51 protein-coding genes and 2 pseudogenes (1 of these 53 running past the window's edge) are annotated in these 57,011 nt (G+C 60.8%); 24 read left to right on the top strand and 29 right to left on the bottom strand.

Annotation, left to right across the window (positions count from 1 at the left end; genetic code table 11):
* Positions 1–99, top strand: partial view of a DUF4174 domain-containing protein gene (locus tag AC4PS7_RS29250; RefSeq protein ID WP_010211560.1) — the 3' end only. Its footprint begins 477 nt before the window's first position; the window shows 99 of its 576 coding nt (coding positions 478–576); its start codon lies beyond the left edge, outside the window; its stop codon occupies positions 97–99.
* A gap of 26 nt (positions 100–125) precedes the next feature.
* Here the strand turns inward: AC4PS7_RS29250 and AC4PS7_RS29245 are convergent, their stop codons facing one another.
* From AC4PS7_RS29245 to AC4PS7_RS29190, 12 genes are all read right to left on the bottom strand, one after another.
* Positions 126–1,172: an acyltransferase family protein gene (locus AC4PS7_RS29245; protein WP_074900561.1), complete on the bottom strand. Its 1,047-nt coding sequence runs from the start codon at positions 1,170–1,172 to the stop codon at positions 126–128.
* Positions 1,173–1,257: 85 nt separating this feature from the next.
* Positions 1,258–2,667 carry a murein biosynthesis integral membrane protein MurJ gene (gene murJ, locus AC4PS7_RS29240; RefSeq protein WP_021492076.1) on the bottom strand — a complete coding sequence of 470 codons (1,410 nt, stop codon included), beginning with the start codon at positions 2,665–2,667 and terminating at the stop codon, positions 1,258–1,260.
* The gene (locus tag AC4PS7_RS29235) at positions 2,667–4,094 is read right to left on the bottom strand and encodes an O-antigen ligase family protein (protein ID WP_010211556.1); all 1,428 of its coding nucleotides are present in this window, start codon (positions 4,092–4,094) and stop codon (positions 2,667–2,669) included. Before AC4PS7_RS29235 ends, murJ begins: the two co-directional genes overlap by 1 nt.
* Positions 4,095–4,096: 2 nt before the next feature.
* A complete protein-coding gene (locus AC4PS7_RS29230) occupies positions 4,097–5,200 on the bottom strand; it encodes a glycosyltransferase family 4 protein (RefSeq protein ID WP_045792337.1) in 1,104 nt (367 codons plus the stop codon).
* Positions 5,191–6,408, bottom strand: a complete 1,218-nt coding sequence (locus tag AC4PS7_RS29225) for a glycosyltransferase family 4 protein (protein WP_241912390.1) — start codon at positions 6,406–6,408, stop codon at positions 5,191–5,193. Before AC4PS7_RS29225 ends, AC4PS7_RS29230 begins: the two co-directional genes overlap by 10 nt.
* 8 nt (positions 6,409–6,416) lie before the next feature.
* A complete protein-coding gene (locus AC4PS7_RS29220) occupies positions 6,417–7,745 on the bottom strand; it encodes a GH39 family glycosyl hydrolase (protein WP_044286940.1) in 1,329 nt (442 codons plus the stop codon).
* The gene (locus AC4PS7_RS29215; protein ID WP_045792335.1) at positions 7,735–8,925 is read right to left on the bottom strand and encodes a glycosyltransferase; all 1,191 of its coding nucleotides are present in this window, start codon (positions 8,923–8,925) and stop codon (positions 7,735–7,737) included. Before AC4PS7_RS29215 ends, AC4PS7_RS29220 begins: the two co-directional genes overlap by 11 nt.
* The gene (locus tag AC4PS7_RS29210) at positions 8,925–10,916 is read right to left on the bottom strand and encodes a GumC family protein (RefSeq protein ID WP_198581544.1); all 1,992 of its coding nucleotides are present in this window, start codon (positions 10,914–10,916) and stop codon (positions 8,925–8,927) included. Before AC4PS7_RS29210 ends, AC4PS7_RS29215 begins: the two co-directional genes overlap by 1 nt.
* Before the next feature lie 14 nt (positions 10,917–10,930).
* Positions 10,931–11,707 carry a polysaccharide biosynthesis/export family protein gene (locus tag AC4PS7_RS29205; RefSeq protein WP_010211550.1) on the bottom strand — a complete coding sequence of 259 codons (777 nt, stop codon included), beginning with the start codon at positions 11,705–11,707 and terminating at the stop codon, positions 10,931–10,933.
* A gap of 29 nt (positions 11,708–11,736) precedes the next feature.
* Complete coding sequence (locus AC4PS7_RS29200) at positions 11,737–12,648, bottom strand: glycosyltransferase family 2 protein (RefSeq protein WP_021492069.1); 912 nt, start codon at positions 12,646–12,648, stop codon at positions 11,737–11,739.
* A 1-nt stretch (position 12,649) separates the two neighbouring features.
* Positions 12,650–14,110, bottom strand: coding sequence for a mannose-1-phosphate guanylyltransferase/mannose-6-phosphate isomerase (locus AC4PS7_RS29195; RefSeq protein WP_010211548.1), 1,461 nt, complete (start codon positions 14,108–14,110; stop codon positions 12,650–12,652).
* The gene (locus tag AC4PS7_RS29190; protein WP_010211547.1) at positions 14,110–15,549 is read right to left on the bottom strand and encodes an undecaprenyl-phosphate glucose phosphotransferase; all 1,440 of its coding nucleotides are present in this window, start codon (positions 15,547–15,549) and stop codon (positions 14,110–14,112) included. Before AC4PS7_RS29190 ends, AC4PS7_RS29195 begins: the two co-directional genes overlap by 1 nt.
* On the opposite strand from AC4PS7_RS29190, the gene AC4PS7_RS29185 reads away from it, so the two are divergent.
* Positions 15,449–15,745 carry a hypothetical protein gene (locus AC4PS7_RS29185; protein WP_162484834.1) on the top strand — a complete coding sequence of 99 codons (297 nt, stop codon included), beginning with the start codon at positions 15,449–15,451 and terminating at the stop codon, positions 15,743–15,745. The genes AC4PS7_RS29190 and AC4PS7_RS29185 overlap by 101 nt on opposite strands.
* Before the next feature lie 247 nt (positions 15,746–15,992).
* Here AC4PS7_RS29185 and AC4PS7_RS29180 read toward each other — a convergent pair whose 3' ends face one another.
* The 3 genes from AC4PS7_RS29180 to AC4PS7_RS29170 all read right to left on the bottom strand — a co-directional run bounded on the left by AC4PS7_RS29180 (position 15,993) and on the right by AC4PS7_RS29170 (position 20,034).
* Positions 15,993–18,476, bottom strand: a complete 2,484-nt coding sequence (locus tag AC4PS7_RS29180; protein ID WP_492179882.1) for a TonB-dependent siderophore receptor — start codon at positions 18,474–18,476, stop codon at positions 15,993–15,995.
* A 105-nt stretch (positions 18,477–18,581) separates the two neighbouring features.
* A complete protein-coding gene (locus tag AC4PS7_RS29175; protein WP_137206157.1) occupies positions 18,582–19,532 on the bottom strand; it encodes a FecR domain-containing protein in 951 nt (316 codons plus the stop codon).
* Positions 19,519–20,034, bottom strand: a complete 516-nt coding sequence (locus tag AC4PS7_RS29170) for a sigma-70 family RNA polymerase sigma factor (RefSeq protein WP_010211544.1) — start codon at positions 20,032–20,034, stop codon at positions 19,519–19,521. Before AC4PS7_RS29170 ends, AC4PS7_RS29175 begins: the two co-directional genes overlap by 14 nt.
* 160 nt (positions 20,035–20,194) lie before the next feature.
* Here AC4PS7_RS29170 and AC4PS7_RS29165 point away from each other — a divergent pair, with 160 nt between their 5' ends.
* Positions 20,195–20,824 carry a LysE family translocator gene (locus AC4PS7_RS29165; RefSeq protein ID WP_021492065.1) on the top strand — a complete coding sequence of 210 codons (630 nt, stop codon included), beginning with the start codon at positions 20,195–20,197 and terminating at the stop codon, positions 20,822–20,824.
* Between the two features lie 346 nt (positions 20,825–21,170).
* Here AC4PS7_RS29165 and inhA read toward each other — a convergent pair whose 3' ends face one another.
* Positions 21,171–21,851 carry an isonitrile hydratase gene (gene inhA, locus AC4PS7_RS29160; RefSeq protein ID WP_021492064.1) on the bottom strand — a complete coding sequence of 227 codons (681 nt, stop codon included), beginning with the start codon at positions 21,849–21,851 and terminating at the stop codon, positions 21,171–21,173.
* A 90-nt stretch (positions 21,852–21,941) separates the two neighbouring features.
* Here inhA and AC4PS7_RS29155 point away from each other — a divergent pair, with 90 nt between their 5' ends.
* Complete coding sequence (locus AC4PS7_RS29155) at positions 21,942–22,946, top strand: GlxA family transcriptional regulator (protein ID WP_021492063.1); 1,005 nt, start codon at positions 21,942–21,944, stop codon at positions 22,944–22,946.
* On the opposite strand, the gene AC4PS7_RS29150 is transcribed toward AC4PS7_RS29155, so the two are convergent.
* The 4 genes from AC4PS7_RS29150 to AC4PS7_RS29135 form a co-directional block, all read right to left on the bottom strand.
* On the bottom strand, positions 22,880–23,794 hold the full coding sequence (locus AC4PS7_RS29150; protein ID WP_021492062.1) for an alpha/beta fold hydrolase: 915 nt from the start codon (positions 23,792–23,794) through the stop codon (positions 22,880–22,882). The genes AC4PS7_RS29155 and AC4PS7_RS29150 overlap by 67 nt on opposite strands.
* Positions 23,795–23,868: 74 nt before the next feature.
* Complete coding sequence (locus tag AC4PS7_RS29145; protein ID WP_010211539.1) at positions 23,869–24,342, bottom strand: isochorismatase family protein; 474 nt, start codon at positions 24,340–24,342, stop codon at positions 23,869–23,871.
* Between the two features lie 48 nt (positions 24,343–24,390).
* Complete coding sequence (locus AC4PS7_RS29140) at positions 24,391–26,217, bottom strand: glycoside hydrolase family 15 protein (protein ID WP_010211538.1); 1,827 nt, start codon at positions 26,215–26,217, stop codon at positions 24,391–24,393.
* Entirely contained in the window at positions 26,210–27,010 is an 801-nt protein-coding gene (locus AC4PS7_RS29135) for a glucose 1-dehydrogenase (protein ID WP_045792329.1), read from the bottom strand. The genes AC4PS7_RS29140 and AC4PS7_RS29135 overlap by 8 nt, the downstream gene beginning before the upstream one ends.
* Positions 27,011–27,263: 253 nt before the next feature.
* Here AC4PS7_RS29135 and AC4PS7_RS29130 point away from each other — a divergent pair, with 253 nt between their 5' ends.
* From AC4PS7_RS29130 to AC4PS7_RS29060, 15 genes are all read left to right on the top strand, one after another.
* Positions 27,264–27,986 (top strand): HAD family hydrolase, encoded by a 723-nt coding sequence (locus AC4PS7_RS29130; protein WP_044286946.1) that lies wholly within the window; start codon positions 27,264–27,266, stop codon positions 27,984–27,986.
* Between the two features lie 25 nt (positions 27,987–28,011).
* Positions 28,012–29,235 (top strand): transaldolase family protein, encoded by a 1,224-nt coding sequence (locus AC4PS7_RS29125; protein WP_492179881.1) that lies wholly within the window; start codon positions 28,012–28,014, stop codon positions 29,233–29,235.
* Entirely contained in the window at positions 29,232–29,960 is a 729-nt protein-coding gene (locus AC4PS7_RS29120) for a sulfotransferase-like domain-containing protein (RefSeq protein ID WP_010211534.1), read from the top strand. The genes AC4PS7_RS29125 and AC4PS7_RS29120 overlap by 4 nt, the downstream gene beginning before the upstream one ends.
* Before the next feature lie 10 nt (positions 29,961–29,970).
* Entirely contained in the window at positions 29,971–30,696 is a 726-nt protein-coding gene (locus AC4PS7_RS29115) for an SDR family oxidoreductase (RefSeq protein ID WP_045792326.1), read from the top strand.
* Positions 30,693–31,829 (top strand): Rossmann-fold NAD(P)-binding domain-containing protein, encoded by a 1,137-nt coding sequence (locus AC4PS7_RS29110; protein ID WP_021492059.1) that lies wholly within the window; start codon positions 30,693–30,695, stop codon positions 31,827–31,829. The genes AC4PS7_RS29115 and AC4PS7_RS29110 overlap by 4 nt, the downstream gene beginning before the upstream one ends.
* A gap of 7 nt (positions 31,830–31,836) precedes the next feature.
* A complete protein-coding gene (locus AC4PS7_RS29105; protein ID WP_010211531.1) occupies positions 31,837–32,607 on the top strand; it encodes a class I SAM-dependent methyltransferase in 771 nt (256 codons plus the stop codon).
* Between the two features lie 10 nt (positions 32,608–32,617).
* Positions 32,618–33,847, top strand: coding sequence for an MFS transporter (locus tag AC4PS7_RS29100; RefSeq protein WP_010211530.1), 1,230 nt, complete (start codon positions 32,618–32,620; stop codon positions 33,845–33,847).
* Positions 33,844–34,458, top strand: a complete 615-nt coding sequence (gene cysC / locus AC4PS7_RS29095) for an adenylyl-sulfate kinase (RefSeq protein WP_187517111.1) — start codon at positions 33,844–33,846, stop codon at positions 34,456–34,458. The genes AC4PS7_RS29100 and cysC overlap by 4 nt, the downstream gene beginning before the upstream one ends.
* A gap of 96 nt (positions 34,459–34,554) precedes the next feature.
* Positions 34,555–35,238, top strand: coding sequence for a CGNR zinc finger domain-containing protein (locus AC4PS7_RS29090; protein ID WP_137206152.1), 684 nt, complete (start codon positions 34,555–34,557; stop codon positions 35,236–35,238).
* A 45-nt stretch (positions 35,239–35,283) separates the two neighbouring features.
* On the top strand, positions 35,284–35,784 hold the full coding sequence (locus AC4PS7_RS29085; RefSeq protein WP_010211526.1) for a sigma-70 family RNA polymerase sigma factor: 501 nt from the start codon (positions 35,284–35,286) through the stop codon (positions 35,782–35,784).
* A gap of 17 nt (positions 35,785–35,801) precedes the next feature.
* Positions 35,802–36,752, top strand: coding sequence for a FecR family protein (locus tag AC4PS7_RS29080; protein ID WP_042571003.1), 951 nt, complete (start codon positions 35,802–35,804; stop codon positions 36,750–36,752).
* Positions 36,753–36,849: 97 nt separating this feature from the next.
* Positions 36,850–39,255: a TonB-dependent siderophore receptor gene (locus AC4PS7_RS29075; protein ID WP_010211521.1), complete on the top strand. Its 2,406-nt coding sequence runs from the start codon at positions 36,850–36,852 to the stop codon at positions 39,253–39,255.
* 224 nt (positions 39,256–39,479) lie between these two features.
* Positions 39,480–40,289, top strand: coding sequence for a hypothetical protein (locus tag AC4PS7_RS29070; RefSeq protein ID WP_137206149.1), 810 nt, complete (start codon positions 39,480–39,482; stop codon positions 40,287–40,289).
* Entirely contained in the window at positions 40,246–40,446 is a 201-nt protein-coding gene (locus AC4PS7_RS29065; RefSeq protein ID WP_420820064.1) for a zinc finger domain-containing protein, read from the top strand. The genes AC4PS7_RS29070 and AC4PS7_RS29065 overlap by 44 nt, the downstream gene beginning before the upstream one ends.
* Before the next feature lie 494 nt (positions 40,447–40,940).
* Positions 40,941–41,852: a hypothetical protein gene (locus AC4PS7_RS29060; RefSeq protein ID WP_080662772.1), complete on the top strand. Its 912-nt coding sequence runs from the start codon at positions 40,941–40,943 to the stop codon at positions 41,850–41,852.
* 58 nt (positions 41,853–41,910) lie between these two features.
* Here AC4PS7_RS29060 and AC4PS7_RS29055 read toward each other — a convergent pair whose 3' ends face one another.
* Positions 41,911–43,062 (bottom strand): MFS transporter, encoded by a 1,152-nt coding sequence (locus AC4PS7_RS29055; RefSeq protein WP_021492053.1) that lies wholly within the window; start codon positions 43,060–43,062, stop codon positions 41,911–41,913.
* A gap of 474 nt (positions 43,063–43,536) precedes the next feature.
* Between AC4PS7_RS29055 and AC4PS7_RS29050 the strand changes: the two genes are divergently transcribed.
* The 5 genes from AC4PS7_RS29050 to AC4PS7_RS29030 all read left to right on the top strand — a co-directional run bounded on the left by AC4PS7_RS29050 (position 43,537) and on the right by AC4PS7_RS29030 (position 50,605).
* Positions 43,537–44,511 (top strand): diaminopimelate epimerase, encoded by a 975-nt coding sequence (locus AC4PS7_RS29050; protein WP_021492052.1) that lies wholly within the window; start codon positions 43,537–43,539, stop codon positions 44,509–44,511.
* Between the two features lie 305 nt (positions 44,512–44,816).
* Positions 44,817–46,835 carry a type VI secretion system tip protein TssI/VgrG gene (gene tssI / locus AC4PS7_RS29045; RefSeq protein ID WP_021492051.1) on the top strand — a complete coding sequence of 673 codons (2,019 nt, stop codon included), beginning with the start codon at positions 44,817–44,819 and terminating at the stop codon, positions 46,833–46,835.
* On the top strand, positions 46,835–47,671 hold the full coding sequence (locus AC4PS7_RS29040) for a DUF4123 domain-containing protein (RefSeq protein ID WP_021492050.1): 837 nt from the start codon (positions 46,835–46,837) through the stop codon (positions 47,669–47,671). The genes tssI and AC4PS7_RS29040 overlap by 1 nt, the downstream gene beginning before the upstream one ends.
* Positions 47,664–48,440 (top strand): hypothetical protein, encoded by a 777-nt coding sequence (locus AC4PS7_RS29035; RefSeq protein ID WP_044286952.1) that lies wholly within the window; start codon positions 47,664–47,666, stop codon positions 48,438–48,440. The genes AC4PS7_RS29040 and AC4PS7_RS29035 overlap by 8 nt, the downstream gene beginning before the upstream one ends.
* A 14-nt stretch (positions 48,441–48,454) precedes the next feature.
* Entirely contained in the window at positions 48,455–50,605 is a 2,151-nt protein-coding gene (locus AC4PS7_RS29030; RefSeq protein ID WP_069672723.1) for a lipase family protein, read from the top strand.
* Between the two features lie 8 nt (positions 50,606–50,613).
* Here the strand turns inward: AC4PS7_RS29030 and codA are convergent, their stop codons facing one another.
* The 8 genes and pseudogenes from codA to queD form a co-directional block, all read right to left on the bottom strand.
* Positions 50,614–51,849 (bottom strand): cytosine deaminase, encoded by a 1,236-nt coding sequence (gene codA / locus AC4PS7_RS29025; RefSeq protein ID WP_010211502.1) that lies wholly within the window; start codon positions 51,847–51,849, stop codon positions 50,614–50,616.
* Between the two features lie 27 nt (positions 51,850–51,876).
* Positions 51,877–53,081, bottom strand: a pseudogene (locus tag AC4PS7_RS29020) (PucR family transcriptional regulator).
* The gene (gene codB / locus AC4PS7_RS29015) at positions 53,078–54,346 is read right to left on the bottom strand and encodes a cytosine permease (RefSeq protein WP_042570996.1); all 1,269 of its coding nucleotides are present in this window, start codon (positions 54,344–54,346) and stop codon (positions 53,078–53,080) included. The pseudogene AC4PS7_RS29020 and the gene codB overlap by 4 nt, the downstream one beginning before the upstream one ends.
* 191 nt (positions 54,347–54,537) lie before the next feature.
* Positions 54,538–55,161 (bottom strand): NUDIX hydrolase, encoded by a 624-nt coding sequence (locus AC4PS7_RS29010; RefSeq protein WP_010211495.1) that lies wholly within the window; start codon positions 55,159–55,161, stop codon positions 54,538–54,540.
* Positions 55,162–55,164: 3 nt separating this feature from the next.
* Positions 55,165–55,338: pseudogene (locus tag AC4PS7_RS29005) on the bottom strand (N-acetyltransferase); the annotation flags it as partial.
* 25 nt (positions 55,339–55,363) lie between these two features.
* Entirely contained in the window at positions 55,364–55,561 is a 198-nt protein-coding gene (locus AC4PS7_RS29000) for a helix-turn-helix transcriptional regulator (protein ID WP_010211493.1), read from the bottom strand.
* The gene (locus AC4PS7_RS28995) at positions 55,558–55,932 is read right to left on the bottom strand and encodes a hypothetical protein (protein WP_021492045.1); all 375 of its coding nucleotides are present in this window, start codon (positions 55,930–55,932) and stop codon (positions 55,558–55,560) included. Before AC4PS7_RS28995 ends, AC4PS7_RS29000 begins: the two co-directional genes overlap by 4 nt.
* Before the next feature lie 127 nt (positions 55,933–56,059).
* Complete coding sequence (queD, locus tag AC4PS7_RS28990; RefSeq protein ID WP_003190259.1) at positions 56,060–56,416, bottom strand: 6-carboxytetrahydropterin synthase QueD; 357 nt, start codon at positions 56,414–56,416, stop codon at positions 56,060–56,062.
* Positions 56,417–57,011: the final 595 nt, after the last annotated feature.

Raw genomic sequence — 57,011 nt, 5'->3', positions numbered from 1 at the left:
GCCGCCCCGGAGCCTGAACCTGCGGCCCCTGCGCCAGCCAAGGGCGCCAAGCCTGCCAAACATGGCAGCAAGCCTGCACCGCAACAGCTGGATGACTGAACCCAAGACCCTGTAGGCGTGAGTGCCTACAGGGTTTTTTGTGGTTTTCGCACCGGAAACGGAAAGTAGAAAAACCGCAGGAACGCCACCCGCTTGATCACTTCCCCGATCAACAACGGCGCCACCACCGCCACCACAAAACCGATGCAGGCCGCGACAAACGCGTGCAGCCCCAGGCGCTCCATCAGGTCGAAGGTCTTGTGCTGGATTTCACCATGGAAGATCAGCAGGATCAGGGTGTTCTGGCCGATGTAGGTCATAGCCCGCGTGACCCAGGCCGAGACCATCAGCACCTTTGCCAGCGCCCAGCACGCGTATACACCGATCACGGCGGGCAGGGTGGTCCATAACCAGTGGTCGTAGCGCCGCTGCGCCAGGTCCATGGTGTCCCAGGTGAACGTGAATACTGCGATAAACAGCGCGACGGAGACCACCAGCGTCAGCCAGGAGCCCGAGTGGGCACGCAGCCAGTCGCGCAGCAGGTAGCCGACAATGAAGTAGGTGCTGCTGATCAGCGTGATATCCAGGCTGAACGGCAGGCCCGGCAGGACCCAGGTGTGCCCGCCCAGCGTGACCGGCAGTTGCCAGAACCAGGGCAGCATCCACACGCCCACGATCAATTGCAGCGTGACCAATGCGCAACTCAGCAACAGCGACAGCTTCAGGCGCTGGATCAGCCGCAGCATCAGCCAACTGAACAGGATCGCCACCCAGAAGTGCGGCAGAAACCACAGCGCCTGCCATGGGATGGTGTCCACCGAGGCATACAGCACGCCGCCGATATCCGGCAGCAGCGGCTGGCCCCGCAGCAGGCTGCGCACGATCACGTAGATAAGCATGGTGAAGAAAAACGGCTTGAGCAGGCCGTCGGCCTTGCGCACCGCCATCTCCACGAAGGGCTGTTCAGGCTTGAAGAACACCCCGGACAAAAAGAAGAACAGCGGCAGGATGAACGACGCCAGCACCGGATACAGCAGGTCCGGCGAGGTGGCGACGAACCAACTGTGGGCGAATACGATCACCAGGATGCCAATGCCCTTGGCAATGTCCATTTGAATCCAACGATGTTTCACCTGAACCCCTCCCTCTAAAAAAAACACCGCCCTTGTAGGAGCTGGCTTGCCAGCGAAAATCGTCAACGGGAATGCGCGGCATGAGTCATGCCTTGCGCCACGGCTTCAACCACAGCCCCATGCCCAGCAACACCACTGCACCGGCCAGGGTGCTCAGCCCCAGTTGCAGCCACACGCCTTCAATCCGAAACAGCGCCAACGCCGCCACACCCATCAGCACGGCACTGAGCAGCCAGCTCCGAGCCCAGGGCAGGGCGCTGAGCAAGGCCTGGCGTTGCATCAGCAGCAGCGCGGTGCAGATCACCCCGGCCAGCGCCGCCAACGGAATGCCTGCCAGGCCAAACACAAACGGCAGGACGCCCAGCAACAGCACATTGACCAGGCTGCCGAGCAGTTCGCAGCGCAGCGGCTGGCGCGTATCCCCGGCCGCGTAGGCATAACGCGCGAGCAAGGCGTTCCAGGCGCCGAATACCAGCGGCACGGCAAACCACGCCAGCAGCAGCGGCAACGGCGAGTCCAGCGATTGCGCGGGCAGCAGCAACGCCACCAGGCTCGGGGCCGCCGCCACCAGGCCGACACCGGCGGGCAGAGTCAGCACGCTGGCGGTTTCCAGGCCGCGCTTGAGCAGGGCCAGGCGCTCATCGCCCTGACGACGGCTCATCATGCCCAGCAACACCTGGTTGAGGCTCATCAGCGCAATCAGCGGCAGGTTCATCAGCTTGCGCGCCAGGTTGACCCAGGTCACCGCGCCTTCACCCAACAGCGATGCCACCAGCCGTTCAATCAGCGCCAGGCCCTGGCTGGCGCCGTTGCTCAGTAACAATGGACCGATGCGCTGCCCCAATTCCCGCAGCGGCGCCCACGGCAATTGCCAGCACCACGGCCGCCAGCCCTGGCGCCACATCGATGGCAGTAGCGCCAACGGCATCAACAAGCTGCCGGCCAGGCAGGCCAGGGCCAGGGCGTGCGGTTGGGTGGCGGTGCCGGCGAGGGCGAGGTAGGTCACCGGTGGCAAATTGAACAATAACGAACCCAAGCCAGCCAGCACGAAACGTTCGCTGGCCTGCAACGGGATGCTAAACAGTGCGTGCAGCATCAACCCCGGCACGCACCAGGCGACGATCTGCAAGTTACTGCTGGCGAGCGCCGTGGCACTCGCCGCCAGGCCTGGCCCGAGCAGTTGCACCAGCCACGGCGCCAGCAGCGTCAGCAACAGGCTGGTGACCAGGGCGATCAGCAACAGTGCGGGGAACAACGCGGCCAACCAGCCCAACCGCTCGTCGTCCTTGCGCGCCAGATACAGCGGCAGCGCCGCGGCACTCAGCACGCCGCCGGCCAATGACATGCGCAGCGCCTCCGGCAAAAACAGTGCGATCAGGAATGCATCACTGCGTTCGCCCGCGCCCCAGGCCGCCACCAGCAGCCATTCACGGGCAAAGCCTAGGCACAGGCCCAGCAGCGTCGCCAGTGTCAGCCAGGCGGCGGAGCCCAGCATCAGGGCTGTGCGCCATCAAGCACGGGTTTGCCGAACACCACACGTTTCACCTGGGGCAGGCGTGCCGGAAACAGTCGACGTGCCTCCAATACGTTGATGCCGACCATCAGCCAGAACAGCGCGACCATCACCACCGCAAAGCTGAAGTAGTGGTCGAACAGGCCGCTGACCAGCGCCGAGAGAATTCCGGCTGTGGTGCCCAGCCACAGCGCGTTGTCCTTGGTCAGGCGGATCGGGCCGCTTTCCGGGCGGGCTTCACGCCACCAGCGCACGGTGACCGCGATAAAGAACAGCATGCCGACGATGCCGGTCTTGTAGATGTAGTTCAGCCACAGGTTGGAGATGCCCAGCAAGGGCGTGCCAGGCACGGGCGGATCGACCTTGAAGCCGATACCGAACGGGTACGACACCATCGCCTGCGGAAACATGCGGTACTCGTCGAAACGCACTTCGGTACTGGCGTTGCTCGAAGAAAAAATCGTCGCCAGGCGTTCCTGCAGCGGTGGATAAGCCATCACCAGCACGGCGGTCAGCGCCGCGCCGATCATCAGCAGACGTCCGGTGTAGGGCACCCGGCGCGTGGCCATCCATAGCAGCACCAGCGCCAGGCTGACCATTGCCCCACGGCTACTCGCCAACAGCAAGGCCGCCGCGCCCAGGCACGCCACGCCCAGTCCCAGTGCGCGTTTCCAGCCTTGTTCGGTCATGCCGAAACAAAACGCCAGGGGCAGCAGCAGCGCCATGATTCCGCCGATGGCATTCGGGTGCATCCACGGCGAGCCCATCCGCGAAGACATGGCTTCCAGGCCGAATTTCAGCATGTCGAAGTTGCCGTAATTGAACAGTGCCAGCACCGGCGCAATGCCGGCTCCGGAGCGTGTGCGCACGAACACCGCAATCGACAGCATCAGCATCGCCAGGCTGCCCAGCAGCAGGGCGATCACCAGGGACTCGCGGTGCTTGTGGTCCACCAGCAACTTGGCGCAGAGGAACACCCCCGACAAGTTCAGCAACCAACGCAGCCAGTTGGCCACGCCGCTGCTGTCGGCGTGGATGGTGACCTGACCGACAATGAAGGGGAACACGCTGAACACCATCAGCCACAACAGCATCTGGTCGGTCGGGCGCCGGGTGAGGCTCGGCGTATCCGGCAGGCGTACCAGGAAGTTTTGCCAGAGGACCGCGCCCCAGGTCATCGCCAGGATAGCTTCGCTGACGGTACTGCGAATGCCCAGGTTAACCGTGGAATAGGGCATGAACGTGGCAACCAGGGCAAACAGCAGCAGGCCCCAGAACGGAAAGCGTAGGATGGTCACCGCGCCGGCCAGGCCGATCACCGCGAGGAACGCCTTGGCCGGTGACAGCAGCAGGGCGGCGGCGCCAAACAGGAGGCCGAAGAGGATGGCGACGAGGCTGGGCAGGTTCACTCTCACTTCAATTCCTCGATCAGTTCGGCCAGGCGTCGGCGGTAGGCTTGATGGTTGAAGCGTTGCGCCCATTGCCGGCGTTGCTCGGGTGATTCTTCTTCCGCGCGATCGCCGAGGCTGAGCATCAATTGCGTCAGCGCCGGACCATCGGTGGGCGAAAAACGCGGTGCCGAGGGCGGGGTGATTTCATCCAACGAGGTACCGCTGGCCACCGCCACCGGGGTGCCGACGCTCAGCGCTTCGATCACTGGCAGGCCGAAGCCTTCGGCATAGGAAGGCTGCCACAGGCGCGAAGCCTGGCGGTAAAGCGCATGCAACTCGGCATCCGACACACCGCTGAGCGCACGAATGCCCGGCAGGGTGCGCTGGGCCTCGGGCAAATGGTCGAGGCTGCCCACCAGCACCAACTCCGGCACGGCGGGAGACTGACGTCGCGCCTGCTGCCAGGCGTCTACCAGGAACGGCACGTTCTTGCGCAACTCGCGGGTGCCCACCAGCAACCAATAGCGTTCAGGCAATTGGCGTGCACTGAGATCCGCTGCCTGTTCGGAAAAGGCATCGACCTGGTTGGGCAACACCCGAATCTTTCCCGCCGCCTTGGGAAACAACCGCGCGGTTTCATCGGCGCTGTACTGCGACGGCGTCCACACCCGATCGGCGCTGTGCACCGCGTAGGCAATCGACAGGCGATCACTGGTCTTGTAGATCAGCGCCTTCAGACGGTTGGCGTGATAGTTGTCGAGGGTGATTTGGAACAGGTCGTGCAACAGCACCACCGTACGCAGCCCCTTCGGGTGGGGCGGTAATGGCAAGCCCATGTTGAAGGTGCTGATGTACAGGTCGATATGCTGCTCACGCAACGCACGCGGCAAAAAGCCGGCCTCGAAACGCAGGCGATTGTGTGGCTGGTGCATGGCGGTTTTAGCGCAGCCCCAGGCCGGGCAATGGGCCCGCAAGCGGGTTTCATCGCCCAAGGGAGCCACAGTGAACCGTTCAAGCTCGATGCCCGGCAGGCCGTGCAGGGCGCTTTCCAGCGCGTACACCTGGCGGCTGATGCCCGATTGCGGCGAGGTGCCGACGGTGCGGTAATCCAGGCCTACACGCATGCGGGCTCCTTTTGATTCAGGGGCGAAAGGCTGGCGTACACCTTTTCCAACTGGCTGGCGGCGACGCTCCAGTCGTGGGCGCGGCGCACATAGGCGCGGGCGGCTTCGCCCATGGCCGCGGCGGCATCGGGAAATTGCAGCAGGCGCACCACGGCGTCCGCCAGGCTCACAGCGGTCTGCCCGCCGAGGTAGTCCAGGCCTTCCACCAGGTCCAACCCGGACACGCCTTGTTCGGTACTTGCCAATGGCAGGCCCGCGGCCAACGCTTCCAGCACTTTGAGCTTGGAACCACCACCATGGCGCAACGGCGCCAGAAACACCGAGCAGCTCGACTGCAGTTTCAGCAGGTTGGGCACAAACCCTTGCCATTCAATGCGCGGGTCCGGCCAGCGCTCACGCCAACTGTCCGGCATGCCGAAGCCACACACACTCATTCGCGCCTGCGGGCAACGCTCCCAGACCTTGGGCAGGATTTCGTCCAGGGCCCATTCGATGGCGTCCACGTTGGGCGCGTATTCGTAGTTGCCGAGGAACAGCACGCGGAGGGTCGACGGGTCCGGTCGGGCGGTGGCGAAGTGATCGCAATCCACGCCATTGACCACCACTGACACCGGTTTGCCGGCGATGGGTTCCAGGGCCTGGGCGTCGCTGTCGGTCACCGCCACCACTTGGGTGGCCTGGCGCATCACGCGCCGTTCCCAGCGGGTGTAACGCCATTGGTCATAGCGAATGAACGGCAGCGACCAACCCGGCAAGCGGTCGTAAGTGGCCGCGCCTAGGGCCGATTCGACGTTGTGTTCGGTCAGCACGAACGGCTGGGATTTGCGCGCCAGCGCCTCTTCATAGGGCTGGAAGCTGTAGGTGTGCTCGATCTGCACCACATCCCAATGCTCGTTGAGCAGTTGGTTGAACCGGTCCTGCAACGCGCCCGACAAGCCATTCACGCTCGCCAGCAGCGGGTAGGGCGCAAACAGCCCGGCGAGCAGGGTCTTCACGCTGCGCAGAGGGCGACGCGGCAGGATGATCAGTTGTTCGAGAAACGCCTCCAGCACCTGGCGGTCGGTGAGCGACACCGGATGTTTGTCATGCAGCAGCAAGGTGATCCGATGCCCACGCGCGGACAGGCTGCGCAGCAGGTGGAACTGGCGCGTCTTGCCGCCGCTGGTGGCGGGCCAGGGTGAGTAGGGCAGGATCCATAAAATGCGCATGGCAGGCCTCACTCCCATAACAGAATTTGCAGGTTCGACTTGACCGGAACGGTCAGGCCATTGGTGCCGCTTACCGGGGTTTGTGTGCCGTGCAGCGGGTCGTACAGGGTGGCGCTGGCCAAGCCCGGCAGGTGCGCGTTGCCGCCCTGGGCGGACCAGAAGAACCACAGCTTGCGCCCATCGGTGCGGGTCCAGCCGATGCTGAACAGGCCATCGGGCAGCGCGTCGGCAGCAGGCGGATCACCCGGCGTGAGCTTCGGCCCGCTGACATCAAGGAAGTTCTTCAGTGCGGTGTAGACCGGCTTGGGGTTGGTGTCGATATCCAGCAAGCCATAGGAGCGGTCACGCACGCTGGCGCGCTGGTCGAGGTCGCTCAAGGTGAACAGGAAAATCTTGTCGTAATCCATCGCGCTCATCAGCGCCAGGCGACGAACCACGTAGTCGGCCTGGGCCTGAGGGGTGATGAGGTCCTGGGCGTCTTTTGGCCCCTTGTACGTCGACCAGCCCCACTCGGTGCTCCACAAGGTTTGCACGCCACCGTTGCGCAGGGCCTGGTTGAGCTGGGTGGATTTGGCGATGAAGTCCAGGTTGGCCGGGTCGTTGCCTTCGGGCAATTGGGTGTAGGGGTGGTAGGAGATGATGGTGTTCAGACTGGCCACGCCCAGCGCGCCCAAGGCGTCGAACATGGTCTGGCCGTTGGGCATTTCACTGAAAAACGCCATGCCGGCGGCGACCACCGGTTTGTTCGGGTTCACGGCGCGTAACGCGTTGGTGGTAACGGTCAGAAGATTCGCATAGCCGGCAGGATCCGCCACCGGGCGCCAGAAACCGATCAAGTTCGGTTCATTCCAGACTTGCCAGGCATCCACGCTGGGGTAGCGCTGTGAGAGCAGCGCCATGCGGTTGGCGAACACGTTGGGATCTTGCGGCGGGTACTGGTCCGGGTACTGCGACATCGGTGGCGCGCTGGTGATAAAGCGTGCCGACCCGACTAAGTAAAACACCGACTTGATCTGGTTCTGTTGCAGCTTGCCCACCAGCTCATCGAGGGTGGCGAGCTTGTACTGGTTCTGCGCGGTTTCCAGCTGATCCCAGTGCAGATCCAGGCGCACCCACTCCAGGCCCAAGGCCTTGAGGCGGTCGATCTGCTTCTGGTAGCGCTCGGGGCTGAACCACAGAAACTGCGCATTCACCCCCAGGAAATCCTTCCACACCACTTCCTTGGTGCCCTTGAGTACATGGCTTTCGGCATCCGCTTGGCGTCCCCACAAGAATGCGGTCAAGCCCAGGGCTGCAACCACCGCAAAGGTGGCGAGGTAAGTGCGTTTACGCGCCATAAGGGGCTCCGGTGATGGCCTGCTCGAAGAGCTGCTTGAACTTCTGCGCGGTCAACGGCCATAGGCGTTCGCGGCCGATTTCCCCGGCCCGCTCGGCCCAATCCCGCGCCAGCAGTGGCGTGCGTGCCAAGCGCAGTAGCTGTTCGCCGAGCGCGGCCACATCCCCTTCGGGGTAGATCGCGCCGTTGCCGCTGGCGACTTCCTCGGCAAACGCACGCGCGTCGGAGGTGATTGCGCCGCGCCCACAGGCGGTGGCCCAGGACAGCGCGCCACTGGTGCCGCGCTGGCGTCCGAGCAGGCCGAGTTTTTTCGATTCGCGATACGGCAGCACCATCACATGGTGGGCCTGAATGGTCTGGGCGATTTCATCGGCCGGCAGGTTCAGGCGCCAGTCGATTGCGTCGGTCAGCCCCAATTCCGCGATCTGGGCATTCAACTGCTCCAGGTAGTTGCCGCCCGCGCCGAACGCCATTTCCGCCGCAGTGCCGCCGGCCAGGGTCAGGCGCACGCGGTCGCGCAAGTGAGGGGCTTGCTTGAACACATTCGCCAGGGCCTGCACCAGGTCTTCAATACCTTTGCCGCGGTAGATAAAGCCGAAATACAGCAGGCGCAAGGTGTCCAGCGACGGCAATGCTGCCGGTGCAATCGCCAGGTTGGCATGATTGATCACCGCGACTTTGCCGGCCGGCAGTTGCATGCGTTGGGTCAAGCAGTCGGCGCCCAGTCGGGTGAGGGTCACCAACCGGGTCAGTCCCTTGGCCACCTGGCGTTCTTCGCGCAGGGTCAGCGGGTCGGCCAGCACCACCGCCGCCTGCGGCAATGGGCTGGGCAGACGCGCCATCAGGTTCAGCGGAAACGGCAACTGTTCACGTCGCCACACGATGCGCTCCGGGTCATGCACGGTGGCCGTCAGTGGCAACTGCGGGTAAGCCTTGCGCAGTTCACGCAAGGCCAGGAATTCCCCGAGCCGCCCGCCGCCCAGCTCAGCGTGCACCAAGTCGACGGATTGCCAGTCGAAAGCTGCGATGGCTTGCTTGATCGCCTCGGAGTTGCCCGCGACCCCGGCCAACGGCGTCAGCACCGTCACACCGAGGTGTTCCAGTGCCGTGCGGAAATGGTTCGCGTAGTCGGCGATCCCGTTCTTTTCCGGCGGCAAGGGCGCGAGCAGGGCGATACGCATCAGAACGCTCCCCGGTATTTACCGATGGTCTGCAACACCTTGCCCGGCACTTCGAACTTGCGACGGTTGATGATGATGCCGTCCACCTTGCCAAACGCCGTGTTGAGGATCGACAGCGCATGCTCCACCACCGGCACGGTACTTTTGCGGGCTTCCACCACCAGGCCGATCAGGTCGGCGCGGCGCAGGTTGATGAAGGCTTCGCGGTTATCCAGCAGGGCCGAGGCGTCGAGCAACACCACTTCACCCGGTGCGGCGGCTTCCACCCCGCCGACCCGCACATTGATGCCGTTTTCATGCAGCAGCTGGCGCAGTTGCTCCACCACAAAGGTCACCCCTTCGCCATGGCGCGCCGAGGTCAGGCCCAGGGTCACGCCGTGCTCGGCAATGCGGTCGGGCTGCAGCAGACTGTACAAGCGGTAGATGCTCGCATTGAACGCGTTGGTACTTTGCGCGGTGGAGGTGTCCAGCTCCGGCAGGGTGGTCCACAGTGGCAAGCCGAACTTGCGTTCCACCAGGCCACCGTCGTGAATCCGCTGGTCGAGCAGGTAGCACAGGTAGATCACCAGCAGGCCGACCACGATGGCAAACGGAATCGCCAACAGCAGCATCACCAGGGTTTTCGGGAAGATGCGGCCCGGGTTCAGGGTGGCCTCTTCGATCACGGCGATGTTGCTGATCTGGCTGTTATCCAGCTCGCGGTCGATGCGGGACTTTTCCAGGTTATCCACGTACAGCGCGTAGTTGCGCTCGGTGGTGTTCAGTTCGCGGGAGAGGCGGGCCAGCTCCGGCTCAATCTCCAGGGCCTCCTTGCGTTGGGCTTCCAGGGTCAGCAGTTGTTTCTGCTGTTGAACCAGCTGGGTTCGCAGCGCCTGGTTGTTGCTGGTTTCATCCAGCAACACGCGCTGCAAGTGAATTTCCAAGGTGTTTGGCGCACGGTTCTCTGACGCTTGCACCGTGTTGCTCTCGTTGTTGACCTGCATCTGCATTGCCCGAATCGACGCGTCCAGGGCTTTGACCGGCGGCGCGTTGTCGGTGTAGGTGCGCATCATGTCGGCCTTTTCCAGCAGCTTCTGGTTGAGCAGGCGACGCAAATCCTGCTGCTGCGGGTTCAGTGCGATCTGGCGCACTGTGGTGACTTCCTTGGGTTGGCCCTTGAGCTGAGTGCGTGTGCTCTGGATCGCACTGTCGGACGAAGCGATCAGCCGCGTGGTGTTGAAGGTCTCGCCGCGCAGCACGTTGATGCGCTCGGACAAGTCTTCCAGGCGGTCGGTGATGCTCGCGGCGCCGATCTTGTTCAGGTGGGTGAGGATCTGTTCCTTGTAGCTCTTGATCTCGGTCGCGCTGTTGGACACCTGGCCTTCATAGAACGCGTACAGGCTCTTGCGGCCCAGGGCCTCGGTGCGCTCGTTGATGTAGGTCTCGACCCAATCCTTGACCACCGCCTGGGCGATTTCCGGGTCGCTCCATTTGAAGCTGATGTCCATCACCGTGGAACCGGCGGCGTGGCTCACCTCGAAGTTCTTCTCCAGGCCGGCAGCCAGACGTTCGACCGGGGTGGTTTTTTCGACGATACCGACGGTTTCCATGATCACGCGCACGCCGTCGAACACCGCACCCACGCCGCTCTTGACGTAGTACTTGGTGCGCTTCCAGAAACCCTCCGGCGGCGGTGCGTTTTCGATCACTTCCAGATAATGCTCAGCCACCGCGCGCACGATGGGCCGGCCGGTGAGCAGGCGCTCCTCGTCGACAATCGGGTCACGCTGGGTGCTGGGCATCACCAGCGCCTGGCGGTTGCTGATCTCGATGGGCAAGGTCGAATCGCGCCCTGGTTTCACCAGCAGCCGCGCGGTGGACTCGTACTTGGCCGGCAGCAGGAACGCCCCCAGCAGGATGATCACCAGCGCGGCAATCGCCGCCAGTTTGAACTCGCGCCGGAAGATGAAGAACAAGCGCAGAAGATCACGAAAAGAACGGATCTCGATCATGGGATGTCGCTCCTTTAGTTATTGCCGCCGCTGGTTCGGGTGTAGTTGTAGCCAACCCCAATGGACTTGGTGAACGGGATCAGTTGGTTCATGTAGGTATCGACCCCTTGGATGCGCTCGCCCACGTTGGATTTGGGCACGAACACCACATCGCCGCGTTGCAGGTGCACGGGTTTGCGGCCGTTGGGGCCGGTCTTGAGTAACTGGCTGAAGTCCAGGAAGTACGCGCGATATGCACCCTGGGCGTCTTCGCGCAGCAGGGCGACCATGCTCGCGTTGCCCGCCGGGCTGACCCCGCCGGCACCAATGATGGCTTGTTCCAGGGTGTTGGCCGTGCCGAGTTGCACCGCCGTCGGGTTGTTCACCGCGCCGCCGACGATGATCGAGCTGCCCGGCGCCTGGTTGATGTTCACGGTCACGCGCGGTTCGCGGTAGATGGGCGCGAGTTTGCTGGTCAACTCTGTGGCCAGTTCCGAAGGCTGGCGTCCGGCGACCTGGACCGGTCCCAGGAACGGGTAGTTGATCTTGCCGTCGGTCTGCACCGTGTACAGCGTCAGCTCATAGATGGTGCTGACGTTGAACGCCGACAGCGTCGGCATCTCGCCGGCATCGCGCACGATGCGCAACTGGTCGCCGATGCGGATGCGTTCCACCGCCGGCGGCAGTTGGGCAAGCTGGTCGAGGGCGCGTTTGCCTTCCTCGACGGTTTTGTCGTCGGGCGGGACGATGCGTGCCGGCGTATTGCAGGCGGCCAAGGCCATCATGGCCACGACAAGCAGGGTTCGTTTCATCAAGGGGGACTTCCTGTAGGGCATGATGCTCACCTCCAATAACCGGGAAACATGCTGATGCGCCGCTTGAGGGCGAGGGGGAGGCGACGCTCCAGATGGCCCAGCCGGTAGCCGAGCAGTTTGAACGCACTGCGTACCAATACTTCGGGGGCGCGGTACAAGGCACCGGCTTTGCGCAAGGCCGCGAGTTCGGCCAGCACATAGCGCTTGCCTTCGCCTCCCGCGTCGCCAAAGGCCTGCTTGATCCACGGTTCGCGACCGTAGAACACGCCAATATCGAAGTAGCGGTGAAACTCATCCAAGAGCTTGTAATCGTGGGAGTGATGCACCAGCGCCGTGGCGGCGTAGCGCACCTTGTAGCCTTCGAGCAGCATGCGCGCCGCCACATAGGCGTCTTCGCTGCCGATCACATCCGCCGGAAAACCGCCCACCGCTTGCAGCACACTGCGCCGGTACACGGAAAACGAGTCGGAACTGAAGCAGGTCTTGATCCCCAGCTCCGGCGCATCGGCCAGGCTCTTGCTGCGGCTCTGTTCGGGGTAGTTGAAGTGCCGCGATTGTGCACCCAGCACACCCGCATCGGGGTGGGGTAACTGGCGGCCGTACGCCACGCCGTTGAGCGGGTCCTGCTGCAATTCGGCGAGCAGATTGGCGAAGGTCTCGGGGGTGGCGGGAATCGCGTCCTGGGTCATCACGATCAGCGCGTCGCCGGACACTTGTTCGCTGGCCCAGCGCCGCGTGCCGCCGTGGTTGAAGTCACGCGCGTCGATCACCTCGACCCGTGCGCCGAACTCGCGAAAGCGCGCCACCGTGTTATCGCTGGAGGCGCTGTCCACCACCAGCATCTCGTCAGGTTGCAGGGTTTGCATGCGCAGCGCCGGCAGTAGACGCGCCAGGTGGCTGGAGGCGTTGCGGGTCGGGATGATCAGTGACGTGCGCATGTTATTTCTTCACGTCTGCCGGGGCGCGCCCGTAGATGTCGTCGAAGCGCACAATGTCGTCCTCGCCGAGGTACTCGCCGCTCTGCACCTCAATCATCACCAGGTCAATGATGCCGGGGTTGGTCAGGCGGTGTTTGTGCCCGGCCGGAATGTAGGTGGACTCGTTGGCGTTGATCAGGAATTCGCGCTCGCCGTTAGTAATTTGCGCTGCGCCGCTGACCACCACCCAGTGTTCGCTGCGATGGTGGTGCATCTGCAGTGACAGCGACGCCTGAGGCTTGACCACGATGCGCTTGATCTTGAAACGGCTGCTTTCCTCCAGCACGGTGTAGGTGCCCCACGGCCGGGTGACGGTGCGGTGCAGGCTGTACGCCGGATGGTTTTGACGCTTGAGCTCGGCGACGATGTAGCGCACATCCTGGCTGCGGTGGGCGTCGGCGATCAGCAGGGCATCCGGGGTGTCGACGATGATCAGGTCACGCACACCCACGGCGCCAAGTACACGCTTGGGCGAGTCGATGTAGCAGTTGTGCACGTCATGCAGAATCGCTTCGCCATTGACCTGATTGCCATGGGCGTCGCTCGGGGTGAGCTGGCGCAGGGCTTCCCAGGAACCGATATCGCTCCAGCCAATATCGCAGGGGACCACGGCGACTTGCGTGGACTTCTCCATCAGCGCCACGTCGATGGAAATATCCGGCGCACTGCCAAAGGCCTCCGAGTCCAGTTCACGCTGGCGCGAGGTCTTGTTCTGCAGACTCTGGCTGTGGTCCAGGGCGGCACGCGCAGCCTCCAGCACGTCAGGTGCATGGGTGGCGAGTTCGTCCACCAGGGTGCTGGCCTTGAAGCAGAACATGCCGGCGTTCCACAGGTGCTTGCCGCCATCCAGGTAGGCCTGGGCAGTGGCCAGGTCGGGTTTTTCCACAAAGCGTTTGACCCGGTTGCCCGTGCCCAGCCGTTCACCTTGTTCGATATAGCCAAAGCCGGTTTCCGGCTGGTCCGGCTGGATGCCGAAAGTCACCAGGTAGCCGGCTTCGGCCAGGTCCCGGGCCTGGGTCACGGCCTCGGCGAACGCCACTTCATTGAGGATCAAATGGTCGGCAGGCATCACCAGCAACTGCGCCTCACCCCCGAAATGTTCTTGCACATGCAGCGCCGCCACGGCGATCGCCGCCGCGGTGTTGCGACCGAACGGCTCCAGCAGCAGGTCCAGGGGCAGGTGGGCCTTGTTGACCAGGCGATAGTCATCCAGGGTGCGGAACAGCAGGTCACGGTTAGTCACTGTTAACACGCTTTCCACGCCGGGCAATTTGGCGGCGCGCTGGAAGGTTTTCTGCAGCAGGCTCTGGCCGTCGCGCATGCGCATGAACGGCTTGGGCATGTTCTGCCGAGACACCGGCCACAGCCGCGTGCCCGAACCACCGGAAATGATGCAGGGAATTAATCCGTTGAGTGTGTTCATCAATAGACTTCCTTGGTGGAAAGGACGGCCGGGACCGTCATGAAAACGATGTACAAGTCAAACCACACCGACCATTTGGAGATGTACTCCAAGTCGTACTCGACACGTTTCTGGATCTTGAACAGGGTGTCGGTCTCACCCCGGTAACCATTGATCTGCGCCCAGCCGGTAATGCCCGGCTTGACCCGGTGCCGAGAGCTGTACTCGCTCACCGCCACCTCGAAGGGAACCCCGGCCGCCTTGGTGGCGGTGGCATGCGGACGCGGGCCGACCATGGACATGTTGCCCAGCAGCACGTTGAACAGTTGCGGCAGCTCGTCGATGCTGGTCTTGCGGATGATGCGGCCCACGCGGGTGATGCGCGGGTCTTCGCGAGTGGTCTGGCGTTCGGCGGTGAAGTCGCTCTGGTCGGTGTACATCGAGCGGAACTTGAACACGCGGATTTCATTGTCGTTGTAGCCATAGCGGTTCTGGCGAAACAACACCGGGCCCTTGGAGTCGAGCTTGATGGCAATCGCCGTTGCCAGCATCACCGGCGACAGCGCCACCAACGCCAGGCTGGCCAGCAGCAAATCCTCACAGCGCTTGATCACCGGCGACCAGCCACGCAGCGGCAACTGCGAGGTGTTGAACATCAGGATGCCGCCCACGTCGGTGATTTTGCTGTGGCCGTAGCGCAGGGCGGCCATGTCCGGCACCAGCACGACGTTCACCGACAACTGCCGCAGGCGGTTGACCAGGCCGTGAATGCGTTGTTCGGCAGCCCAGGGCAGGCAGATCATCACCTGGTTGACCTGCTCGGCGCGGATCAGTTTTTCCAGGTCGCGGGTGTTGCCCAACAGGGGCAGGTTGCTCAGCTCCTTGGGAATGCGTTCGGTGCGGTCATCGATGAAGCCGACCAGGCCGGAACGAATATCGCCGTTGCGCTGCAAATGATCGGCGACATGCACGGCGGTGTCGGTAAAGCCCAGGATCACCGTACGTTGCAGGTATTTGCCGGCACGCATCAGCCGGCGGTACAGGCGCAGCATTACCAGGCGTTCAAGACAAAACAGCCCCAGGCTGACGATGTACCACGTCACCAGGTTGCGTGGGGTCAACTGCGGGAAGAACTGCAGAATCTGGTACATGAACAGCAGGATGCAAAAAGCCGCCGTCCAGGCCTTGATCTTGGTTTTCAGGCGCAGCCGGTTGCTGAACAATTCTTCGGAATAGATGCCCAGGGCCTGGAACAGAATAATGGTCAGGACCGCGAAAAACACCAGCAGGCCCAGGAAGTGGGCGCGCAGCTCAGGGTCTATCGGGTCCAGGAAGAGTACCAGGACCAGTGGAGGCAAAATGGCCGTCAGGCCATGGATCAACTTGACGAAAACAACAAAGAACTCAACAAAACCGGCGCGCGTTAAAAACAAACTGTCGACAGACGACTTCTCTCGCATAAAAACATCCCTCATTGCACTCCAGACTTCGCTGTTTGATTGTTTGTTCAATAAAGCAGCAGGCTGCTTTAGCGCGCTGGACAAACTGGCTACTCTGGGTAATACGCAACTTTTCATTGCAAATGCAGCTATCCATTTGAATGGATTTTGCAGGGTAGTGACTGGGGTGGTGACTAAAGGCGTGTGTCCTTACTGAGTCTCGTCAATTAATTGACTGCCGTGCGGAAGTGGCGGGCTAGATAGGTTAATTAGTCTTTTTTGAGGCATTTTATTGACGTTCCTTGTCTGGACACTCGTTAATAAGGTGTGTTTTTGAGTGTAGGAACAAATGTCGGATTTTTCCTGCTTAAAGGAAAAACCTTTTTTGAGGCGAGGAAGGAAAGGGGGACAAATAGAGCGTGGCAGGGCGTACTTACTGCCCTGCCACCGGGGCGTTCGCCCGATCAGAAGTTGCCTTTTAAACTAACGGTGAAATTGCGTGGTTCGCCGTAGAAGTTACCCCAGGAGGCGGTACCGACTGTGTTGTAATAGCTTTTGTCGAACAAATTGTTGCCGTTGAGCGCCACGGTCCAGGTGTCGTCGAGGCGGTACGCCATGCGTGCGCTCCAGGTCGCATAACCGGCCTGTTCGAGCTTGATGGTTTGCACGCGGTAGTTGCTGCTTTGGGCATTGACCCCGGCGCCCACGCTCCATTTCGCCAGCGCGCCGTCGAGCTGGTAGTCACCCCACAATCGCAGCATGTGCCGAGGCACGTAAGTGTTGGATGAACCGCCTTCGACCTGGCTGTCGATGTTTTTCAGAGACTTGGTCTGGGTGTAGGTGTAGCCGCCGAAAAGCTGCAGGCGCTCGAGCAATTCACCGCTGATTTCGGTCTCCACGCCTTGGGCGCGCACTTTGCCGGTGTCGGTGTAGCAATAACCATCGGCGGAAGTCGGGCACATCGTGGTGTAGTCGGATTCGGCGCCGTTTTTCTCGATGGCGCGGAACAGTGCCACGGAGCTGTTGAGGCGTCCGTCGAACCATTCGCCTTTGATCCCCAGCTCGTAGTTGTCCCCGATCTTGGGCTTGAGTGCCGCGCCATCGACGGTGGCGTAAGAGCTCTGCGGCTGGAAGATATCCGCGTAGCTGGCGTACACCGACAGGTGCTCGTCGAGGTCATAGATCAGCGCGGCGAACGGCGTGACTTCACCGGTTTCCTTGGTGCGTGCGTCCTGCACTGCCCATTCACCCCAGGCCAGGTTGTTGGACTGGCGACGGTTCTCGTACCAGCTCACGCGGCTGCCGACGATAAACATCAAGGGCTCGGCCAGGCGCAAGCGCAAGGTCGCGTAGGTGCCGTATTGAGTGGCGGTTTCCTTGACCGTGCCGCCGCGATACATGTTCGGCCAGAAGGTGTTGTTATCCGGCTCAGGGAAGTGGTGGTCGGGCTGGTAGATGCTCTGGCGCTTGGGCAGGTTCTGGATCGCGTACACATCGTCCTGGGTGCCACGGCTGCCGTTGGCGCCGAGGATCAGCTCATGCTCCAGGCCAAAGGCTTCGAACTTGCCGTCCACATAGGCATCGAGGCCGAAGTCCTTGTGGTCGTAGTCCATCAACGCAGCATAGGAGTTGGCCGTGGGCGCCGGGTTGCCATAGTTGATGGTGCCTTCGCTGGCGGCATACTTGGTGTTTTGCAGGTTGCGGCTGTGGACCGCCGCGACCTTGAGTTTCCAATCATCGTTGAAGTGATGGGTTACATCAGCGAAGAACGTGGTGCGCCGGCTTTGCCAGTCGTTCCAGGATTGGCCCAGGCAGGTCGAGCGGCTCAGGTTGGCGCTTTTGCCGTCGGCATAGCGCGGCAGGCCGCCCCAGCACGGCGTGGCGTCGACATCTTCGTAGCTGGCGCCGACGCCCAGGGTGGTGTCCGGCGTGAGGTCGAAATCCAGCGCGCCGTAGAACGCCTGGTCCTGGCGCTTGGCGATGTCCATGTACGACCCACGCGTCTGCTGGCTCACCGCCGCGCGACCACGCAGGGTGCCGCTGTCATTCAACGGACCGCCGGTGTCGACATCGGCGCGGTAGTTGTCCCAGGTGCCGGCCGATAGCGACAAGCTGGTGGTGGGCTTGGCCTGTGGACGCTTGCGCACGAAGTTCACCGCACCGCTGGCGGTGCCGGCGCCCTTGAGCATGCCGGCGGCGCCCTTGAGGACTTCCACGCGGTCATAAATCGCCATGTTCGCGCTGAAACTGTCGGCCTGGACGTAGTCCTTGCCCATGTCCAGGGGCACGCCGTCGTACTGGTACTGGCCGAGCATCTTGAAGCCTCTGGAGTAGAAGTACTTGCCGCCCATGGGTGACTCGTAGGTGGTGATGCCGGGCGTGCGTTCCATCACGTCGTCGATGGTGGTGACGTTTTGGTCGTCCATGAATTGGCGAGTCATCACACTCACCGATTGCGGGGTTTCCCGCAGGCTGTGTTCGCCCTTGCCGATGGTGACCGCGCCGGTGGTGTAGGAGCCGGTGCCGTCGGTGGTGGCGCCCAAACGTTCGCCGTTGATCAGGGTGGCACCCAGGTTCAGCGAACCGGTATCGGCCACTTGTGGCAGCAGCATCCAGGTGCTGTTGCCCTGGCGTTGGGCTTGCAGGCCCTGGCCGCGTAGCAGTTGTTCGAGGGCCTGCTGAGAATCAAAGCGGCCACTCAAACCCGGGCTGGTTTTGCCGGCGACGCTGGTGGCGTCGTACGACAGGCTGATGCCGGCCTGGCGGGCGAACTGGTCCAGTGCTGTTGCCAGGGCACCGGCAGCAATGTTCCAGTCGCGGGCCTGGGTGTCGCTGGCCGGGGTTTCGGCCATCACGGCCACGGGCAAGGCGCTGCTCAGGCAGAGGCCAAGCAAGGCGGCCTGTACCGCACGCTTGAGGGGGGAACGAGGGGAAGGGAACGCTTGCATGACCGCGGGATGCTCCTGAAGGAAGTGGATAAAACTGGCCTGTTGATCGGCCTTTCCTTACAGGTCGAGCGGCAATGAGAATTCACCTCATTTATTTTTGAAAATTTACACGCGCGGTGAAACGGTCACCCAATAGCGGCTGCGGTACGTGACATCGAGCTTGAGCGACTGCGCCACCAGGCCCAGCACCTGATCGGTGTCGTCCAACTGATAAGTCCCCGACACCCGCAACCCGGCCACTGCCTCGCTGCAGCGCAACAAGCCGTTGCGGTAGCGACCCAGTTCGGTGAGAAAATCGTCCAGGCGCATGTGGTGGGTGCTGATCACGCCATCGCTCCAGGCCCAGGGATCCAGGCCGTTGGCGACCGCCGGGCGAATGCCGCTGCGGTTGAACACCACCTGTTCGCCGGGCTTGAGGACCTGGCGTGCGCTGGCGGTCTGGCTGTCGGCAAACACCGCCACCGCGCCTTGCTGCACGGCGAGCAAAGTGCCGTAGGCGTCTTCGCGTACCAGGAATCGCGTGCCGAGGGCGCGTAGGTAACCGTCACGGGTCTGGACCCAGAAAGGGCGGTCGTCGGCCCCGGTATTCACCACGATTTCTCCCTGGCGCAACTGCACCAAGCGTCGGTCTGCGTTGAGCGACGCATCGATCGCGCTGGCGCTGTTGAGCTGGATCCGGCTGCCATCGTTCAATGCCACCCAGCGCCGTTCGCCGGTCGCGGTGCGATAGTCGGCCATCCAGGCGTGCAGGGGCGTGTAGTCGCGACCGAGCCAGGTCAAGCCGGCGGCGCCGGCCACCAGGCCCAGCAGTTTCAAGCCCTCACGGCGACTGATGCGTTGGCGCGCCCCGCGCAGGGCATGCCGGCCGACCTGGGCCGGTAGATGATTGAAATCGTCATTCATCGCTGTCACCCGCTGCCACACCCGCTGGTGTTCGGCGCTGGTGTGCAGCCAACGTTCGAAGGCGGCGGTGCTGGCATCGTCGGCGACATTGAAACGCAGGGTGATCATCCACTGGATCGCCTGGTCGACCAGCTGCGCGTCAGTTTTCGACATAACGCAACCGGTAACACGCGTGCAGCGCCTTGGACAGGTCCCGTTCCACCGTGGCCTTGGACACGCCGAGACGCAGGGCGATCTGTGCGCAAGTCAGGCCATCCAGTTGCGCCAGCAAAAAGGCTTCGCGCACGCGCGGCTTGAGCTGGTCGAGCAGACGGTCGATACGTTCCAGGCTGTCGAGGATCAACAGGCGGGTTTCTTCCGACGGCACCTCGACTTGCGGGAAGTGCGCGAGGCTTTCCAGGTAGGCGCGCTCCAGTTCGCGGCGGCGGTATTGGTCGATCATCAGGCTGCGGGCGATGCTGCTCAAGTACGCGCGCGGCTGCTGCAAGGTTTGCTGCCTGCGCGCATTAAGCAGGCGCACGAAGGTTTCCTGGGCCAGGTCGGCGGCGTGTTCGCGGCAGCCGGTGCGGCGGCTCAACCAGCCGCGCAGCCAGGCATGATGGGCATGGTAAAGCTGGCCGATGGCGGCATGGTCCAGTGGGTGATCGCTCGACATGGGCATCCTGGCGCAGCTGTCTTAATTGATAATGTTTCGCATTCTAATCGTTGCTCATGACGCTTCGCAATTGCCGCAGCGCAATGTATCCAGCACAATTTTTTGTCCGCCCTGGATGCACGGACTAATCTGCAGGCTTTTCCCGGTGGAAGGCTTGAGCATGATCGACCTGGCGACCCTGGCGGTATTTTCCGGTGCTGTGCTGTTGTTGCTGTTGTCCCCGGGGCCGAACATGGCCTTTGTGGTCAGTCATGGCGTCACCCATGGTTGGCGCGGGGGGATGGCATCGGCCCTGGGTATTGGCGTGGCCGACGTGCTGTTGACCGCCTTGACCGCTACCGGGGTGACGGCGTTGGTTGCCAGTTGGCCGCCATCCTTTGACGTGATCCGGTATGCGGGGGTGGTCTACCTGTTGTGGCTGGTGTTCAAGACCTTGCAGAAACGCCCCGTGCCGAATGCGGGGCACATCGACCGTGTGCCCTTGGGCCGGGTGTTTTTGCAGGCCATGCTCAATAGCTTGCTCAATCCCAAGGCGTTGCTGTTTTTTGTGGTGTTTTTGCCGCAGTTTGTACGGCCGGAAGCAGGGGACATTGCGGTGCAGTTGATGGTGCTTGGGGGGGTGTTGACCGTGATTGCAGCTGTATTTCATGGGCTGTTGGGCATTTTTGGTGGGGCGCTGAGTCGGTTTTTTGCCCGTCGCTCACAGGGGGCCTGGCTACAGAAATGGGGGTTGGCGACGGTGTTGACGGTGTTGGCGGTGCGCTTGGCGGTGATGTCTCGCCCAACCTGACTTGAAGAGAGTACGGCTGATCAATGTGGGAGCTGGCTTGCCTGCGAAGGCGGCCTGACAGCCGACCTGGATGTTGGATCTGACCGGGTATATATCCGTTATTTAGGTAACGGCGGCTATTGGTTCCGCCCTTACGGCGGGTCACTTTCGAAAAGCGCGAAAGTAACCAAAGCGCTCTTGCCCCAACACTCGGCACCTCGCCTAGGCTCGGTGTGCCCGTAATCCGACAAGGATTTGGGGGACCGCCTTAGATCAAGATCAAGAGCGGCTCCCTTCGCATCGTGGTTAGCGTTTAGATACCTACGACTATCGCCGACAAGCCGGCGCCTGCAGCTGCTTGGCAGAGTCAGCCCAACCGTGCCGCCGCGCGCGCGACGATCTCACCGCGCACTCTGCGCGATTCGACGGTGCGCTTGTTGGCTTCTTCCAGCACGTGCTGGGGCGCGGTGTCCGGGCGGCCGGAGTCGAAGGGTGGCGCGGGGGCGTATTCAATCTGCAACTGCACCAGTTGCGCCGCCGCCTCGCTGTACAACTCGGCCGCCAGGGTCAGGGCGAAGTCGATGCCGGCGGTGATGCCGCCGCCGGTCAGCAGGTTGCCGTCACGGACCACGCGTTCGTGTACGGGGATGGCGCCGAGCGGGGCGAGCAGGTCGTGGTAGGCCCAGTGTGTAGTCGCCTTGCGTCCCCGTAGCAAACCTGCCGCGCCCAGTACCAGCGAGCCGGTGCACACCGAGGTCACGTAGCGCGCGGTCTGTGCCTGGACCTTGAGGAAATCCAGGGTCTGCGGGTCTTCCATCAGTGCGCCCACGCCGGAACCGCCGGGTACGCAGATCACATCCAGGCGCGGGCAGTCGGCGTAGGTCATGGTCGGGGTAAACACCAGGCCAGTGCTGGAGGTGATGGGTTCCAGGTCTTTCCACACCAGGTGCAGGTTCACCTCCGGCAGTGAACCCAGCACGTCGTAGGGGCCCGTGAGGTCCAGTTGCTGGATGCCGGGGAACAACAGAAAGCCGATCTGCAAGGTCATGAATGAAGCTCCGTGAAAGGGGTGGACGGCTTCACTCTAGAGGCCTAGGCTTTGGCGAATACGCCATTGAACCCACGAATCACGCCAATCATGCCTCGAATCGTTCACGTCCTCGCTTTCGATAATGCCCAGGTGCTCGATGTGACCGGGCCGCTGCAGGTGTTCGCCTCCACCAATGACCTGGCGCGCCAGCGCGGCGAACCCTTGCCTTACGCGGTGTCGGTGATCGCCGCCCAAGCGGAACCGGTGATGACCTCCGCCGGCCTGGCCCTGGTGGCCGAGCCGTTACCGGCTGCGGTCGCGCCGTGCGATACGTTGGTGATCGCCGGCGGTTGGGGCGTGTACGGCGCTGCCGAAGACCCGGCCCTGGTGGATTGGGTGCGCGAGAAAGCCAAACACACCCGGCGCATGACGTCCGTCTGCACCGGCGCGTTCCTGCTGGCCGCCAGCGGCATGCTCGACGGTTGTCGCGTGGCCACTCATTGGACCCGTTGTGAAGAGCTGGCGCGCAAATTTCCTTCGTTGACGGTGGAGTCCAACCCGATTTTCATTCAGCAGGGTGCGGTCTGGACGTCCGCCGGTGTCACCGCTGGCATCGACCTGTGCCTGGCGCTGGTGGAGGAAGACCTGGGCCGCGCCATCGCCCTGGAAGTGGCGCGGCACCTGGTGGTGTTCCTCAAGCGCCCCGGTGGTCAGTCCCAATTCAGCGTGACCCTGTCCCTGCAAAAAGACGACAGCCGTTTCGCCGAACTCCACGCCTGGATGGCCGAAAACCTGACCCTCGACCTGAACATCCCCACCCTGGCCGCCCAGGCCGGCATGAGCGAGCGCAGCTTCGTGCGCCACTACCGTGCCGAAACCGGCCAGACCCCGGCACGCGCCGTCGAGTTGATCCGCGTCGAAACCGCGCGCCGCCAACTGGCGGACAGCACCGCATCGATCAAACGCATCGCTGTGCAGTGCGGGTTTGGCTGTGAAGAGACCTTGCGACGCAGCTTCCTTCGCGCCCTGTCGGTGACGCCCCAGGCCTACCGCGAGCGCTTTTCGCCAAGCAGTTCCAGCAGCGCATCAAGCGTGGCGTGTGGCGCTTCCTGAGGAATATTGTGGCCCACGCCCGGCAGCACCTGGCGTCGGTAAAACCCGCTGAAATGCTCGATGTCATCATCCTCGTCGGGCGGCGGGCCCACGCCATCATCGGCGCCGCACAACGAAATGCTCGGCACTGAAATTGTCGGTTGCAGGGCCAGCGCGGCTTCAATGGATTCCAACGCCGGGTCGCCGGGCGCGTACATGAAACGATGGCGATACGAGTGAATCACCACCTCGACGAAATCCGGGTTATCGAACGACGACGCGGTCTGCTCATAAAGGCCCGGCCCCTCGGCCCAGGACGGCGACCACAGTGCCCACAACAGCTTGCACAGTTCACGCCGGTTGGCGGTCAGGCCGTCCACGCCGCGCTGGGTGTGAAAGTAGAACTGATACCACAAGCGATGCTCCGTCACCGGCGCCCTGGGCTTCAGTGACTTGGCGATGTCCTGGATGTTGTAGCCATCCCCGGTCACCAACCCGCGCACCCGCTCGGGCCACAGCGCCGCGACGATACACGCGGCACGCCCACCCCAGTCATAGCCGGCGAGGGTCGCCTGGGGAATGCCCAGCGCATCCATGAAATCCAGCAGGTCCTTGGCCAACGCCGCTTGTTGCCCGGAACGCATCACCTGCTCGTTGATAAAACGCGTCGGGCCATAACCGCGCAGATACGGCACTAACACCCGACACCCGCGCGCGGCGAGTACCGGCGCGATCTCGTCATAGCCGCGCGGGTCGTAGGGGAAGCCATGCAGCAGGATCACCGGCGTACCGTCGAGTGGGCCGTGGGCTTCATAAGCCACGTCGAGCAGGGTGGTGCGCACGGTGTGCAGGGGGAAGGCGATGGTCATGGCGGGCTCCTGTCAGGTGCTGGAACTCTAGCCGAAAGGCGTGACGGCAGGGTGCGGGATTGAAGGCTGGGGCGTTACGTGTCCAGGCCGAGGTCGGCGCGGCACAGCACATGCTTGAAGTGATGCCGCCACAGGTCCACGCCCAGCTGCCCCGACCGGTCCAGCGACGAACCCATCGTGAGATCGCTGATCAAGGTCGGCTGCAACCCCGCGTCAAATAGCGCAAACCCCGCCGCCAGCACACAGGTGTCGGTCTGGATGCCGCACACCAGTACGCGCTCTGGCCCGAGGCTTTTCAGGTAGGCAACGGTCTCGGGTGTCGGGGCGTAACCATGCTTGATAAAGATGCGGTCGGCTGCAATCAGGCTCTGGTCATTCGGTGCCGGTTGCCAGCCGAGCTGCCGGGCGAAGGGCGTGATGCTTTCGTCATGGCGTTCCACGGTGGCGACTGACGGCATGCGCCCGAGCAGGGCGTTGATGCCGTCCACCAGCCACGTGGGCGGGTTGAAGGAAGGTTGCACGTCGATGATCAGCAGTACCTGGCGCATGGCGTTCCTGTCCGTAGTCGAGGGCCTGCCCATTGTGCACAGGCCACTTCAGGGTTGCCAGGTGGTTTTCTGCCCGCTGAGTTTACGGTCCAGAAACGATGCCGCACTGATCAACGCCAGGTGGCTCAAGGCCTGGGGTGTATTGCCCAGGTGCCGGGCCTGGTTGTCGAACTCTTCGGCGTAGAGGCCCAGAGGGTTGGCGTAACGCAGCAGTTGTTCGAATTCCAGGTGGGCCTTTTCCACTTGCCCGGCGCGGGCCAGGCATTCGACGTACCAGAACGAGCAGGCTGCAAACGCGCCTTCGGTGCCTTGCAGGCCGTCGATCTGGCTGTCGTCGTTGCGGTAGCGGTAGACCATGCCGTCGCGCACCAGGCTTTTCTGAATGGCTTCCAGGGTCGAGAGCCAGCGTGGATCGGTCGCCGCGACAAACCTCACCAACGGCATCAATAGCATGGAACCGTCGAGCGCCGTGGTGCCGGTATGCTGCACGAAATGCCCGCGTTCTTCGTTCCAGAAGTTGCTCCAGATGTCGGCGTAGATCGCTTGGCGAGTCTGGTCCCAGCGTGCAAACGGCGCCGGCAACGAACGCTTGGAGGCCAGGCGGATGGCGCGGTCCAGCGCCACCCAGCACATCAGTCGTGAGTGCAGGAAGTGATGCTGCTCGCCACGCATTTCCCAGATGCCCACGTCTTTGGTGTTCCAGATTTCACAGACCTGATCGGCCACCTCCACGGTGTGTTTCCAGCCTTCATGGGAGATGGCCTCGCCGTACTTGTTGACCAAGTAGACGGCATCCATCAGTTCGCCATAGATGTCCAGTTGGATCTGGTCGAACGCCTCGTTGCCGATGCGTACGGGTTTGGCACCGCCGTGGCCGGCGAAATGGTCGAGTTCGGCCTCCGGCAATTCCTGGCGGCCGTCGATGCCGTACAGGATATTGATCTTGGTCGGCTGGTTGCAGCAGTCGCTGACCCGGCCTTTGAGCCAGCGCATATAGGCATTGGCTTCTTCGACAAAGCCCAGGCGCATGAAGGCGTAGACGGTGAACGATGCATCGCGGATCCAGGTGTAGCGGTAGTCCCAGTTGCGCTCACCGCCGGGCGTCTCGGGCAGGCCAAAAGTGGCGGCGGCGATGATTGCGCCGTGTTTGCGCGAGGTCAAAAGCTTGAGGGCCAGGGCCGAGCGGTTGACCATTTCGCGCCAGCGCCCGCGGTAGTTCGATTGCGCGATCCAGCCGCGCCAGAACGTCAAGGTGTGGGCCAGCGCCAGGTCGGTGCAGCGGCTGTCCACCCGTTCATCCTCCTGGCCACCGAGGACGAACTCGGCGCCTTCTTCCTGGCCCAGGGTAAAGCTGGCCACGGCGGCACCGTCTTTGATCTGCAGCGGGTAGCTGCCGGACAATCGCAGACCGGGTTGGCCTTCGGCGCTGAAGCACACCGTGCCATCGTCACGGGTGGCTTGGGTGGGCGTTCGCGCGTAGTCGTGGCGTACCGCACAGCGCAGATGAATGTCGGCCTTGCCACTGACCACACGCACCCGGCGGATCAGCAGCGGCAGGTCATCAACGTCCTCGCTGATGGCCAACAAGTCAGTGATCTCCACCACGGCCTCGTCGCTGAGCCAGCGCGTTTGCAGCACGTTGGTGTCGGGCAGGTAGATCTGTTCGCGACGGGCGTTGGGCAGGTCCGGGGTGAGTTGGAAAATGCCGGCGTCGGGACTGTCCAGCAGCGAACAGAAGATCGACGGGCTGTCGAATTCCGGCCAGCAGAAGAAGTCGATGCTGCCTTTGTCGTTAACCAGTGCGGCACTGCGCATATCGCCGATAATGCCGTGGGCATCGATGGGGCTTTGTTGTTCGTTCTTCAAATCAACCATTGCCACGGAACTCCGGATAAAGGCTCATGCCGCCATCAATAAAGAGCGTGCTGCCGACCACATAATCGGACGCATCGCTGGCCAGCCACACCACGGCGTTGGCCACGTCTTCCACGTCGCCGACTCGCCCGTAGGGGATCAGCTTCAACAGTTCCTTCTGCGCTGCGCCTTCGGTGGCCGCGCGATTGATCGCGGTGCGTATCGCCCCCGGCGCAATGCCGTTGATGCGGATGCGCTGTTCGCTGACTTCCTGGGCGAGGGTGCGCATCAGCATCTCCACGCCGCCCTTGGACGCTGCGTAATTCACATGCCCGGCCCAGGGGATCAGTTGGTGCACCGAACTCATGTGGATGATTTTGCCCGCCGCCCGCGATACGCCTTCGCGCACGCCCTGGCGGTTGAAGATGCGCACCGCCGCGCGGGCACACAGGAACTGGCCGGTGAGGTTGACGCCGATCACCGCGTTCCAGTCGTCCAGGCTCATGTCCACCAGGTTGGCGTCCTTCTGCATCCCGGAGTTGGCCACCAGGATGTCCAGGTGACCGAAGGCATCCAGGGTCTGGGCAAAAAGCCTCTCTACATCGTCTTCTTTTGAGACGTTGGCGCCGATGGCAATCGCCCGGCCCCCCTCGGCGTTGATCTGCTCTGCCAGGGCCTCGGCCGGTGCGGCCTGGCTGTTGTAATTGAGCACCACGGCCGCTCCGGCTTGCGCCAGCGCCTTGGCCGCGCCGGCACCGATTCCGGAGCTGGCACCGGTCACCAGCGCCACTTGTTGCTCCAACGAAATACGCATTGCTCACCGACCTTGAATTCGTGAGTTCAAGTAGCTGACTGATCGCGCGCAAAGGAAGTTCACCCGTGTGAAATTAGCGACTACAACCATGGTGAAAAATGGAATAACAGAACTATAAAAAATAACCATAAGATACTAAAAAACCGCTCAAAAGCGTTTGACAGGCTTTTTCGCCGCGTGTCTTATAGGCACACATCAACCCGCTCCGTTGGTAGTTCGGAAGTCATCGCGGGGCCACCTATAAGAGAAATCCATGTGCCATTCGGCCGATATAGGGGAACTACCCGTTCAGGTAAAAGCAGCGGCCTTAGTTGGCGTGCATAAGTTAGTTGGCGTGCCTAAGTTAGTCATCTTCGATTGCGATGGTGTCCTCGTCCAAAGTGAAGAAATAACCCTGTCTGTATTGATCTCCATGCTTAATGCTCTTGTTCAGGGCGACACGATGCTTGATGTGACACATTTCACCGAACACTTTCGTGGGCGGAAGATTGCTGAGTGTTTGCGCGAAGCCGAGCAGATATTAAATATCAGTGTGGACGAAGTGTTTGAACAACGCTTTCGCGAGCGAGCGCTGCACGCGCTGACACTCGGGTTGACAGCGACGGAAGGAATAGTCGAAGTGCTGGAAAGTTTGGAAGTGCCTTATTGCGTCGCCTCGAGTGCACCACGCAACAAGATAGAACACTGTTTGCGCCTGGCTGGACTGTTTTCTTATTTCGAAGGGCGGATATTCAGCTGTTATGAATTGGGTCGTTGGAAACCCGATCCGTTGGTGTTTATGACGGCTTGTCGCACTTACAGTATTGATGTGAGTGATGCGCTGGTAGTTGAAGACAGTGTGACGGGTATCCAGGCAGCCGTTGCTGCCCAAATAAAAGTGCTGGGCTTTGGTCCACCGCATCGGCATGCGCAATTGGCCGCGGCGGGAGCATTGCCGATTGCCGACATGCGTGAAGTATTGACCATTTTCAATTGACTTATTAACTCAGGGAGGCGGCGTTGTGAACACACTTGGTTACCTGGAACGGCTCAAACGCAACGATCAATCTTCAGAAGTGTGGTGGGATTCGTCGCCTGCCGTGTACCTGCCGTACAAACAACACCTGCTGGAAAAATACCCGGCGGCCGCGGTTTATATAGAAGCGTTGATGCCGGATGAGTTTTCCCAACCTTGGGGCTTGTGCAGTGCGACCACCAACCCCCGGTTGGTGACGGCCGTGATCCTCGATAAGCGTGAGTATTGGTCCTCACGTTTCAACTTGGCCAACCTGTCTCCCAGTGAGTTGCGCAAGCAGTTGTACAACGAGGTCATTGTTGAAGGTGCCGCGACGCTGATGCCACGGTGGGTGCAATCGGCACAGGTCGAAGGTTGGATTTCCGCCCAGGTCGACCCGGTTGACGTGCGCTGTACCGAACGGATGATCACCCGAGGGTTGGAGTTGCAGCGCCTGGCGCCGAACGTGATGGTCAAGGTGCCCGGCAGTCTGGAAGGGCTGGTCACGGTCGAACACCTGGTGGCCCAGGGTGGGTCGGTGAATATCACCTTCTGCTTCACGGTTGCGCAGTTCCAGGCCGGTATCCAAGCCATCGAGCGCGGCTTGGCGACTGCGCGCAGCAACGGGATCGACACCGGGCGCTGCAAGTACGTGATCACCTTCATGATCGGGCGTTTCGCCTGCCAGCCCGAGTTCACACTGCAGGCTGCCGAGCGTGGTCTGGCCTTGAGTGCCGAGGAACTGCGCTGGGCTGAGTTGTTGATCTACGAGCAGATCCAGGCGCTGGTGGCGGCCTCGGGCGTGCCGGTCAAGACCCTGCTTTCCAGCATAAAGGTCGATGTGGACGAACGTGGCAACAAGCATTGCTGGCATCTGGAGAAGACCGGGCAGACGGCGACCTGCTACACGCTGACACCGGAGGTGGTGGAGTTCCTGATCGAGCGCGAAAGCCATGGCAAACCCGTCGTACCCGCGCTGGAGCACCAGAAACCGCCCACGTCGACCTTTGCGAAGCTGATTCGCATCCCCTATTTCTACGAAGCCTACTTTGTCGACAGCATTGAACCGTACGACTTCGGTAACCATGAAGCCTTTATCAACGCCTGCAATGAAGCCAACAGCGCGCATCGGCGCCTGGCGGATTACTGCGTTCGGCTCTGCCCAGTGGCCAGACCGTTCAAACGCGCACTCAACGTGTTGCTCGCCGCCGAATTTGGGGTGGTCGCATGAACAGGATGATCGGGTTGTGGGCGCATCCACGTTCGCGCTCCACGGTGCTTGAGCGCGTATTTATCGAGCGGGGCGATTTCGAGGTCTTCCATGAGCCTTTTGCGCATATGGCATTCTCCGAGGACTCGGCGATCCCCTCTGATGAGTGGGATCACAGTTTGCCCACGACTTACCAAGGCATTAAAGAACATCTGCTTGATGCCCGTGAGCGTGCGAATGTCTTTCATAAAGACATGTGTTATCACTGTTTGGATGACTTGAAAGTTGATATTGGTTTTCTCGCGCAACAGGACAATATCTTTCTTATTCGCGAACCCGCCAGCAGCATTATTTCCCATCATCGGGTGCATCCCGAAATGCCCTTGCAGGCCATCGGGCATAAAGCGCTGTACGACATATTTTGTGTCGTCACCAAACTGACGGGCAAAGTGCCTTATGTGATCAATGCCGATGATTTGGCCGCAGAACCGGAGCGGGTGATTCGCAAATTGTGTGATCACCTGAATATAGAGTTTCTGCCACACGCCATGACGTGGAAACGTGAGTGCCCACAACAATGGAAGACGTGGCGTAGTTGGCATGTCGAAGCGGAAAACAGTGAGCGGATTGTTTCGCCAGATAAGCAGGGCGTCGATATTGAAGCAGTCGAACAGTATCCGAAGTTAAAGGCGATGTATGAATACCATCGAACGTTTTACGCGCGCATGAATGAATTTTGCCAATAGGGATTGTTGTATGAAAAAGTTGATTGTTACTGGAGCGGCCAACGGAATTGGCCGAGCCACTGTGGAATTGGCGATTCAGCAGGGTTATTTCGTGATCGGTGCGGACAAGGATGCCGAGGGCCTTAACGTGCTGCAAGGTCTGTATGGTGCTGATGTATTCGAGGCGCACAGTGCTGATTTCTCGGATATGGCTGTTATCAAGGGGTTTATCCCAATGCTTTATGAGCGGCATGCAAGTATTGACGGCCTGGTCAATAACGCCGGTATTTATCACGGCAAAAGTGTCTATGCCTACTCCGATGAGCAGATAGACGAGATCCTCACCGTTAACCTCAAGGCACTGGTTTACCTCTCCAAGGACTTCGCCGAACGGGAAATGCAGCATGAAGCCCCGCGCAGCATCGTCAACATCGCTTCGGTGGCCGGTGAAGTGGGCAGCTGCGATGCGCTCTACGGCGCCACCAAGGCGGCGGTGATCGGCCTGACCAAGGCCAATGCCTGGAACTTCGCGCCGTTCGTACGGGTGAACGCGGTCTCCCCGGCACTGATCCATGAAACCGCGATCTACGGCACCATCCCCGAATACCGACGCGCCGAGTACGCCCGCCAGGAAGTGCTCAAGGACCCGATCCTGCCCAGTGGCGTGGCCGAGGTCATCTTGCTGCTGGTGGGCGATGCGATGCGCCATATCACTGGCAGAGTGATTCCGGTCGACAATGGAGCCTACCCACGATGAGCCTCCCGGTACGCAAGAGGAAACTGTTGCTGGTGGGCGCTGGCAACCTGTGCCTGCAGATCCTGAAGATTCTGGGGCCGAAAAACGCGTTCGAGTTTGTGGTGTTGGGCCGCAATGAGGAGGCCACGATCCGGCTGTGCAACCTGGTGGCGTTGTCCTGTGCGCAACTGGGCCAGTTTATCGACATCAAACCGGTGATTGCCGACCTGACGGACATCGGCAAGGTCACGCGGCTGTTACGTGAAGAAGCCCCGGATATGCTGGTGAACTGCGCGTCGTTGCAGTCATGGCGGGTCATCACCGGGTTGCCCAAGTTGTCGTTCGAGAAGCTCGACCAGGCCCAGTTCGGTCCCTGGCTGCCCATGCACCTGACGTTGATGCATTGCTTGATGCAGGCGGTGAAAGCCTCCGGCATCGCTACCAAAACCGTGAATGCGGCGTTCCCCGATGCGGTCAACCCGATCCTGGCGCGCATCGGCCTGGCGCCGGACATTGGCGTCGGTAATGTGGCCAATCTGGTTCCGGCCGTGCGTCTTTCCATCGCACGCTTGCTTGAATGTGCACCCGCTGATGTGCAAGTGCAGCTGTATGCCCAGCACTACTTCAGCCACTACGTGCCGCGCGGTGGTTTGCCACCGCGTGCCAGCTACCGCCTGTTGTATGACGTGCGCAATCGGCCAGAGGTGGCGCGCCTGCCGGCCGAGGCGATTTTCTCAACGGTGAAGTCCGAGTTCCGTCGCCTGGGCGGGGTGGATGGGCAATTCCTCACCGCGTGCTCTGCGGTCACGGTCATCGAAGGGTTGTTCTCGTCCGTGCCGGTCCTGGTGCATGCGCCGGGTCCTCTCGGGCTTCCGGGCGGCTATCCAGTGTGGCTGCACGAAGGGCGGATCCAGGTGCAGTTCTCCGAGGCTTGTCCACAGGATGAGGCGGTGCGCATCAATAGCATCTGCCAGAGCCAGGACGGCATCGACGAAATCCACTGTGATGGTTCGGTCACTTACAACCCGCACTGCATGGCCGTCATGCAATCGATGCTGGGGTACTCCAGGAACACCATGTCCATCGAGCAGTCCGCCGAGTTTGCCCATGAGCTGGCGAGTAAATACCTGGCCTTCAAAAATTCAACCTGGTAGGTGTGTGATGAATCAGATATCGGGGCGCAAGCACAACGATGTACCCAGCTATGCCAGGCAATATTCGGCGGATTTCGTCGAGCGTTGGGATGAGCTGATCGATTGGGAAAAACGCAAGGCCGGGGAGGGCGGGTTCTTCGAAAACCTGCTGCGTAGCCACGGTGTGCGCTCGGTGATCGACGTGTCGACGGGCAGCGGTTTCCATGCCGTCCAACTCAAGCAGGCGGGCTTTGAGGTGGTTGCCACGGATGGCAGCAGCACCATGTTGACCAAGGCGCGGGCGAACTTTCGCAAACATGGCTTGGACATTCAGTCCCATTATCGCGACTGGCACTCACTGGATCCCCAGGAACTGGGCCAGTTCGACGCCGTGGTGTGCCTGGGCAGTTCGCTGTGCCATGTCTTCGCCGCCCACGATCGGTTGCGGGTGTTGGCGAGGTTCAGGGCTTTGCTCAAACCGGGTGGTTTGCTGATTGTGGATCAGCGCAATTTCTTCGCCATCCGTGCCGGCAACTACAAGGCCAGCGGAAATTACTATTACTGCGGTAAGAACGCGTCGGTCAGCCTGGGACAGGTCGATGAGCACCTTTGTGAGTTCATCTATTCCTTTGATAACGCGGAACTGTACCGGCTGCAGGTCTATCCCCTGTTGCCGGGCGAATTGAAGGGGGAGGTGCTCAAGTCCGGGTTCACCCACCATGAGAGTTACGGTGATTTCGAACTGGACTACGACATGATGGATTGTGATTTCGTCATCCACACTGCGCGCGCCGAATAAGGAGGGCTTGATGAGCACACTCGTACAGAGCAATGCGCGCCCCTTGGACAGCGTCGTGCTGGCGGTGGTCCTCACCGGGTTCGTGGCCAGCACTTATGGTTTTGGCGTTTACCTGTTCGCCAACCTGGTGGTGGACATGCGCCGCGACATCGGTTTCGACTACACCACCGTGGGCCTGATCACCGGCGGCGCGCAGATTGGTTTCCTGCTGTTTTCATCGGTTACCAGCTATATCAGCCGGTTTTTCGAGGGATGGAAAATCAGCCTGGTGTCTACGGTGATGACGTCCCTGGCGCTGCTGGGGTTAAGCGTCAGTAACAGCATCTGGTTGTCGGGGGCGCTGTTGATCTTGCTCGGTGGCTGTTCCGCTTCGGTGTATATCCCGTTGGCGGAGATCGTTACCAAGGGCTTCAGCCCGGGCAATCGCTCGCGGGTCATGGGGCTGATTTCCAGCGGCACCAGCTACGGCGTATTCATCAACGGTTTGCTGGTGTCGTTTCTGACACTCAATGGTGGCTGGCGCTCGATCTGGCTCACCGCCGGGCTGATCTCGGTGGCCCTGTGTGGGGTGGCGTGGTTTCTGTTGCGCAACCTGGCTGCGGGCCAGGACGCCGGGTTTTCCGGCGAGGACACCACCGCCTTTGACCGTCAGCAACCCTGGCTCGGTCGCTCGTTGTACCTGACCTGGGCCATTGCCTTTCTCAATGGCATGGCGTTGCTGCCGTTCCAGACTTACCTGGCACCGTTCCTGCGCGATGAATTGGGTGTGTCGGTACGGGACGCCGGGTTTATCTGGACCACCCTTGGTGCCGTAGGCATGGCGTCGGGTTTTCTGGTGGGCTGGATCGCCGACAAGGTGGGCGTGCGCGCGTCGCTGGCAATGTGTTTCCTGAGCGCGGGGCTGGCCGCCAGCCTGGTGTTCAGTTTCAACAGCCTGCCGTTGTTCTATCTGGCGGCGTTTCTGTTTGCGCTGGCGTTCTATCCCATCTTCGGGCTGGTCCCCAGTTATATCGGGCAAATCGTCCCGGTCAGCCGTCTGACCCAGGCCTTCGGTATTGCCAACGTGTTGATCGGCCTGGGTGGCGTGTGTGGCAATTTCCTGGGCGGGTTTTCCAAGGATTTGACCGGGTCGTTTTCGACGGTCTACTGGGTGGTGGCGCTGTTGCTGTTCGTGCAATGCGTGATGGTGTTCCTGTTGGGTAAACGGCCCATTTCGGTCGGGGAGGGCGAGCAGTCATGAGTTATTTTCCAGACACTTCAAACCAGAACCTGCACGCCTTTGCGTTCAGCCGCCGGCGCGCCGGGCATCCGAGCATGAAACACAAACCCGTGGTCATCTGGATGACCGGCCTCTCCGCGTCCGGGAAGTCGACCATTGCTGATGCGTTGGATATCGCGCTGCAGGAGCAGGGGCGAATCACTGCCATTATCGACGGCGATTCGGTACGCGGCGGGCTGTGCCGGGACCTGGGGTTTACCGACAGCGACCGCGACGAGAACATCCGTCGCGTCGCCGAAGTGGCGCGGTTGATGCTGGAGGCGGGGTTGATCGTGATCGTGGCGCTGATTTCACCTTCGTCGGCCAGCCGGCACTTTGCGCGCTCGATCATCGGCAACGAGTTTTTCGTCGAAGTGCATGTGGATGCGCCGTTGGAAACCGCGGAAAAACGTGATCCCAAGGGGCTGTATAAAAAAGCCCGCGCCGGGTTGATCAAAAACTTCACGGGTATCGACTCCCGCTACGATGTACCGGTGTTTCCGGAAGTGCATTTGGATACCCAGGCGCTTTCAGTGGAACAGTCGGTCGCGACGATTCTTGATTGGGTGGCGCATAACGACGGTCACACCTAGCCGTCTGTCTTTGCGCGAGGATGACACTGTCTGCATGCTGAAAAAACAAGGTAATCTGCGCCATCGCAGGGAGAACGCGTTTTTTCAGGAGTAGGCATGACACATTTTACGGGCACTGCAAAATCGATCCGTTTGATTGGTGGGGCCCGGGTGTTGGATTTTATCAATACCACCAACGGCCGTCGTCCTGGCACTTCGCTCAAGGTCATGGAAGAACGGCTCACCAGTCTCCAGTTCTTCTTCGAGTGGGCAGTGCACGCGTCGTTGATCTCGGCCCGAGAGTTTGACGACTACAAGCCGATGGTGTTCGAGTCTTCGATGGCCTACCAGCCGGACCTGGATGCGATCATCGCGTTCAGGGAATGCCTGTACGCGGCGTTCTATCCGTTGTCGTTACAAGGGGCCGCGCCCGATGACGCGTTGCAGCATATCAACCGGGCCTTCCAGCAAGGCGTTGCCTGGCGGGTGCTGTGTTCTGTCGATGGCAAACCTGCCTGGGCGTGGAAGCCCTGCACCACGACGCAGGAGCTGACGACCATGGTGCTCGGGCGCCTGGCCATCGAGGCCACGCAGTTACTGGTGTCCGGTGAACTGCACGCATTGCGCAGTTGCAGCGCCACTGATTGCGATTGGGTGTTCCTCGACATCTCCAAGAACAAGCAGCGCAAATGGTGTCAGATGAGCGTGTGCGGCAGCCGTGAAAAACTCAGTCGTCTGAGGCAGGTGGGCAGCACACACTCGTTTCGAGGTGATATGACGGGTAGCAATTGCTCCTCTTAATAGGAAGCATTACTATTCACGCCCCGCCTCCCCAGTGCACCCGCGATGATCCCTCAGCCGCCCCGCAGAACAGGCTTTTTCGAACATTACGAAGAGTTGATCGGAACCTGGACGCGCCGCCTGAGAAACCGTCAACAGGCCGAAGACCTGGCCCATGACACCTTTGTGCGGGTGCTGGAGTCAAAATCCAGCGAGGTTGAGCAACCGCGCGCTTATCTGCATCAAACCGCGCGCAACATCGCAGTGGATGCCTATCGACGTGAAGACCGTCGCGAAGCTATCACGCTGGAAGCCTTTGATCAGCGTTCGCCCAACAGTGGCGACCCGGAGCATTTCATGCACGCGATCCAGTTGGCGGACTCTATCGAGCGGGCCTTGTCTGAGTTACCGCTCAACTGCCGCAAGATTTTCATCTGGCAGAAAATCGAGGGCCTGACCCAGCAGGAAATCGCCGAACGCCTGGGCCTGTCTAAAAACATGGTGGAAAAGTATATGATCCGCACCCTGCGGCATCTGCGCGACCGCCTGGACGCGATGGCGCCATGACCCAAGGATCTTCCACGATGGACAACCGTGCCCGAGACGAAGCCGCGCAATGGTTTGTGCGCCTGCAGGACGCCGAGTTGAGCATTGCCGAACGCCAGCGCTTCGACGCATGGCGTAATGAGCATCCCGATCACCAATATGAATTTGATGTGCTGCAAGGCCTTTGGAGTGCCACCGGCTTGCTGCCTAAAGCGCGCTTGCAGGCGTTGTGCGAAGCCCCGGTGGAGCGGCCCAAGCGGCGTGCCGTGTTGCGTTATGCGGTGGCCGCCGGTGTGATCGCGGTGGCCCTGGGCTTGGGTCTGTTCAGTGGGCTCGATCATCCGAAACCCTACAGCGCCGAGTTCAGTACAGGTGTGGGTGAACATCGCCAGGTGGCGTTGCCCGATGGCTCGGTGATGGACCTCAACAGCCGCACCGTGGTCGCGGTGCAGTATGAAAAAGGCCGGCGTGGCGTGGAACTCAAGCAGGGCGAAGCCCTGTTCAGCGTCGAGCATGACACCAGCCGACCCTTTGTCGTGGCTGCCGGGGCAGGGCAGGTGACGGTGACCGGCACGCGCTTTGATGTGCGCCGTGATGAAGGCCAGACTCGCGTGATGGTCGAGGCCGGAACCGTGAAGGTACAGGGTGATTCACCGGACAACCTGGTGACGCTGACGGCTGGCCTGGGCACCCACGTCGACAACAAAGGATCGGTGGCAGCGGCCTACACGGTGAACACTGAAGAATTGACCGCCTGGCGCACGGGCAAGCTGGTCTTCAACAACGCTTTGCTGGGCGAAGTGGCACGCGAGGTTTCGCGCTACCGCGAGCGTCCGTTGCGGGTCAGTACGCCTGCGGTGGGTAACCTGCGCCTGACCAGCGTGTTCAAGGCCAACGACACTGACGCCTTGCTCAAGGCCTTGCCGCACATCCTGCCGGTGGCCTTGCGGACCTTGCCGGACGGCAGCCAGGAAATTATTTCACGCTGACATTCAGGTTTTTTTCGAGTTCTTCGTCTTCTCCTGCAACTGCAACTGGTTTGCATTAACAGTCGCATACTCTTGCGATCACAGGATTAGGTTCGACGTGAAAAAACTCGCCATCCACAACAATAAAACTTCCCGCTGGGCACCGCTCGTCCTGGCGCTCGCAGTCAGTGCCACGCTCCCTGCGGCCTACGCCGCCGACGCCATTCATATCCAGGCCCAGCCCCTGGGCGCGGCGCTGAGCCAACTGGGCCAGCAAACTTCCCTGCAAGTGTTCTTCAGCCCCGATCTGGTCGCGGGCAAGCAGGCGCCGGCGGTAGACGGCAACCTTTCCCCTGAACAAGCCCTGCGCCAATTGCTGCAAGGCAGCGGCCTGGACTACCAGATCGACGCCGGTTCCGTGACCCTGCGCCCGCTGAACAGCGGCACGGGTGAAGCCGGCTCGCCCCTGGAGCTGGGTGCCACTGATATCAAGGTGGTCGGCGACTGGCTCGGCGATGCCAACGCTGAAGTGGTGCAGAACCATGCTGGCGCGCGCACCGTGATCCGCCGCGAAACCATGGTGGAGCAGGGCGCAATGAACGTCGGCGACGTGCTGCGTCGTGTGCCAGGTGTACAGGTGCAGGAATCGAATGGCACCGGCGGCAGCGATATTTCCCTCAACGTCGGCGTACGTGGCTTGACGTCACGGCTGTCGCCACGCTCCACCGTGCTGATCGACGGTGTGCCGGCTGCGTTCGCACCCTACGGCCAACCACAACTGTCGATGGCACCGATTTCCGCCGGCAACCTGGACAGCATCGACGTGGTGCGCGGTGCTGGCTCCGTGCGTTATGGGCCACAAAACGTCGGTGGCGTGATCAACTTCGTGACCCGTGCCATCCCCGAGAAATTCTCCGGTGAAGTCGGCACCACCCTGCAAACCTCTGCCCACGGCGGCTGGAAGCACGTGGAAAACGCCTTTATCGGCGGTACCGCCGACAACGGCATCGGCGCCGCTTTGCTGTACTCCGGGGTCAATGGCAACGGTTACCGCAACAGCAATAACGCCAACGACATCGACGACGTCATCTTCAAGACGCACTGGGCACCGACCGATCAAGACGACTTCTCGCTGAACTTCCACTACTACGACGCCAGCGCCGATATGCCCGGCGGCCTGACCCAGAAGCAATTCGATGCCAACCCGTACCAATCGGTGCGTGATTGGGACAACTTCAGCGGACGCCGCAAGGACGTGTCCTTCAAGTACATCCGCCAGATCGATGACCGTACCCAGGCCGAAGTGCTGACTTACTATTCCGACAGTTTCCGCGGCAGCAACATCGCCAACCGCGACCTCAGGACGATTGGCTCTTACCCGCGCACCTACTACACCTTTGGCATCGAGCCGCGGGTGTCCCATGTGTTCGATGTGGGCCCGAGTACCCAGGAAGTCAGTGTGGGCTATCGCTACCTCAAGGAAGGCATGCATGAGCAGGCCACCAGCCTGAACCTGGTCAACAATGTGCCGACGCCGGGTGGGCAGAGCGACGGTCACGTGTATCAGGACCGTACGGGGGGCACCGAGGCCAACGCGTTCTATATCGACAACAAGGTTGATATCGGCAAGTGGACCATCACGCCGGGCATCCGCTTCGAGGACATCCGTACCGAATGGCACGATCGCCCGGTGGTTGCATTGAATGGCACCCGTACCCAGGAAAAACGCCGCGAAGTCCACAACAACGAACCGCTGCCGGCCTTGAGCGTGATGTACCACGTATCCGACGCCTGGAAACTCTTCGCCAACTACGAGACCTCGTTTGGCAGCCTGCAATACTTCCAACTGGGTCAGGGCGGCACCGGCGACCAGACGGCCAATGGTCTGAACCCGGAAAAGGCCAAGACCTACGAAGTGGGGACGCGCTATAACGACAATGTGTGGGGCGGTGAGCTGACGTTCTTCTACATCGACTTCTCGGATGAGCTGCAATACGTCAGCAACGACGTGGGCTGGACCAACCTCGGCGCGACCAAGCACACCGGCATCGAAGCGTCGGCCCATTACGACTTGTCGAACCTGGACCCACGCCTGGACGGCCTGACCGCCAATGCCGGCTTCACCTACACCAAGGCCACCTCGGAAGGCGACGTACCGTTCAAGGGGCGCGACCTGCCGCTGTACTCCCGTGAGGTCGCCACACTGGGCCTGCGCTATGACGTCAACCGCTGGACCCACAACCTGGATGTGTACGCCCAGTCCGGCCAGCGCGCCCCCGGCACGACCAGTACCTACATCACTCAAGGCACGGCTGACGGTCAGTACGGTGATATCCCGGGCTATGTCTCAGTCAACGTGCGCAGCGGTTACGACTTTGGCGAGCAGTTGTCCAACTTGAAACTGGGCGTGGGCGTGAAGAACGTCTTCGACCAGCAGCACTACACCCGCTCCAGCGACAACAACTCCGGGATGTACCTGGGGGAGCCCCGCACGTTCTTCGTACAGGCCAGCGTCGGGTTCTGATCGACACATTGCCGCTCTTCCTGCTCAGGTCGAGCGGCGCTGCCTGCCGACAGACCGTCTTGTCTCTCACTCGATCAGATGCTCTTCCTACTTCGATTCTGGAAACTTTCAGCGGTCTCAGGAACCGGTTCCTACTGTTCTGCCACACAGAAGATGCCTGCCTTTGCTGGCTTCCTTGACGACTCAAAGTCAGGCACCTGAATACACCGAACTGGAGAACTGGAATGTCGGTATCAGCATACAATCAGAGCGTCGCTCCTTCCCTCGATAACGCCTCCCTCGGAGATGCTAAGCCCGGTGCCGAGCGATCTGCTGCCGCATCAAGTGTCCAGCTTACGGTAGGCGTCAATTTCACTGCGCAGTCCAATCACGCCGGCCCGGTATTCGGTGGCCCGCCGCCGCGTCCATTGCCGGAAAACTTACGCCCGAATCCCGGCCCGCCACCACGTCCGAACCCCTCGTTGCCAGACCCCTATTACTCGAAACAAAGTAACGAGCAATTGGCACAAGGCCTTTTGAATAATTATGGCGCGTTCAAAGGGCGCTGGCCTTCACGTTATGTCACGGAACAAAGTCTGCAGAAAGTGGCCAAGCAGCCGTTGACTGGCAACCCTTACAAGGACCCGAATATTCGATTGGCGAACGAGGTGCTGCGGCGTCCCGGGTTGCTGCAATCGCTCGATCGCAACGGCAGCACCGGTGCGTTGGATGGCCGCTTGTCCAGGGACGATATCACCAGTTTTGTTCGTTCGGACAATCCGTTGAAACTGAGTGACGACAAGCAAATCGTTCAAGACATGCTGAATAATTTCAATGCGCTGAAGGGCGGGTACTTCAGCAGCACGATTAAGCTCAGGGAGCTCAATGCACGTGCAACGCAACCGTTGTCCGGCAATCCCTACAACGACCATCTCATCCAGCTTTCGCGGGAGGTCATGGCACGTTCTGATCTGAGATCAGCGATGGATAATATTTACAGCTGGCAGCGCGATGGCAGGATTTCTCGCCAGGAATTGTACACATTGCTGGGTTAGACCTGGGGCTCCCTGCCGTGCGCTAGGCGGCAGGGGGCGGCAAGCGCTTGACGTAACCCTGCACCCCAATCACATGGAACTGATTGCGAAGATCTACCACAAAGAAAATATCCAGCGGCCATTGAGTGCCGCTGGGGGCCTTCATCTACCGGATTAGGTCTGGACCATGAACTCGACATCATTTGAACCCCGTCACTCCCAGTACAACCCCTCGAATTTGGCGGCACTGACACAGGAGGCAAAAAATCCACGAGAGCCGCAGGGTCTCAACCTCACATCCTCGCCGAGGTTCAGCTTCAAGGCGCCCACCGCCGAAGACTTTGACAAAGGTTCTCGGGTGTTCACGGAGGAGTCGGCGCCCAGCGCTGTGACTTCCCTGTTAGCGAGTCTTTGGAACAAGTTGTCCCGCCGCTGAGTAATGCCGTTTTACACGGCAGGATTTTCCAACGCATGGATGCGCGGCAGGTGAGCTGGTTACAAGCGCTTAAGATTCCCCAGGGTCTATCCAGCGTTTTGGACGAGCTTCTTCGGAACCGTTGTTTCCTGCGGGCCACTCAATCGCTGCTTGTGCCATCTTGATTTCGAGGCCCTTTCGAGGATCAGGCAATCAAGGCCCAGGCTACGGAATCTAGATTAGGGTGGAGGTGAATCATGATTGGTCGTGTCAATAATCCGAGCTATACGCAAACGGCTGGGTCCAACGCACCAGGGCCAACGGGGAGTGGTCAGTCTCGCTATGAGGTCGATGCCCGCGCATTGGGTAAGCCGCTGCCGGCCGCGCAGCCAATCAACACCCGTTTCGCGAACGGCGCCGACCGGCACTTCGACGGCCAGAATCTGTACGGAGGCATGACGAAAGTTGGCAACCCCTTCGTCAGTTCCGACGACCATCTGCTGGCGACCGACTTGAAGAACAACCTGTCATTGCTGGACGCTTTCAAGAAAGATGGCCGGCTGACCCAGGGTTCTTTACAGGAGATCGCCAAAGAGGAACCCAGCAGCAGCAAAGTCTCGGAACGCACCATCATGTTGGCGCGAGAGATACTCAACCGACCCCGACTGAACGAAGCGATAATTGCGAAGGGCGGTGAAATCACGCATGACAGTTTGACCAGGGCTGGTGACTCAGAGATCGGCAATACGAACCCCAACACGCAAAGCGCGGATCCGTTCCATGCGAAAACCGACGCTCAGGTCGTCCAGGCATTCAGAGGCATGTTTGATGACTTGCGGGATAAGTCGGAAGACCGCTCATTCTTTTTCGAAAAACATCGGTACGTCAAAAAAGACACACTCATCGAGATCAGTAAGGATCCGAACCAGACGGATAAGAACGGCGAGCCTTTACGGGATGTGCGCACCGGGTTTCCGTTGAAAATGTACAGCGAACAACAGGTATACCTGGCCAAGAACCTGATGGAGCGGCCGGGTTTGATGGCCTCTCTGGACAGTTATAAAGCCAATGGCTACAACCTCTTTGGCAGTCATAACGATGATGGCTGGTTGAAGAACTACAGCATTGACCGCTGGCTGGAGAACGACAAGGAAGAGAAGGGGAAATAACGTAGGCAGGCGCGCATCAGCGGCTTGAAAGCATCAAGCCGGCGATGCCGCCCTGTGTTCAGACGCGCAGGATTTTTCCACTGACCGCCACCGCCGCAAGCAACCCTCCAATTAACAGAAAGGCAGTGGCCAGGCTGCTGCCATGGGCGATGAACCCGATCACGGCAGGCCCTGCCAAAATCCCCGCATAGCCCAAGGTGGTAATGGCCGGCACGGCAATGTGCTCTGGCATGACGTTCTGTTTGCCCACAGCGGTATAGAGTACCGGGACGATATTGGAGCACCCGGCGCCTACAAGCGCATAACCCAACAACGCCACTTCCCAGGCCGGGGACAATGTGGCGAGGAATGTACCGGCCGCAGCCAGTGCGCCACCGGCCACGATCACCCGGGTAGCCCCCAGCCGGCGCACGATGGCATCACCGGTCAAGCGCCCGGCCGTCATGGTCAAGGCAAAGGCTGCGTAACCCAGGCCAGCATAGGCTTCGTCCAGGCCGCGCTCGGCACTGAGGAACACCGCACTCCAGTCGAGCACCGCACCTTCGGCCAGGAACACGACAAAGCACAGGCAACCGATGAACAGCACCACGCCGTGGGGCACGGCAAACGCCGGACCGGAACTCTCACTGCCGTAAGGCAGCAAATGCGGTGCAGCCTTGAGCAGCGCCGCCAGCGTGATCACAATCACCACCAGCGTCGCCTGCAATGGCGACAGTCCCAGCCCCAGCAGCCCCGAAACGCCCGCTGCACCGACAATCCCGCCCAGGCTGAACAGCCCGTGAAAGCCCGACATCATGGTCTTGCCGCTGGCTCGCTCGACGATCACCGCCTGCAGGTTGACCGTAGAATCCACGGTGCCGAGGCCAGCGCCAAACAGGAACAACCCCGCCATCAATAGCGGAATCGAACTGACCGTCGCCAGCGTTGGCAACGCCAGGCAGATCATGATCGTTCCGGCACTCAGCACGCGTCGGCAGCCAAAGCGCGACGCCAACGCACCGGCGGCGGGCATGGCGATGATCGAACCGACGCCCAGGCACAACAGCAGCAGGCCCAGGGTGCCTTCGCTCAGATCGGCACGGGCCTTGGCATAGGGCACCAGCGGCGCCCAGGCTGCGATGCCGAAGCCAGCAATGAAGAAAGCGATACGGGTCGACATTTGCTCTAACCGCCCGGGAACCACGGGCGCTGAGGTGGGAATGGCAGTCATGAAAAATCCTTGGTTTTGCGTTCTACGAACGATGTCCGGCGTGACATCCTTGCACATCATGTCGTGGTGCGCGAGCCGGGTTCCCTGGGGGAAGTCGTGGTCGTGAATTTTATTTTTACAAACCCGGAACGTCAGGAGGGTTCGTCGCCACACAAACGGTATCGAGTGTGTACGAGGCGGTCTGGAAGGTGCGTAATCCCCGTGGGGGCTTTTGAACCCCTGGGCCCTCGCGGCGGATTACCACCTTCCAGGCCGCCTCCGAAACCCTATCAGGCAGGCGTTTGCCTATCGACGCTGACTTCAACCTCCTCGGCGCACACTGTCGCAAAAGACCATGGCGACGGCGCGCGGACTTCGGCCTGATGAAAACGTCCGTTCAGGGGATTGAACGTGTAGTGCTTGCAGGATGGTGTGCAGCGTCGAGATCCCACACAATCTGCCCCTTCTTCAGCGCATGCACAGGTGGACGACCCCATGACCCTGTTCTACGACGCCCGCGGCAATATCTATGGCGTGGTCAGCCCGGCCTCGTTGAGAGACGCGGGCATTGCTGTACCCGAGAGCGCTGAGCTGGCTGCGCGTACTCGCAGCAACTGGACGTCGGCGGCCATCGCCTCTGAATGCAGTTGGGGCTCGCTGCCACGTCCAGCCGGTGCCAAGACTCATCGCTGCGATGGCTTGCTGGTCGGGCCGTTCCAGGCCGAGCCGCCCTTTGACTTGATGATTGTCAACACCGACGGTTCCTTGGCCGAGCGCAGTGGCAATGGCCTGACGATTTTTGCCCAGGCACTCACTGACCAGGGCCTGCTAAGCGGGGCCTGTGAGTTGAGGGTGCACCACGACAAATCGGACGCGGTATCACCCGTATCGACATGGGTTGAACCGGCAATCCGTGAACAGGTTGCGGGGTTCTGGCTTGAGTTGGGGGTACCTGGTTTCGGGCCTGAGGTGGTGGGGGCGCAGATGGAGGTGGATGAAACTGAACTGAGTCATGTGAGCGAGTTGGCGGCGATCAACCCTCAGTGGGCGGCCAGCCAATTTGTGCGGGTGGGCAACCCCCATTGCGTGACACTGGTCGAGCAGGTGTCGGCATTGCCGGACAACACTCAGATGCAGCAACCCGCACTGTACGAGCCCTTGAAGACCATTGCGTTTGCTCCCCCGGCGGGTGGTGGTCGGCCCTGTCCGGCAGGGGTCAACTTGCAATGGGCGGCGCGCCAGCCCGGCAATCGAATCATCGCGCGCGTGTTCGAACGGGGGGAGGGGCCCACCGCGTCTTCCGGAACCAGCGCCAGTGCGGTGGCTTGTGCCGCTTGGCGGGCGGGCTGGGTGGAGAGTGGTGAGGTTGCAGTGGTGATGCCGGGTGGCATTGCGCCAGTTCGCTTGCACACCCAGGCCGAAACGTTGCTGAGCGTCAGTCTGTTCGGCACTGCGCAGTTGCAAGAATGAAGTTGTTTAACGGCTGACACTGTTAACCGGTGTCAGCCATTTCTATGTCAGTTAGTCATGCCGATGTAAGTCGGTGTAGGGCATTTCTTGTTATTAAGAAATGGCACGCTGGCTCGTTTTATTATTGTGTAAAAGACACTTCCAGCTTAGTTGTACGAAACTTCTTTTTTATTTGAAAACGGTCGATTCCTCCCCGAAATGACTAAGCTTTGAGACGTTCCAGCGCCTTTTCTCGATAACTAATTCTCTGTGTAGCGAGAGGGCCTGTCTCCGGGTGTTCATTTATTAACGGCGGGTAACAACGGATGGTTAACGCGTTTGTTTCGTCACGTTTCAATCTGGTTCTTCCACATGTAGATATCGACTTGCAAGTCCTGGCATTCAAAGGCAGTGAAGTCCTCGATCAACCGTTTTTCATTCACATACAGGTGGTCAGCGAAAACCCTTCCCTTGATCTGGAAGCGCTGCTCCACCAACCCGCCTACCTGGCTTTCGGCGAAGCGGACGACGGTTTGCATGGGCAGGTCTACGCCATTGGCCGGGATGACCCAGGTCGGCGCACCACGCGCTATCACCTGACCCTGGCGCCCCGCCTGGCTTACCTTGCGCACCGACGCGACCAGAGGATTTTCCAGCAGCGCAGCGTGCCCCAGATCATCGCCGAGGTCCTTGAGCAGCATGGCATCCTGGCGGATGCTTACGCCTTCGAACTTGGCCCCGTGGTTTATCCGCCGCGTACGTTCTGTGTTCAGTACGCTGAGAGTGATCTTCACTTCATCCAGCGGCTATGTGAAGAGGAGGGCATTCACTATCATTTCCGTCACAGCGTGGACGCCCACCTGCTGGTATTTGGCGATGACCAAACGGTGTTCCCGCGTTTGCCCGTGCAATGCTATAGCGCTCCTGGCGGGCCGCACGCCGATACGCCGGTTATCCAGCGTTTCGACGTGCGCCTGGGCATCCGCAGCCAGAAGACGGTGCGTCGTGATTACGACTTCGAACATCCTTCCGTGCACCTGCACGACAGCGCGGGGGCCGCGTCGACACTCCCACTTGAGGACTATCAGTATCCCGCAGGATTCACCGCTCATACCCGTGGCAAGCAGTTGGCACGGCGGAGTCTGGAGCTTCACCAGCGCGACCGGTATCGGGCATTGGGCAAGAGTGATCAGCCAGTGCTGCGCAGTGGGCACTTCCTTGAGATACGCGATCATCCCGACCCCTCCTGCAACGACCTGTGGCTGATCACGTCGGTGCGTCATGAGGGTTATCAACCCCAGGTGCTGGAGGAAGCGACGCCGGCAACCGACGTATTCCAGGGCTATCGCAATCGTTTTACCGCAACACCCTGGCAGGCCGTGCATCGACCCTCTCTCAGGCATACCAAGCCGACCATCAATGGCAGCCAGACCGCAACCGTGACCGGGCCCGCCGGTGAGGACGTGCATTGCGATGTGTATGGCCGAGTGAAGGTGCGCTTTCACTGGGACCGCCTGGACGAGGCGGATGATAAAAGCAGTTGTTGGTTGCGGGTGGCGTCCGGATGGGCCGGTGACGGGTTCGGTGCAACGATGATCCCGCGTGTGGGCATGGAAGTGCTGGTGACCTTCCTGGACGGGGATCCCGACCGCCCCCTGATCAACGGCTGCCTGCCGAATGCATTGCATCGGCCGACCTATCCCTTGCCACTGCACAAGACTCGCAGCGTTTTGCGCAGCAGCAGTTCCCTTGGCGGCGAAGGCTCCAACGAGCTGTACCTGGAAGATCGTCGGGGCGAGGAACTTGTCTACCTGCGTGCGCAGCGGGACCTGGAGCAACGGATCGGCCATGACAGTCGGCTGGAGGTCGCAGGGGAACGGCAAGAAGTCATCCACGGGATCAGCACGACTCACTTGAAAAGCGAAGAGCATCGTCAGGTCACCGGCGACCGCAAAGTGCTGCTCAAGGCGAGCGACTACCTTGATGTGCATGGCGATAGCCGGACCCACGTGGCACAGACGTTGGTCATTGAGGCAGGGCAGCAGCTCCACCTTAAATCGGGTGCCAGCCTGGTGATTGATGCCGGGGCAGAACTGAGCCTCAAGGCGGGTGGAGAGCATCTGGTCATCCAGGCGGGTGGCATTTTCAGCAGTCGTCCCATCGCGCTGGGCGGTTCGGCGTCTGTTACCCAATTGGCGGGCGCTTTCAGGGTGGCCGGTATGCCTGAGGTCTCCAAGGTACAAGGCACGATCATGAACTTGGCCAGGCAACTGGGAGCGGACTATTGCCCGGTGTGTGAGCATTGTCGCGAAGGCCTGTGTGATCTGCCAGGGAGGGCGGCCTGATGCAGAACTCGCCAAGTCAATGGATAAACCAACAGCAGCAGGCAGGGCGAAGCCTGTGCCTGATCCTCGATGGGCAGAATGCCGCGCATCAGCCACTGCTGGCGGTGCGCAGTTTGTCAGACTACCGCAGCCTCTATGCCGAGACTGCGCTGGCGGATCTCATGAGGGAGGGCCCCGTGATCTTGCTGTTGAAGCAGATGAGCGAGCCTGCATTACGAGACCTCTTGCAACAGCCTGAGAATAACTGGGGCTGGCTGGGCAGTTTACCGTGCAAGGACCTGACTGGGGTGACTCGGCACTGGCGCGACCGTTTGCTGACGGGGCCGGAGGGCGAGCAATCGCTGTACCGCTTTCACGACAACCGTACCCTGGCACGTGCGCTGGACTATCTGGGTGCGGACCACTGGCCGGTCTTTCTTGGCCCCTTGATCAGCGTGTGCTACTGGCACGAAGACCGCTGGCGCACGGCTGACAACCCGGCTGTCGGCGAGTATCCGCTGCCTGACCCGGTTCCTTGGCTGAACACGCCCAACCCGAACGCCGAAGCCATCCTGCACGCCAATATTCTGCGTTACCTGTTGGCTGTACACAGCGAAGAACTGGTCGCTTTGGTGGAATTCCAGGACCCGAGAATCTGGCTGGGCCAAGTCTTGGAGCTGGCGCGTGTCTGGCAATGGAGAGGGCCGGAACAATTGGAGTTTCTGGTGGTGCGACGGTTGGAGGAGGCCACACGCAACAGTCTCATTCGGTGGCAACCGCTGGTTGGGGAAGCGCCAGGTGATCATTTTGAACGGGTGGTGGAGCAGTGGCGATCAATGGAGGGAAAGGATGAATAGGCGAAGGCTTGGTGCGTGGGTTGTGGTGGGGATGCTGACGCTGACAGGCTGTGCGGGCAAGCCGGTTGACCACTTTACGCTGGAGGTGGATCTGCCGGCGGAGTTCCGCTTCATCGGGGGAGCCAACTACGGGCCTGCGACCGGGGAAACCTGCACGCTGCCAAGGCGTCGGGGCAAGAGGCCGGAGCGGAAGATTTTTATTGCACGTTACAAGCCTGTGGCCGAACGCGTGAGTGTTGAACTGCCGTTGAGTGAGGTGATTGAAGGTTGCCCTACGGTTTTGCGAAGTGTCGATTTTGATATGTATGCGAAGTGGGGTAAGCGAGATACGGATGTGGGAGGCGATCGTGCAGGCATCGCCATTCGAGATCGCTGGAATGATCAACCTGGCATGCCCGAGTCAGGTGTGCAGGAACTGATTGGGCAATGTCAGTGGCGCTTCAGGACGGTGGGGCCGTTTCATGCGATCAGGAAACTTCTGCAATGTCGTTCGAATAATGCAATAGGGCCGTTGCAGGAGTCCCTGGCCGGTGGTGCTGCTCAACGTGATCAGTTAGCGGGGAAAACGCTCAGGCTGGTGCTGACGGTCACGGACAAGGAAGAACCGGCTGTTGGTGATAACTGGGTGGTCGTTCCGGGTGGCTGGAAGCGTTGTAAAGGTAAAAGCTTTGAAGACCTTTATGCGTTTTGTAACGGCAACACCTCCGACTTTAAACCGATAAAAATGCCGGATGGTCGCGTTTGTGATGTTTATCCATCGTGTCAATAACAAGGAGCAAGGTCATGAAGCAGGATGCATGGAAGCAATCTTTTTTCAGTGATAGCAAGCCAGCCTGTTCACTGCGCGGGCATTGGGTGAGCTTTTGCCTGGTCGACGAACTGGGCGTGGGGGCGGCGTACGGTGGACTGCCATACACCGTCCACGATAGTGCAGGGCAGGAGTACAAAGGCAGGCTGAATGGAGAAGGGTTTGCCAAGCTAGACAATATTTTCTGTGGGCCTGTGGTACTTGTTCTCGACGATCTGTATTCAGGAACAGAGCCCCCCTATCTACAACTGATGTTGCGCCCCACCTACAAACTTCCTATCACCGAGCTTCAAGTTCGGGCTGAACAGACTCGGTTTGCCGCCTCTGATGGCCAGCGCCTCGACAGTAATCCTGCTCAGCACAAGGCCAACCGGTTCTATCAAGTGGAAGTGCGTGATTTGGTCCGCCATGTCGCCCATTTGCCACCGGTTGCGCAGCGGAGTCATCAACCCCTGCGACACGCGTTGAACATGATGGGTGAGCTGGGATTTGGACCACCTCAATCGAACTTGGTAGGAGTCGTGTTGTTTCCCAACAACCACACCGCTCTGGAAGTTCGACCACTCAGGGCCTTTCGCCCGATGCTTTCAACCGACGACGGTTTCTGCGCCTTGAACCTTTATCAGTTGGCATTGATGGCCACCTTGAGTTATTGCAACTTCGGCCAAGTGCCACCTGAAAAGCCCCACGACCACGTTCGCTTTCCCCTTGATCCCAGCATCGGGCATCTATTTGCCGAAGAGCTTTCGGGTTCCCATGAGGCTTGGCGATTTGATGCAGAACAAGTCGACCGTTTTTACCCCCTTTACGAAGAGGTCCCTTACTCCCAGCGTTTTGAGATTTTGCCCTTCGATCCAGAGCTATACCCACAAAACCAACCGGAGTTGCAGGAAAAGCAGGAACATCCAGCGAATGTGCACTTTTTCGATGATGAAGCGCTTGGTACGGATACTCAGGCGTTTATTACCCATCACGATGAAGTAATCCTGATCGCGGTGCGTGGTACCGCCAGTGGTGCCGACGGAATGCGAGATGCAAACGCTCATCAGGTCCCTTACACGGAAGGAGTCGGCAAGGCCCACCAAGGTTTTTATCAGGCTTACCGGGCAGTGCGCGATTTCGTATTGCACTACCTCGACCAATTCCATACCGGCCAACGAATTATCATCTGCGGCCACAGCCTGGGCGGCGCAATCGCTTTACTCCTCGCAGAAGGTCTGCGCAGGGCTCCGGAGTGCAACTACAACATCCTCCTCTACACCTACGGCGCCCCCCGCGCCGCCGACTCTGAATTCACCCAAGGTGCTTCAACCCTGGTCCACCACCGTATCGTCAACCACAACGATCCCGTCCCCAGCGTCCCGGCCCCTTGGATGAACACCACCGCCAAACTCTGGATCCCAGGCGCCGTCACACTGTTCAGCGCCCCTGCACCGGGCGGCCTGCTGTTCGCCGCCGGGTTGGTGCGTTTTGGCGCAAACCCTTACCAACACCACGGCGAACAGCACCATTTCATGCCGATCATGCTGCCGGATGGCACACAGTCTTCGGTGTTGTGGAAACCCGGTTGTGAATCCATCCAAGAGGCCGGTTGCAACCGAACCTTGCAACTGCGTGGCGACATGCCCGAGCGGGATAACCTGCTGAGACAGCTGTTCCAGGCCAACCAGCACTTCATGACTGCCAGCTACATTCCGGCGGCGTGGGCAACGCTACGTCGCTGGCAGCAAACCCAGGAAAGCAACGGCCCACTGGTCACGCCAAGCGAGTTCGAGCTGCTCGACCTGGCCCTGGAGACCATGCGCCAACAACTGCGCAACAAGCGCCGGGAACTGGCCCGCCTAAGGTCTGCCAACGACCGAGGCTATGAACACAACGAAGCCCTGAATAGCGAGATCGACCGCTTGCACACCAGCCGTGAGCGCCTTGCGACTCTGCGCTGGCGCCGCCTGGAAGCCCGTGATGTCTACGGCAGTCAAGCCCATAGCGCCAACGTGCAACCCAGCCTCAAGCGCTGGTTCAGCCACCGTGAAAACCGTGAGCCGTCGCAAGTCGCCAGCATCCCCCCCGCGCAGCTTCACGCATGGGGGAGGGCGCAAACGCTGGATATCGACTCAATTGTCTGAACCCGGTTTTACACAAACTCAACCTGCGCCGGCTGACGCCGCATCAGCACTTTGCCGTTGCGGATCGAGTACAGCGGCAAGCCCTGACTGCGGATGACCTCATAGTCGCTGTCCGCCGAAAGGATCAACAGGTTGGCGGGGCGTCCGGGTTCCAGACCGTAGCGGTCACCCAGGGCCATGGCCTTGGCACTGTTGTCGGTCACCAGGTCGAGGGCGCTTTGCAGGTTGCGGTAGCCGAGCATGTGGCAGATATGCAAACCGGCCTCCAGCACCCGCAGGATGTTGCCGTTGCCCAAGGGGTACCAAGGGTCGACGATGGAATCCTGGCCGAAACACACGTTCATGCCGGCCTCCAGCAGTTCATTGACCCGGGTGACGCCACGGCGTTTCGGGAAGCTGTCGAAGCGGCCTTGCAGGTGGATACTTTCGGTGGGGCAAGAGACGAAGCTGATCCCCGAATGCCCCAGCAGGCGGAAGAGTTTGGCGCAGTAGGCATTGTCGTAGGAGCCCATGGCCGTGGTGTGGCTGGCGGTGACGCGGGCACCCATATCGCGGCTGCGGGCTTCTTCGGCCAGCACTTCGAGAAAACGTGAATGGGGGTCGTCGGTTTCGTCGCAGTGCACGTCCACCAGGCAGCCGGTACGTTCGGCCAGGTCCATCAGGAACTTCACCGAACTCACGCCCTGGTCGCGGGTGTATTCAAAGTGAGGGATACCGCCGATGACGTCGGCCCCCAGGCGGATGGCTTCTTCCATCAGTTCGCGGCCGTTGCGGTACGACTCGATGCCTTCCTGGGGGAAGGCGACGATTTGCAGGTCGATCAGGTGCTTGCTCTCTTCGCGCACTTGCAGCATCGCCTTGAGCGCGGTGAGGTCCGGATCGGTGACGTCGACGTGGGTACGCACATGTTGGATACCGTGGGCGGCGAGGGCCTGGATCGTCTTCTTGGCGCGGGTCTTGGTGTCTTCCTGGGTGATGGTGGCTTTGCGCTCGCCCCAGCACTCGATGCCTTCGAACAGGGTGCCGCTCATGTTCCAGCGGGGCTCGCCGGCCGTCAGGGTGGCGTCCAGGTGGATATGCGGTTCAACGAAGGGTGGAATCACCAGGTTGCCCGCAGCGTCCAGGTCACCAGATGCCAGTACGGGCGCTGTCGTTTGTGGCGTGATGCTGGCGATCCGGCCATGTTCCAGGTGCAGATCATGCAGGCCTTCACGGTTGCGCAGGCGGGCGTTGATGATGTGCATGGGCAAGTTCCTCTTGGCTAAAAACAATCAGGCAGACAGTCGCCAGATCATCAGCGCTATACCGATGTCCAGGCGATCATAAGCGTTATCCAGCGTCAGCCCGCACAGGGCTTCGATGCGCTGGACACGGTGCGTTAATGTATTGCGGTGCACGGCCAGCCGCTGGGCGGCGGCCACAAGGTTACCATTCTCATGGAACCAGGCTTCCAGGGTGGGCATCAGGTTGGGGCCATGGTGCAAGTCGTGGCGCAGCAATGGGCCGAGGCGTTCATTCAGGAATTGATCGAGGAGGGCGCGATCACGCACGCCGCTGAGCAGCTTGAGCACGCCCAATTCGTCGTACACGCACAGCCCGGCACGCTCACTGAAGCGCCGCGCAGCCGCCAGTGCCTGGCGGGCTTCATCCTGCGCCTGGGCCAGGTGTGCCGGTGGGTGCGCTGCGGCGCTGAGGCCGATAAACAGTTTGAGCGGCGCCAAGCGTAGATTCAGCGGATTAAGCCAATGGGCTAGCTGTTGGCGGTTGGTCAACGCCGCCACGGCATCCGGCGCGGGCAGCAGGACTGTCCATTGGCCGGCTCGTCCCTGCACCGGCAAACCGGCCGAGAATTGCCGCAGTCGACGGCTGATACGTCGTGTTGTCGCGCCAGTTGCGCTTCCACCGAAGCCGCATCACCCTGGGCAAACAGCAACTCGTTGCCTTCCAACTGCAGTTGCACCACTTGCCAATACCCGGCCAATGGCATGCCCAATTGCGTGGCCCGGTGCAGCAACAGTTCCAGGGATTGGTAGTCGCCGGTCAGCAAGCGCTCAAGCACATCATGCCGCGAGCGCCCCAGTTGTTCGGACTGGATCAGCGCCGAACCAATGGCCTGGGTTACCAGCACCATTTTCAGCGAGTAGGGCTGTTCGATCAACGGCATGCCGGCGGCTTCGGCGGCATCGAGTAAACGCTGGGGAATCGCCTGGATATACGCAGGCCCGGTCAGCACTACCAAGCCAGCCACTTGACGCTCGCAGGCTTCCTCAAGCAATTGCAACAGGTTGGTTTCGTCGCGCGGGTGATTGATCCCGGTGACGAACACGAGCTCGCCACCGAGCACCCATTCCGCAATCCCGCTGTTTTCCGCCACATAGGGCCAGCGCACACCGTTATCCAACCCGGTCTCGCCAGCGCGCAGGCGCATGGATTCCAGGCCCGGCAGCGCCAATACATCGGCAATGGTCAAGCTCATGCCTGGGCATCAGCCAGAGGCGCACGCACGCGTAGGACGGCGGTGAGCACGATGTAGGTCAGCGACGCTGCAACGATACCCACCAACGGCGCGACCCAGGGCGAATTGAACGCCAGCACGGTGCCAACGCCATAGGCCGCCAGCCCCGGCCAGTTGAATGCCGGCAGGCGCGCATCCGCCAGGCGCGGGTAGCGGCCGCGATAGCGATAGAAGAAGTCCGCCATGATCACCCCACCAATCGGTGGGATCACCGTGCCCAGCAGAATCAGGTAAGGCACCAGCATGTCGTACATGCCGAGCAACGCCAGCAGGGTGCCGATCACGGCGCCGGCCAGGGTGACTGTCTTGCGGCGTTTGGTGCGCAACAGGTTGCAGCCGGCCACAGCGAAGTTGTAGATCGTGTTGTCCTGGGTGCTCCAGATATTGAGCAGCAACATGGCCATCGCCGCCATGGCAAAGCCTTGCAGCAGCAACACTTCAACCACGTCCGGTTGCTGATAGACGATGGCACCGTAGGCGCCAATCAGCACCATCAATCCATTGCCGATGAAGAAGCCGATCAGGCTCGCCAGTACCGCCACTTTGGCCGAGCGCGAAAAACGCGTCCAGTTGGTGGCCTGGGTCGCGCCGCTGACAAAGGTGCCGAACACCAGGGTGATCGCGGTGGACAGGTCCAGCTCACCGCTCGGCACCACCGCCAGCAGCCCATCCAGCCCGCCGACTTTGACCGTGGCGACCCACATCGACAGAAACAGCAGGATGCCCATGGCCGGTACCGCGATGTAGGACAGGATTTCCAGCCCGCGATAACCAACGTAGGCCGTGGCGCAGAACACCAGGCCGAACAGCACCATAAACGCCAGTACGCTGCCCTGGCCCAGCTCGAAATATTTGCCCAGCACCACGGCGGCAGTGGCGGTGCCCCAGGCGTACCAGCCGATCTGGGTGAAGCCGAGGATCAAGTCGCTGAGCTTGCTGCCCATTTCGCCGAAGCAGAAGCGTCCCATCAGCACCGAATTCAGCCCACTCTTGAAGGCGATGTAACCCAGGCCTGCGGCGTAGATACCCAGCAGCAGGTTACCCAGGGCCACGACGCCGAGCATGTCGGTAAAGCTGAACGCCACTCCCAGCTTGCCGCCGGCAAACATGGTCGCGGTGAAAAAGGTAAAGCCCAGCAGCACCATGGCAGTAGACGCCAGGCCCTTGCGCGCATGCATCGGGACTTCGCTGAGGGGGTAATCGTTGCCCGGTTCTTGCTGCGTCATGTGCCTTGCTCCTGAATGAGTGACGCAGGCCTATTGCACCGCGCGTGCCACATCGGGCAGCAGTGACACACGCACGGTAGGGTTTGTGCACTGTGCACAGTATTTATAGCCAAAACGGGGAGGAGCGCGGGAAAGAGTGTTCGGCGTGCCCAATCGGGCACGAAAGCGGTGCAGCCGTGATACAAATTGGATCAGTCGAACAGCGTCTGGGTGATCTCGCCACGGTGGAAGGCAAATGCAGCCTCCAGATCACTTTCGATGGTGCGCCCGCGAGACAGTGGCGGCAGGTCATTTAGCCGGAAAAAGCCCACTTCGGTGGTCTCGAACCCTGCCATCGGAGCCGACTGATCTACCGGTTCACAGAGGAAGTACAGCTTATAGAAGTCGCGCACATCCGGCCGATACAAGCCCTTGGCCTTGTGCGTCACGCTGTATAGGGCGCGCGCCGTCACCGTCAGCCCGGCTTCCTCGCGAATCTCCTTGACGATATTTTCCGCCGCCGACAAACCGATATCCGCATAACCTCCCGGCAACGCCCAGCAGCCATCGGTCAACTCCCGTACCAACAGAATTCGATCGTCTTGGATGACCGCCCCGCGCACGTCGATCATCGGCGTCGAGTAGCGTTGGGCAAAATCCGTGACCAGCCCGGTGATGCGCTCCAAGGGCACATTGCCCAGCTGCGCGAGCATGCTGTGGGCAATCTCGGCAATTTCTTCCAGGCGCTCGCGCTCGAAATCATCGGTACAAAAGTGCAGCCCTGTGGACGCCAACGCCTGCAAGCGTTTGGCCTGGGCCAGCCAGGTGTTTTCCATGGGTTACTCCCGGAGTTTCTTGGTCATGTACACCCGCCGCAGGCCATGTTTTTCGGCCCGGTGGGTCTCGATACAGCCACGACGGGTGTACAGCGTGATGTTCTCGTGCATGGCTGCGTTGGTGTATAGACGAATGGCCGCGAAGCCGGCATCCAGCGCCTGGTGTTCGGCAAAATTGCAGCGGGCTCCTCTGGACAGTCGATCAGTCTGCCGGCGCTTCGAAGATGTCTTCGATAGGCCGTTCGAACACCTTGGCGATCTTGAACGCCAAGGGCAAGCTCGGATCGTAGCGGCCGGTCTCGATGGCGTTGACGGTTTGGCGTGACACACCCAGGCGTTCGGCGAGGTCGGCCTGGGACCAACCCAGTCCCGAGCGCAACTGGCGCATCAGGTTGTTCATTGGTAGCGCCTTGTGCCGATGATCGTGGCGACGCACCAGACGCCGCCCATGATCGGCCACACCATAAAGGCCGACAACCGTGGGAAGCCAGCGGTTTCCAGGAAGCCGTAACTGAAGGTCGTCAGGGCCGTGCACACAAAGGCCACGGCCAGTGCGTCCAACTGGATCTTGCGGCCCATTTCATCCATGGCGTTGAGCCGGCGGATGATCGCAATTGCCATCGCGATCATCGGAATGACCGGCAGCAAAGCCAGGGCAACTCGGGCGGCGCCGTTGGGCATGGACGACATGTAGGCGCTGGAAACCACCACGCACAGCATATACGCCAGCATTGTCACCGCGAATTCCACCAAGAAGCGTTTGACCGACATAGCCATCTCCGTAAGTAAAGGGTGCTTTACATTAAGTGCGGGCCATTGAGGTGTCAAGGTCGCTTTACATGGATAAATGCCAGGCGCAAAAAAACCACCCGAAGGTGGTTTTTATGGACGCAGTCGATTACTCGCCGCGATAGATGCAGCCGCTGGTGCAGGTCTCGTGGATGCGAATCGCACTGAGCTCAGGCAGCAGAGGTTTCAACTCATTCCAGATCCACTTGGCGAGCACTTCGCTGGTCGGGTTTTCCAGGCCAGGGATGTCGTTGAGGTAGTTGTGGTCGAGGCGTTCATAAAGCGGCTTGAAAATCGCCTTGATCTCCGAGAAGTCGCGAATCCAGCCGGTATGGGGATCCAGGTCGCCGCTCAGGTGGATCGCCACCTTGAACGAATGCCCATGCAGGCGCCCGCATTTATGGCCTTCCGGTACGTGGGGCAGGCGGTGTGCGGATTCGAATGTAAATTCCTTGAAGATTTCCACAGTGTTTTCAGCTCGGTCGGTGTCTGGCAGGCGGCGAGTTTAACAGCTTGATCCGTCGCTGCGCATACCGTCCCTCTGTAGGGCGCGGCTTGGGGCAAAATGTAGATTGCAGGTGGCGAGGGAGCTTGCTACCGATGGAGGCCTGACAGCCGGTCGCTATCTACCTGTTATCCCGCGATCCAAAATGTGGGAGCTGGCTTGCCTGCGAAGGCGGCCTGACAGCCGACCACAATCTAACTGCTACCCCGCACTCCAAATGTGGGAGCTGGCTAGCCTGCGAAGGCGGCCCGACAGACGATCACAATCTAACTGCTACCCCGCACTCCAAATGTGGGAGCTGGCTTGCCTGCGAAGATGGCCTGACAGCCGACCACAATCTAACTATTCCCCCGCACTCCAAATGTGGGAGCTGGCTTGCCTGCGAAGGCGGCCCGACAGACGACCACAATCTAACTGCTACCCCGCACTCCAAATGTGGGAGCTGGCTAGCCTGCGAAGGCGGCCCGACAGACGACCACAATCTAACTATTCCCCCCGCACTCCAAATGTGGGAGCTGGCTTGCCTGCGAAGGCGGCCTGACAGCCGACCTGGATG

The sequence above is a fragment of the Pseudomonas sp. DW-iso3 genome (assembly GCF_058725305.1).
Note: the sequence above shows the minus strand (reverse complement) of the source record. Positions and strands in the feature narration are given on the sequence as shown.

Bases quoted from the DNA above. Each gene is read 5' to 3' on its own strand.
- AC4PS7_RS29050 (WP_021492052.1), top strand. From the start codon at position 43,537: ATGACCCTGTTCTACGACGCCCGCGGCAATATCTATGGCGTGGTCAGC.
- AC4PS7_RS29060 (WP_080662772.1), top strand. From the start codon at position 40,941: ATGATTGGTCGTGTCAATAATCCGAGCTATACGCAAACGGCTGGGTCC.
- codB (WP_042570996.1), bottom strand. From the start codon at position 54,346: ATGACGCAGCAAGAACCGGGCAACGATTACCCCCTCAGCGAAGTCCCG.
- AC4PS7_RS29100 (WP_010211530.1), top strand. From the start codon at position 32,618: ATGAGCACACTCGTACAGAGCAATGCGCGCCCCTTGGACAGCGTCGTG.
- AC4PS7_RS29120 (WP_010211534.1), top strand. From the start codon at position 29,232: ATGAACAGGATGATCGGGTTGTGGGCGCATCCACGTTCGCGCTCCACG.
- AC4PS7_RS29085 (WP_010211526.1), top strand. From the start codon at position 35,284: ATGATCCCTCAGCCGCCCCGCAGAACAGGCTTTTTCGAACATTACGAA.
- AC4PS7_RS29055 (WP_021492053.1), bottom strand. From the start codon at position 43,062: ATGACTGCCATTCCCACCTCAGCGCCCGTGGTTCCCGGGCGGTTAGAG.
- AC4PS7_RS29145 (WP_010211539.1), bottom strand. From the start codon at position 24,342: ATGCGCCAGGTACTGCTGATCATCGACGTGCAACCTTCCTTCAACCCG.
- AC4PS7_RS29105 (WP_010211531.1), top strand. From the start codon at position 31,837: ATGAATCAGATATCGGGGCGCAAGCACAACGATGTACCCAGCTATGCC.
- AC4PS7_RS29150 (WP_021492062.1), bottom strand. From the start codon at position 23,794: ATGACCATCGCCTTCCCCCTGCACACCGTGCGCACCACCCTGCTCGAC.
- AC4PS7_RS29175 (WP_137206157.1), bottom strand. From the start codon at position 19,532: ATGTCGAAAACTGACGCGCAGCTGGTCGACCAGGCGATCCAGTGGATG.
- AC4PS7_RS29110 (WP_021492059.1), top strand. From the start codon at position 30,693: ATGAGCCTCCCGGTACGCAAGAGGAAACTGTTGCTGGTGGGCGCTGGC.
- AC4PS7_RS29170 (WP_010211544.1), bottom strand. From the start codon at position 20,034: ATGTCGAGCGATCACCCACTGGACCATGCCGCCATCGGCCAGCTTTAC.
- AC4PS7_RS29070 (WP_137206149.1), top strand. From the start codon at position 39,480: ATGTCGGTATCAGCATACAATCAGAGCGTCGCTCCTTCCCTCGATAAC.
- AC4PS7_RS29030 (WP_069672723.1), top strand. From the start codon at position 48,455: ATGAAGCAGGATGCATGGAAGCAATCTTTTTTCAGTGATAGCAAGCCA.
- AC4PS7_RS29115 (WP_045792326.1), top strand. From the start codon at position 29,971: ATGAAAAAGTTGATTGTTACTGGAGCGGCCAACGGAATTGGCCGAGCC.
- AC4PS7_RS29185 (WP_162484834.1), top strand. From the start codon at position 15,449: ATGGCCGTCAGGCCATGGATCAACTTGACGAAAACAACAAAGAACTCA.
- AC4PS7_RS29180 (WP_492179882.1), bottom strand. From the start codon at position 18,476: ATGCAAGCGTTCCCTTCCCCTCGTTCCCCCCTCAAGCGTGCGGTACAG.
- AC4PS7_RS29010 (WP_010211495.1), bottom strand. From the start codon at position 55,161: ATGGAAAACACCTGGCTGGCCCAGGCCAAACGCTTGCAGGCGTTGGCG.
- AC4PS7_RS29190 (WP_010211547.1), bottom strand. From the start codon at position 15,549: ATGCGAGAGAAGTCGTCTGTCGACAGTTTGTTTTTAACGCGCGCCGGT.
- codA (WP_010211502.1), bottom strand. From the start codon at position 51,849: ATGCACATCATCAACGCCCGCCTGCGCAACCGTGAAGGCCTGCATGAT.
- cysC (WP_187517111.1), top strand. From the start codon at position 33,844: ATGAGTTATTTTCCAGACACTTCAAACCAGAACCTGCACGCCTTTGCG.
- AC4PS7_RS29205 (WP_010211550.1), bottom strand. From the start codon at position 11,707: ATGAAACGAACCCTGCTTGTCGTGGCCATGATGGCCTTGGCCGCCTGC.
- AC4PS7_RS29035 (WP_044286952.1), top strand. From the start codon at position 47,664: ATGAATAGGCGAAGGCTTGGTGCGTGGGTTGTGGTGGGGATGCTGACG.
- AC4PS7_RS29225 (WP_241912390.1), bottom strand. From the start codon at position 6,408: ATGCGCATTTTATGGATCCTGCCCTACTCACCCTGGCCCGCCACCAGC.
- AC4PS7_RS29135 (WP_045792329.1), bottom strand. From the start codon at position 27,010: ATGCGTATTTCGTTGGAGCAACAAGTGGCGCTGGTGACCGGTGCCAGC.
- AC4PS7_RS29210 (WP_198581544.1), bottom strand. From the start codon at position 10,916: ATGATCGAGATCCGTTCTTTTCGTGATCTTCTGCGCTTGTTCTTCATC.
- AC4PS7_RS29000 (WP_010211493.1), bottom strand. From the start codon at position 55,561: ATGAACAACCTGATGCGCCAGTTGCGCTCGGGACTGGGTTGGTCCCAG.
- AC4PS7_RS29090 (WP_137206152.1), top strand. From the start codon at position 34,555: ATGACACATTTTACGGGCACTGCAAAATCGATCCGTTTGATTGGTGGG.
- AC4PS7_RS29195 (WP_010211548.1), bottom strand. From the start codon at position 14,110: ATGAACACACTCAACGGATTAATTCCCTGCATCATTTCCGGTGGTTCG.
- AC4PS7_RS29155 (WP_021492063.1), top strand. From the start codon at position 21,942: ATGCCTCGAATCGTTCACGTCCTCGCTTTCGATAATGCCCAGGTGCTC.
- inhA (WP_021492064.1), bottom strand. From the start codon at position 21,851: ATGACCTTGCAGATCGGCTTTCTGTTGTTCCCCGGCATCCAGCAACTG.
- AC4PS7_RS29040 (WP_021492050.1), top strand. From the start codon at position 46,835: ATGCAGAACTCGCCAAGTCAATGGATAAACCAACAGCAGCAGGCAGGG.
- AC4PS7_RS29080 (WP_042571003.1), top strand. From the start codon at position 35,802: ATGGACAACCGTGCCCGAGACGAAGCCGCGCAATGGTTTGTGCGCCTG.
- AC4PS7_RS29130 (WP_044286946.1), top strand. From the start codon at position 27,264: ATGTGCCATTCGGCCGATATAGGGGAACTACCCGTTCAGGTAAAAGCA.
- AC4PS7_RS29230 (WP_045792337.1), bottom strand. From the start codon at position 5,200: ATGCGTGTAGGCCTGGATTACCGCACCGTCGGCACCTCGCCGCAATCG.
- AC4PS7_RS29065 (WP_420820064.1), top strand. From the start codon at position 40,246: ATGGCAGGATTTCTCGCCAGGAATTGTACACATTGCTGGGTTAGACCT.
- AC4PS7_RS29140 (WP_010211538.1), bottom strand. From the start codon at position 26,217: ATGGTTGATTTGAAGAACGAACAACAAAGCCCCATCGATGCCCACGGC.
- AC4PS7_RS29165 (WP_021492065.1), top strand. From the start codon at position 20,195: ATGATCGACCTGGCGACCCTGGCGGTATTTTCCGGTGCTGTGCTGTTG.
- tssI (WP_021492051.1), top strand. From the start codon at position 44,817: ATGGTTAACGCGTTTGTTTCGTCACGTTTCAATCTGGTTCTTCCACAT.
- AC4PS7_RS28995 (WP_021492045.1), bottom strand. From the start codon at position 55,932: ATGTCGGTCAAACGCTTCTTGGTGGAATTCGCGGTGACAATGCTGGCG.
- AC4PS7_RS29215 (WP_045792335.1), bottom strand. From the start codon at position 8,925: ATGCGTATCGCCCTGCTCGCGCCCTTGCCGCCGGAAAAGAACGGGATC.
- AC4PS7_RS29220 (WP_044286940.1), bottom strand. From the start codon at position 7,745: ATGGCGCGTAAACGCACTTACCTCGCCACCTTTGCGGTGGTTGCAGCC.
- AC4PS7_RS29200 (WP_021492069.1), bottom strand. From the start codon at position 12,648: ATGCGCACGTCACTGATCATCCCGACCCGCAACGCCTCCAGCCACCTG.
- murJ (WP_021492076.1), bottom strand. From the start codon at position 2,667: ATGCTGGGCTCCGCCGCCTGGCTGACACTGGCGACGCTGCTGGGCCTG.